Source organism: Frigoribacterium faeni (assembly GCF_011761235.1).
Classification (GTDB): domain Bacteria; phylum Actinomycetota; class Actinomycetes; order Actinomycetales; family Microbacteriaceae; genus Frigoribacterium; species Frigoribacterium faeni_A.
In genome coordinates this window covers 56681-112349 of record NZ_JAAOYW010000003.1, presented here as the reverse complement: position 1 = coordinate 112349, position 55669 = coordinate 56681, and the positions used below count along the sequence as shown (strand labels likewise).

Here is a 55669-nt window from a genome sequence, read left to right as displayed (position 1 = left end):
GGATGTGCACCGTGACGACGCGGCGGCGCGTGAGCCCCTTGGCGGACGCCGTGCGCACGAAGTCGGCGCTCGAGTTCTCGGCCACGGAGGCGCGGGTCAGGCGGACGATGTACGCGAACGACACCGAGGCGAGCACGATGGCCGGCAGCACGAGCTCGGACCACGGGGCCTGCGAGCTGACGGTGGTGCGGAACAGCCCGAGCTGGATGCCGAAGACGTACTGCAGCAGGAAGCCGATGACGAACGTGGGCACGGAGATGAGCAGCAGGCTGACGACGAGCGCGCTCGTGTCGAAGATCTTGCCCTTGCAGAGGCCCGCGACGAGCCCGACGAGGATGCCGGCGACGGCCTCGAAGACGAGGGCGAGCATGGCCAGGCGGAACGTGATCGGGAAGGCGCGCACCAGCTCGTCGACGACGGGTCGACCCGAGAACGTGGTGCCGAGGTCGCCCGTGAAGAGACCGCCGATGTAGAGCAGGTACTGCACGATGAACGGCTGGTCGAGGTTGTACTCGGCGCGGATGGCCTCGATGACGGCCGGGCTGGGCGTCTTGTCGCCGAAGAGCGCGGCCACGGGGTCCCCGGGCAGCGCGAAGACCATGAAGTAGATGAGGAACGTCGCCCCGAAGAAGACGGGGATCAGTTGGAGGAGCCGGCGTCCGGTGTACCAGAGCATCAGGCCTCCTCAGTCGGCTGCGCGTGCATCGTTGTCGCAATCATGAGGTGGGGGGGAAAAACGGTCGTGACGCCCGCCGAGGGGCCCGGACAGTGAGGACACTGCCCGGACCCCTCGCGAGCTCCGGTCGAGCGCGGTGCGCGTCGACCCTACTTCGTGATCTGCGAGTAGAGCGGGACGGAGTCCCAGCCGTACTCGACGTTGCTGACCGTGTCGGCCCAGACGCCGTTCACGTTCGCGTACCACAGCGGCACGATCGGCAGGTCCTCGAGGAGGATCTCCTGGGCCTGCTGGTAGTAGCCGTTCGCCTCGTCGACGTCGCTGGCGGCGCTGCCCTGGGCGAGCAGGTCGTCGAATTCGGGGTTCGAGTACTTGCCGTCGTTGGACGAGCCGTCGGTGGCCATCGTCGGGTACAGGAAGTTGTACAGCGACGGGTAGTCGGCCTGCCAGCCGGAGCGGAACGCACCGGTCATGGCACCGCCGGAGGCGTCGGTGCGGAACTCCGCGAAGGTCGCGTAGGGCTTGCCCTCGGCCTTGATCCCGAGCGTGCTCGCGATGCTGTTGGTCGTGGCGTCGACCCACTCCTGGTGGCCGCCGTCGGAGTTGTACCCGATGGTGAACACGGTGTCGCCGTAGGGCGAGATCGCGTCGGCCTGGTCCCAGAGGTCCTTGGCCGCGTCGGCGTCGTAGGAGAGGACGTCCTCGCCCTCCAGGTCGTCCGAGTAGCCGGGGATGACCGGGCTCGTCCAGTCCTTGGCGGGGGTGCGGGTGCCCTGGAAGATGACCTTCGTCACGTCGTCGCGGTTGATGGCCATCGAGATGGCCTGACGGCGCAGCTTGCCCTCTTCGTCGTCGCCGAAGTGCGCGAGGTACTGCGGGATCGTCATGCCCTGGAACACCGCGGCGGGCTGGTTGACGTTCGTGTCGGGGAAGTCGCTCTGGTAGGTCTGGAACGCCGCGGGCCCGATCTGGTCGAGCACGTCGAGGTTGCCGCCCTGCACGTCGGCGTAGGCCGAGTCGAGCGAGGTGTAGAAGTTGATGTCGAGACCGCCGTTGGCCGGCTTGCGGTTGCCGTCGTAGTCGGGGTTCGTCACCAGCTTGATGCCCTGGTTGTGGGTCCAGGCGCCCTCGCTCGCGAGCATGTAGGGGCCGTTGCCGACGGGGTTCTCGCCGAAGGCGGCGGGGTCGGCGTAGAACGACTCGGGCAGCGGCGAGTAGGCCGAGTAGCCGAGGCGCAGCGGGAAGTCGGCCTCGGGGGACTTCAGCGTGACCGTGAACTGGGTGTCGCTGTCGACGGTCAGGTCGAGGTCGCTCTGGGCGGTGTCGTCGTAGCCGACGAAGTTGTCGAAGAACGACGCGCCGGACGAGTTGGCGGCGTTGTCGAAGCTCGCGGCCCAGTTCCAGGCCTTGGTGAACGACTCGGCGGTGACGTCGGTGCCGTCGGTGAACTTCCAGCCGTCCTTGAGCGTGATCGTCCACACGGTGGCGTCGTCGCTCTCGATGCTCTCGGCGACCTCGTTCTTGGTCGTGCCGTCGGCGTTGTAGCTGATGAGGCCCGCGAAGATCGAGGTGACGATGCGGCCGCCGCCGGTCTCGGTGGTGTCCGAGGGGATCAGCGGGTTCTCGGGCTCGGTGCCGTTGGTGGTGATGATGGCGCTCGCGTCGCCGGAGGTGTCGTCGTCCGACCCTCCGCCGCTGGCGCAGCCCGTGAGGACGAGTGCTGCCGTCCCCACGACGGCGATGGCCCCGAGGCCCATGCGCGTCTTCTTCAATGTTCCTCCTGATGCGGGAAAGGACGCAGCGGGGCCCCCATGAGCCTCGCCGCGTTGGATGCAGTCACCCTAAGCACCGGGCTCAGCCATCTCCAAACCCCACGGGCAACGGTTACACGACGGAAACCAACTCGCCGGATCGTTGCGTGGAGGGTCGATCCGTTGCGCGTGCCGGGCGCGAGGCGCAAGGATCCGCTGCGAGAAATCAGACAGCTGCCGGGTATCATCCGCGGCCGGCCGGTGCGTCCCGTACGATCGGGCCGTGAGCGACAGAGACGACACGCTACCTGCATCCGGGGGGCAGACGCCACGGGGCGACGGGGCCGCCCCCGTCGCGACGGGACCGATGCGACCGGGCCGCGCGCGCCTCCGGGTCGAGATCGCGATCGTGCTCGGGCTGTCGCTCGGGGCCTCGGCCGTCTACTCGCTGCTGTCGATCGCGAACCGGCTGACGCGCGACCAGGCCCTCTCGCAGCAGACCGCGACCCTGAACTCGTCGCTCAGCGACCGCCCCGTCTTCGACCTGATCTACCAGCTGGTCGGCATCGCCGTCGACCTCGTGCCGGTGGCGCTCGTCGCCTACCTGCTCTGGAGCGAGGCCCGGCCGCACCTCGGCCGGCTGGGGGTCGACTTCTCCCGCGCCGGCCGCGACGTGCTCGGCGGGGCGGGGCTCGCGCTCGCCATCGGCGTCCCGGGCATCGGGCTCTACCTCGTGGGCAAGGCGCTCGACCTGACCGTCACGGTCGTCCCGACCGACCTCGCCGCCCAGTGGTGGACGGTGCCGGTGCTGCTGCTCTCGGCCCTCCGCGCCGGCGTGACCGAGGAGGTCATCGTCGTGGCCTACCTGTTCGCCCGCCTGCGCGACCTCGGCTGGCGCACCTGGCCGATCATCGTCGCCGCCGCCCTGCTGCGCGGCAGCTACCACCTCTACCAGGGCTTCGGCGCCTTCGTCGGCAACGTCGTCATGGGGCTCGTCTTCGGCTGGCTCTACACGCGGACGGGCCGCGTGCTGCCGCTCGTCGTCGCGCACCTGCTCATGGACGCGGCCGTCTTCGTCGGCTACCCCTGGGCCGCGACGGCGTTCCCGGCGGCGTTCGGCCTGCCCTCCTGACGCGGTCCACGCGCCGGGACGCGAGCCGAGGAGGCGGCGGCCGGCCGCGTGCGCTCGTCGCGTGGCCTCCCCCGGCCACGCCCGCGCGGATGTGCGCCGACTTCGCCCCGCGGGCGACGCCCCCTCTTGACACCCGTTCGGGGGGAGCGTGTCATGGTCTCAGGTGCCGAGGTGGCTCCGACAACTCCACACGCACCTCCTCGACCGTCCCCCCGGGCGTCATCCGGGACGGCCCCCGTCACGCGAGCGCCGTCCGCGCCGCTCTGGGGCCGGCACCCGCGGGGACCACGGAGAACCGCCTGGCCGCCGACGGGATCGGCGACCAGGCGGTTCTCCACCTCAGGCCCGGAGGCGCGTGACGATCAGGCGAACGCCTCGACGGGCGGGCAGGCGCAGAACAGGTTGCGGTCGCCCCACGCCTGGTCGATGCGCCGGACGGGCGGCCAGTACTTGCCGCGGACGAGCGTGCGGACCGGGTACACGGCCTCGTCGCGGCTGTACTCGCGCGTCCACTCGCCCGAGATGACCGACTCGGCCGTGTGGGGCGCGCCCCGCAGCGGGCTCGACTCGGCGGTGAAGCGGCCCGAGGCCACGTCCGCCGCCTCGCCGGCGATCGCGATCATCGCGTCGACGAACCGGTCGATCTCGGCGAGGTCCTCGCTCTCGGTCGGCTCGACCATCAGGGTGCCCGCGACGGGGAACGACATCGTCGGCGAGTGGAACCCGTAGTCGATGAGGCGCTTGGCCACGTCGTCCACGGTCACGCCGGTGGCGTCGCGCAGGGGCCGCAGGTCGAGGATGCACTCGTGCGCGACGAGCCCGTTCTCGCCCGCGTAGAGCACCGGGAAGTGGTCGCGCAGACGGGCGGCGACGTAGTTCGCCGCGAGCACCGCCGCCCCGGTCGCCGCCGCGAGGCCCTCGGTGCCCATCATGCGCACGTAGGCCCAGCTGATCGGCAGGATGCTCGGCGACCCGTACGGCGCGCTCGACACGGGGACGCCCGCGTGGGCGAGCCGCTCCCCCGCCGCGGCGGGCTCGGCGCCGGTGCGGCGGTCGGCCTGCTGTGCGAGCGGGTGGCCCGGCAGGTAGGGGGCCAGGTGGGCCTTCGCCGCGACCGGTCCGACACCGGGACCGCCGCCTCCGTGGGGGATGCAGAAGGTCTTGTGCAGGTTGAGGTGCGAGACGTCGCCGCCGAAGTCGCCGAACCGAGCGAAGCCGAGCAGGGCGTTGAGGTTCGCGCCGTCGACGTAGACCTGGCCGCCGGCCGCGTGCACGGCGTCGGTGACCTCGCGGATGTCGTGCTCGTAGACGCCGTGCGTCGACGGGTACGTGATCATCAGCGCGGCGAGCTCGTCGGCGTGCTGCGCGACCTTGGCCCGCAGGTCGGCGAGGTCGACGTCGCCCTGCTCGTTGCAGGCGACGACCACCACGCGCATGCCCGCGAGGACGGCGCTGGCGGCGTTCGTGCCGTGCGCGCTCTGCGGGATGAGGCACACGGTGCGCGCCGTGTCGCCGGCGGCGAGGTGGAACCCGCGGATGGCCAGCAGGCCGGCGAGCTCGCCCTGGCTGCCGGCGTTCGGCTGCAGCGAGACGGTGTCGTAGCCCGTGACCTCGGCCAGCCAGCCCTCGAGCTGCCCGATCATCTCGAGGTAGCCCTCGACGTCGGACGCGGGGGCGAACGGGTGCACGGCCGCGAACTCGGGCCAGGTGACCGCCGCCATCTCGGTCGCCGCGTTGAGCTTCATCGTGCAGCTGCCGAGGGGGATCATGCCGCGGTCGAGCGCGTAGTCCTTGTCGGCGAGGTGCTTGAGGTAGCGCATCATGCTGGTCTCGCTGCGGTGCGTGCGGAAGACCGGGTGGGTGAGGAAGTCGCTGGTGCGGCGCAGGGCACCTGGCAGGACCGCGTCGCGCTCGGCGGCCGCGGGCGCCGGGGGCAGCGCGACGCCGAGGACCTCGGCGACCACCTCGACGTCCTCGCGCGTCGTCGTCTCGTCGAACGAGAGACGGATGCAGTCGTCGTCGACGGCCCAGAGCAGGTAGCCGCGCTCGTGCGCCGCGTCGACGACCTCGCGCGCCCGGCCGGGCACGAACACCTGCAGGGTGTCGAAGAAGACGTCGTCCTCGAGCTCGAGGTCGCTCGCCCGCACGGCGGCGGCGAGGTCGGCGGCGTGGGCGTGGACCCGCGACGCGATGTGCCGCAGGCCCCACGGCCCGTGGTAGACGGCGTACATCGAGGCCATCACGGCGAGCAGCACCTGCGCGGTGCAGATGTTCGACGTGGCCTTCTCGCGACGGATGTGCTGCTCGCGGGTCTGCAGGCTGAGGCGGTAGGCCGGGTGGCCCTCGACGTCCTGGGAGACGCCGACGAGGCGGCCGGGCAGCTGGCGCTCGAGCCCGGTGCGGACGGCCATGTAGCCGGCGTGCGGGCCGCCGAACCCCATGGGCACGCCGAAGCGCTGGCTCGTGCCGACGGCGACGTCGGCCCCGAACTCGCCGGGCGGGCGCAGCAGGGTCATGGCGAGCAGGTCGGCGGCGACGACCGCGAGGCCGCCGGACGCGTGGACGGCCGCGACGACCGCCTCCGGGTCCCACACGCAGCCGGAGGCGCCGGGGTACTGCACGAACACCCCGAACGCCTCGGGGATCTCGGCCGGGTCGACGCTCGCCAGCTCGAGCTCGACGAGCTCGATGCCGACGGCCTCGGCGCGGCCCGCGAGCAGCGCCTTGGTCTGCGGCAGGGCGTCGGCGTCGACGACGAAGACGTCGGTGCGCGCCTTCGAGGCACGACGGGCGAGCAGCATGCCCTCGACGACCGCGGTGCCCTCGTCGAGCATCGACGCGTTCGCGGTCGTGAGGCCGGTCAGCTCGGAGACCATGGTCTGGAAGTTGATGAGGGCCTCGAGGCGGCCCTGCGAGATCTCGGGCTGGTACGGCGTGTAGGCCGTGTACCAGCTCGGGTTCTCGAGCACGTTGCGCTGGATCACGGCCGGCGTGACCGTGTCGTAGTAGCCGAGCCCGATCATGCTGCGCGAGGGACGACCGCGGTCGGCGAGCGCACGCAGCTCGGCCAGCGCCTCCTTCTCGCCGATGGGCGCGAGCAGCACCGAGGCCTCGACGGCGGCGGCGTGGATGCTGTCGGGCACCGCGGCGCGGACGAGCGACTCGACGCTGTCGTGGCCCAGCAGCTCGAGCATGGCCGCCTGGTCGGCGGCGGTCGTGCCGACGTGGCGGTCGACGAAGCCGGTGGCGGCCCGGTCGGACCAGTCGCCGAAGACGGACCCCTGCGCGTCGCTCATTCGGCGGTGAGGGCGACGTACTCGTCGCGGGAGAGGAGGGCGAGGCCGTCGGTGGTCGACAGGCTGATCTTGATGAGCCAGCCGTCGCCGAAGGGGTCGCTGTTGACGAGGTCGGGGCTGTCGACGACGGCCTGGTTCGCCTCGAGGACGGTGCCCAGCGCGGGCGCGTAGAGCTCGCCGACCGACTTGGTCGACTCGATCTCGCCGACGACCTTGCCCGTCTCGACCTCGGTGCCCTCGGCGGGCAGGTCGACGTAGACGACGTCGCCGAGCTTCGCGGCGGCGTAGTCGGTGATGCCGACGGTGGCGGTGTCGCCGTCGATGAGCAGCCACTCGTGCTCGGAGGTGTACTGCAGGGCGGTGAGGTCGGTCATGGCCGGTCCTTTCGGGGAGGCAAGGGACGCCGGGGGCGGGGACGAGGAGGCGGTGCGGGCGCGGGCAGGTCGCCCGCGGGGGTCAGGAGCGCTTGTAGAACGGCAGGGACACGACCGCGGCGGGGATCGCGGTGCCGCGGACGTCGACGGCGAGGGCGGGGCCCCGGTCGGCGACCTCGGGGTCGACGAAGGCCATCGCGACGGGGTGGCCGAGGGTCGGCGACAGGGCGCCGCTGGTCACCTCGCCGACCACGGTGCCGTCGTCCGTGACGACGGGGTAGCCGGCCCGGGCGGCGCGGCGGCCCTCGAGGGCGAGGCCGACGAGCACCCGGGCACCGGGCTCGGGCTCGACGCCCGCCTTGCCCACGAACTCCTTCGAGGTGTCGACCACCCGGCCGAGCCCCGCCTGCGCCGGGCGCACGTCGAGGCCCAGCTCGTGGCCGTAGAGGGGCATGCCCGCCTCGAGGCGCAGCGTGTCGCGGCTGGCCAGCCCCGCAGGCACGAGGCCGCGGGGAGCACCGGCCTCGGCGAGGGCCGCCCAGAGCTCGGGGGCGAGCTCGGGGGCGAGGTAGAGCTCGAAGCCGTCCTCGCCGGTGTAGCCGGTGCGCGCGATGAGCACGGGGGCGTCGTCGAAGGTGCCCTGCAGCACGCGGTAGTAGCGGAGGGTCGAGAGGGGCGCGTCGGGCTGCAGGCGGTCGGCCGTGACCAGCTCGTCGAGCACGCCCTCGGCCTCGGGGCCCTGGATCGCGATGAGGGCGGTGTCGTCGCTCTCGTCGTCGACCGTGACGTCGAAGCCGTCGGCCCGGCCCGCCAGGGCGGCGAAGGCCGCGTCGCGGTTGGAGGCGTTCGCGACGACGAGGTAGTCGTGCTCGTCGAGGCGGTAGACGACGAGGTCGTCGACGATGCCGCCCTCGGGGCTGAGCAGCAGCGAGTACTTGGCCCGGCCGACCGCGATGGTCGAGAGGGTGCCCGCGAGCGCCCCGTCGAGGAACGCCCCGGCGTCGGGGCCGACGACGGCGATCTCGGCCATGTGCGAGAGGTCGAACAGGCCCGCGGCGGTGCGGACCGCGTGGTGCTCGGCCAGGTCGGAGCTGTAGCGGACGGGCATCTGCCAGCCGGCGAAGTCGGTGAAGCTGGCCCCGGCGGCGACGTGCACCTCGTGCAGGGGGCTGAGGCGCTCCTCCTGCTCGTCGGCCACGGCCTCGGCGTCGTCGGCGGCGACGACGTCGAGCGGCGCCCCGCCCGCGGTGGCGATGCCCTCGGTGCCGTCGTCGGAGACCGGGACGTCGCCCGTCTCGTCGGTCGTCGCGCCGGCGGTGCCCGCGGCGTCGTCGTCGAGGTCGGCGAGGCCGTCGCGGGCCAGCTCGGCGTCGTCGGGGCCGGGGGCGGCGGGCAGGTTCGAGGATGCGTCGGACATCTGCGGACTCCTGGGGGACGGCCCGGCGCCTGACTCGGCCGGGATCGGCGTCGTGCAGCACCTGCACGACGGGGACGCGCACGGCACGGCGGAGCCGTGGTCGTGCACCCCCTCTGTCATGGGCCTGAGAGCTTCGCCGGCCCGGAGGTCGACTTTCACCGTGGGCGAGGGAGCGGCGCCCCGGGACGCTCGCGCGCCTCGGGTCGCAGGTGCCCCCTGCTTTTCAGAGCGGCCAGTCCGTCGCGGTACGCGGTACCTGAGAGATTGGCGGGGAGCTTGCTCCTTCGGTGCCCGGCGGCGCAGATCGTGCGCTCCGGGGCTCTCCCGCGACGTGTTCGTGGCCCGGTGTTCTGTTGTGCCGCCCAGACTACAGGCGGCGTGTGACAGCGGTGTTTCGGGCGCGCACGACGGACGCCCCGGCCGTGGGTCACGGTCGGGGCGTCCTGGGAGCGGGGCGGACGAGCGGTGCCGGGCCTACGAGGCGGGCTGCTCGGGCTGCTCGGGCTCGGGCGAGCCCGCGGCCTGGTGGGCGGCGACGAGCTCGCGCACGTCGTTCGCGAGCTGGGCGACGCCCTCGGGCAGCATCTCGAAGCCCTCGCGGTTGCCGGGGTTGACGACGAGGCCGGTCTGCGCCGGGATCGCCTGGACGAGCTCGGCGGCGGGGATCGTGGCCTGGAACTCGGCGACGCCCTTGACCTGCTCGCCGATCATGTCGGCGTGCGTGAAGGCGGCGAGCATCGGGGTGCCCTCGCGGTCGAACAGCACCGGCTGCAGGTCGTTGAGGCTGTCCTGCGCGTCGACGGCGCTGGCCACGACGACCTGCGCGTTGACGAACTCGGCGAGCACGGCGTTCATGTCGCCCTCACCTGCCTGTCCCTTGCTGATGGCCTGCTCGAGGGCGGTCGGTTCGCGGTTCTCCGTAGCGGTCATCGGACCAGCCTGCACCCTCGACCTCCGTGACGCCTCCGTGACCTCGCCGCGGGGCCCCGTGCGGTTAGTCTTGGCCTCCTCGACCGTCGGCGTGAGCCGTCGCCCCTCCCACCACCAGGAGCACGCCGTGGCCTCCAAGACCGCACCGCTGTTCGTCGCCGTCCTCGCCCTCGCCCTGGCGACCGCGGGCTGCGCCGGGACGGACGCCGAGCCGGGCGCCGCCGGCACCCCCACGGTCGTCACGACCACCGGCCCCGACGCCACGGCCACGCCCCTGCCGACGACGACCCCGCCGGCGCCCTCGACCGCCGAGGCGCACGAGGCGCCGCCCGCGTGGGACGCCTGCGTCGCCGCGGTGCGGACCGAGTACCCCGACTTGCCGTCGCTCGACGACGTGTGGGCCTACGAGGAGGCGGACGTGCGCGACGCGGACTCGGGCGCGGTCGCCGAGGTGCGGTTCGGGCACCTGGCCGACGGCCGGGTCGAGGCGGCCTTCACCTGCCAGATCTCGGGCACGCCCGAGTCCCCCGTCGTCGACCTCGTCTCGCCCGTCGACATCTAGCCCTCGGGCCTCTAGCCCACGGCCCTCCGGGTCCGAACGGCCGTCGCTCGCGTGGTCGGGAACGGCCACTCCCGAGGGGCTGGAGGACACCATCCGACCGCTCGGCCGGTGCACACGGCTCTAGCCCACGGGCCTCGTCGCCCGCACGGCCGTGGCGTCGAGCTCGTCGTCGCGCTCCACGGACGCGTCGAGCCCCGCGGCGGTGAACAGCGCGGCCGTGGCCGGCGCCTGCCGCACGCTCGTCTCGACGAGCACCGTCCCCGTGGGCGACAGCCACTCCCCCGCCGACGCGGCGATCCGGCGGTGCAGGTCGAGGCCGTCGGCGCCGCCGTCGAGGGCGAGCGGGGACTCGTGGAGGCGGGCCTCGGGCGGCATCGTCGCGATGGCGCCCGTCGGCACGTAGGGGGCGTTCGCGACCAGGACGTCCACCTGCCCGCGCAGCCGGGCGGGCAGGCCGCCGAACAGGTCGCCCTCGACGACCAGGGCGAGAGGGCCGAGGTTGCGACGCGCGCAGCGGACGGCCGCGGGGTCGAGGTCCGAGGCGACGACGTCCAGCCCGGGCGACCGGTGCAGCAGCGCGGTCGCGACGGCGGCGACGCCGCAGCAGAGCTCGACGACGACCGGTGCGGGGACGGCGACGTCGTCGTCGGCGGGGGCGGCCGCGAGCGCCGCCTCCGCCAGGTCGAGGAGCAGCCCGGTGCGGCGGCGAGGCACGAACACGCCGGACTCGACGGCGAGCCGGAGGCCCGCGAAGCCCGCCCAGCCGAGCACCTGCTCGAGCGGCTCGCCCGCGACGCGTCGCGCCAGGAGCGCCTCGAGCTCGGCACCCGCCGCGGCCTCGAGCAGGAGGCGCGCCTCGTCCTCGGCCCAGACGCAGCCGGCCGTCCGCAGGCGCCGGACCACCGCCTCCTCGTCCGGGTCCACCGCCGCCGTCTCGACCACGGGGCCAGCGTAGGACCGCCCTGCCCCCGCCGCGCCGGTGCGCTGTCGGCGGTGCCGCGTAGGCTCGTCGCAGCCGGCGGCCCGAGGGCGCCGCAGCAGAGGAGATCATGAAGCCGCTGACCGAGACCGACATCCGCGAGTCGTTCGTCAACGCCCTGCCGGGCGACCTCGACAGGCTGCCCATCCCGGGGCTGCACGAGATGCTGTGGGACGACCGCGAGTTCCTCGGCTGGCGCGACCCCCAGGCGCACCAGCGCGGCTACATCGTGCACTGGATGGCCGACCGGCCGGTCGGGCTCGTCGTGCGCTCGTCGGGCACGTCGCTGCGGCCGGGCATCGCCGCCATGTGCTCGCTGTGCCACTCGCCCCAGCCCGCCACGCAGGTGCGGCTCTTCACGGCCCCGAAGGCCGGCGACGCCGGCGCGAACGGCGACACCGTGGGCACCTACATCTGCGAGGACCTGGCGTGCTCGCTGCTCATCCGCGTGGCGCCTCCCCACCTCAACCCGCCCGAGCAGATCGAGCGGCGCGCCAGCGGCCTGGCCGAGCGGGTGCAGGGCTTCACGACCAACGTCATGAAGGCCGCCTGACCCGCGACCACCCGTCCCCCACCCCGACAGAACGAGAGCGAGCAGCCATGTCCGTCGTCAAGATCAACGCCATCCACGTGCCCGAGGGGTCGGGCTCCGAGCTCGAGTCGCGCTTCGCGGCCCGCAAGCACTCCGTCGACGGGGCCCCCGGCTTCGAGGGGTTCCAGCTGCTGCGCCCCGTCTCGGGCGACGCCCGCTACTTCGTCGTGACGACGTGGGCCGACGAGCAGTCGTTCCAGGACTGGTCGGCGAACGGGGCGGCCGCCGCGCACGCCGGACCGCCCGCCGGCCACGGCGCCGGGGCCGGGCCGGGCGCGTCGGCCGACCCGGGCGCCGAGGCGCCGCGCCGTCCCGTCGCCACGGGCGCCGACCTGCTCGAGTTCGAGGTCGTCGAGCTCTGAGCACCGGCCTCGGCGGGTCGCTCGACGTCGAGCGACGAGCACGTGCGTCCCCAGTGGATCCCAGGGTCGCGACGTACCCTGCCGATCAGTCGCGACCCGCTCCGAGCCGCCACGAGAGGCACTGGACACCATGAAGAAGTCAGCCCGCTGGATCCCCGCCGCGATCGTCCCCGCCGCCGTCGTCGCGGCCGGGATCGTCGTCCCCTCGATGGCCGCGAACGCCGAGGTGTCGCTGCCGGACAAGACGCCCCAGCAGGTCCTCGAGCTCGCCGCGTCGAGCTCGGGCACCGCGTTCTCGGGCACGGTCGAGCAGACCAGCGACCTCGGCCTGCCCGACGTCTCGGGGCTGCAGGGCGGCTCCGGCGACGGCTCGACCGCCGACGCCCTCGAGCTGCTGACCGGCAGCCACACCGCGAAGGTTTTCGTCGACGGCGACGACCGGCAGCGCGTGCAGGTCGTCGAGGACCTCGCCGAGCGCGACGTGATCCGCGACGGCGACAGCGTCTGGACCTGGGACTCGTCGTCGAAGCAGGCGTCGCACGTCACGCTGCCCGACGCGAGCGGCACGCAGGTGCCCGGCGTCCTGCCCGACGGCACGGCCGTGCCGCAGACCCCCGCCGAGCTCGCCTCGGCCCTGCTGGCCGCGGTCGAGCCGACCACGACCGTCACCACGACCGACGACGTCAGGGTGGCCGGCCGGTCCGCGTACCAGGTCGTGCTCACCCCCGACGACCCCGCGACGCTCGTCGGCAGCGCGACCCTGACCGTCGACGCCGAGACCGGCGTGCCGCTGAAGGTGGTCGTCGCCGCGAAGGGCCAGGCCGACCCGGCCGTCTCGGTCGGCTTCACCTCCGTCGACTTCCGGGCACCCGCCTCCGACGTCTTCGCCTTCACCCCGCCGGCGGGCGCCGACGTGACCGAGGTCGCGCTGCCGACGACGCACGACCACGCGACCGCCGAGGCTCGGGGCGACCGGACGGCGCCCACGGTGCTCGGCTCGGGCTGGAGCACCGTCGTGGGCCTCGCCGCGTCGCCCGCCGACTCGGCCCCCGCCTCGGGCCAGGGCGACGACGGCGACTCCGCCGCGCTGCTCGACCAGGTCCTGACGCCCGTGACGGGCGGCCGGGTGCTGCAGACCTCGCTGGTCTCCGTGTTCGTCGGCGACGACGGTCGCGTGTGGGCGGGCGCCGTCGACGCGGACGCCCTCCAGGCAGCCGTCGCCGCGCAGTGAGCGACGGGACCGGCCCGCGGCCGGACGCCGGGCTCGCCGTGCAGACCGAGGGCCTCGGCAAGACCTTCGGCCGACAGCGCGCCGTGGCCGACCTCGACCTCGCGGTGCCGCAGGGCAGCGTCTACGGGTTCCTGGGCCCCAACGGCTCGGGCAAGACCACGACCATCCGCATGCTGCTCGGGCTCACCTCGGCGACGAGCGGCACGATCCGCGTGCTGGGCGGGGCCATGCCCGACCAGGCCCGCGACGTGCTGCCGCGCGTCGGGGCCCTCGTCGAGGGCCCCGCGTTCTACCCGTTCCTCTCGGGGCGCGCGAACCTGGTGCGCCTCGACTCGGGCGACCGCCGCGCGCCGGCGTCGACCCGGCGGGCCAGGGTCGACGCCGCCCTCGACCGCGTCGGGCTCGGGCACGCCGCCGACAAGAAGGCGCACGCCTACTCGCTCGGCATGAAGCAACGGCTCGGCATCGCGAACGCGCTGCTCATGCCCCGTGACCTGCTCGTGCTCGACGAGCCCAGCAACGGCCTCGACCCGCAGGGCACCCGCGAGGTGCGTGCCCTGATCCGCTCGCTGGCCGACGACGGCACGACCGTGCTCGTCTCGAGCCACCTGCTGGCCGAGGTCGAGCAGATGTGCAGCCACATCGGCGTCATGAGCGCCGGCCGCCTGCTGACCCAGGGCACGCTCGACGACCTCCGCGCGCTCGGCACGCACCGGGTCCGCGTGCTCACGCCCGACCCCGACCTCGCCCGCGGGGTCCTCGCCCGTCTCGGCCTCGTGCCCGACGGGTCCGGCTCGCCCGCCCTGCCCGCCTCCCCCGACGCACCCGACGCGCCTGCCGCGCCTGCCGCGCCTGCCGCCACAGGCTCCGCCGGCGCCGTCCGCGTCGAGGCCGACCTCGGCGTCGAGGGCCTGGCGCCCGAGACCGTCGTCGCCGCGCTCGTGGCCGCCGACGTGCGCGTGCGCGGGTTCGAGGTCGCCGGCGCCAGCCTCGAAGACCGTTTCGTCGACCTGACCGGGGAGGGCTTCGATGTCGCCGGCTGAACCGACCGGGCCCGACGCGGCCGCCGCCTCCTCGTCCGTCGCGGGGGCGGCCCCCGTGCCGGCGCGTCGTGGCTCCGGCCTGGCGCTGCTCGGCAGCGAGGTCGCCGTGCTGTTCCGTCGGACGCGGACCATCGCGCTGCTCTCGGCCCTCGCCCTCATCCCGGTGCTGCTCGCGGTCGCCGTGCGGGTGGCCACCGACGACGACGGGTCGGGCGGCGGCCCCGCCTTCCTCGGCGACATCACCCGCAACGGCCTCTTCGTCTCGCTGACGGCCCTCACGGTCGCCATCCCGCTGTTCCTGCCGCTCACGGTCGGCGTCGTCGCGGGCGACACGATCGCCGGCGAGGCGAGCCTCGGCACCCTGCGGTACCTGCTCGTGACCCCGGTGGGCCGGGTGCGCCTCCTGCTCGTCAAGTACGCCGGTGCGGCCCTCTTCTGCCTCGCCGGCACCCTCGTCGTGGTCGTCGTGGGCGCGATCGCGGGCGCGGCCCTGTTCCCCGTCGGCCCGGTGACGCTGCTGTCGGGCCAGACGATCGGGCTGGGCGACTACGCCGGCCGCATGCTGCTGATGGCCCTCTACGTCACGATCTCGCTGCTCGGCCTCAGCGCGATCGGCCTGTTCGCGTCGACGCTCACGAGCGTGCCGGTGGGCGCCATGGCGGCGACCGTCGTGCTGTCGACGGCCGCTCAGATCGTCGACGCGCTGCCGCAGCTGTCGTTCCTCGACCCGTGGCTGTTCACCCACTACTGGCTGGGGTTCGCCGATCTGTTGCGCGATCCGATCTCGTGGAGCAACTTCGCGGACAACGCGCTACTGCAGGCGGGCTACATCGCCGTCTTCGGCGCGCTCGCGCTCGGCCGGTTCACCACGAAGGACGTCCTGAGCTGAGCCTGCCGCGCCGAGCGGTCTAGCGTGGATCGGTGCTCACCCGACGTCGCCTCCTGCCCGCCGCCTCCCTCGCCGTGGGCGCCTCGCTGCTCGTCGCCGCGTGCACGGGTGCCGATCCCCGGCCCGAGCGCGTCGAGGTCACGGTGGCCACGCCGGAGGCGCCGGTCACGACCGCGGCGTCGCCCACGGCCGCCGAGAGGGCCGTCGAGACCAGCCGCGCGCTCTGGACCAGTTCGCCGGTCGTCGTGCTGGCCCCGGCCGGTCGCCCGGACGCGGTCGCCGACGCCGCCGCGCAGGGCGAGCGGCTCGGGGCGCCCGTGCTGCTCGCCGGCGACGGCGTCGACGTCGCCGCCGAGCTCGACCGGCTGGACGCGACGACGGTCGCCACCGTGGGCGATGCCGACGACGCCCACGACGACGCGGCGACCGTCCACGGCGTCGCGTCCGTGCCGGCCGACGAGGTCGAGCCGTCCCCCTCGCGGCACGCCGACTCGTCGACCCTGGTCGTCGTGGCGGGCTCCGACGACGCGGCCGCCTCGGCCACGGCGCGCGCCGCCGGGGCCGAGCTGCTGCCGCTGCCGGAGGGCGTGGTCGACCTGCAGCAGGACGCGTCCGTCGTGGACGCGATGGGCGCCTCCCGGGCCGCCGCCACCGTCGTCGTCGGAGCGGCCTTCGCGGGTCGCGCCCACCTCGACTGGTCGGTCGCCGCCGCGCGGTCGGGCGCGCAGCTGCCCGGCGGAGGCCAGCGGTTCTTCCCCGACCGCCGCTTCGTCGCGCTCTACGGCGCTCCGGGCACGGGCGCCCTCGGCGTGCTCGGCGAGCAGGACGCCGCCGCCGCCGTGCGACGGGCCGCCGAGGTCGCCGCCGGCTACCAGGCGTCGTCCGACCGGCCCGTCGTCCCGATGCTCGAGGTGATCGCCACGGTCGCGGCGGGCTCGGCCGGGCCGGACGGCGACTACTCGAACGAGCTCGACCCGGAGACGCTCCGCCCCTGGGTCGAGGCTGCCGCCGACGCCGGCCAGTACGTCGTCCTGGACCTGCAGCCCGGCCGGGCGGGCTTCCTCAGCCAGGCGAAGCGCTACGAGTCGCTGCTCGCCGAGCCCAACGTGGGCCTGGCCCTCGACCCCGAGTGGCGGCTCGCGCCGGACCAGGTGCCGCTCGCCCAGATCGGCGGGGTCGACGCCGCCGAGGTGAACGGGGTGTCGACCTGGCTGGCCGACCTCGTCGCCGCGCGGTCGCTGCCGCCGAAGCTGTTCGTGCTGCACCAGTTCCGGTCGAGCATGCTGCGCGACCGGGCCGCGATCGACCTCGGCCGACCCGAGCTGACCACCCTGGTGCACGTCGACGGCCAGGGGTCGCAGCCCGACAAGCAGGCGACCTGGCGCGCCCTGCACGACGGCGCCCCCGCGGTCGCCTGGGGCTGGAAGAACTTCTACGACGAGGACGAGCCGATGCTCACGCCCGAGCAGACCCTGGGCGACGTGTCGCCCGTGCCGGACCTCGTCACCTACCAGTAGGCGCGACGCGGGCACTCAGACGCCGAGCGCGCCCGTCGGGAGCACCGCGTGCACGCCCCAGGTCTGGTTCGCCACCTGCGTGACCCGCAGGTCGACGACGGCGCTGGCGAAGGCGAGCGCCGTGGCGCGGTCCACGTCGAGCAGCGCGGCCAGCCAGGTGACCATCGCGTCGAGGGCGTCGCCCGTGGCGACGTCGAGGTCGGGGTCGAAGCCGAACGTGACGCGGCCCGCCGGGGTCTCGGCGTGGATGCTCGCGAGGGGGCGGTCGTCGGCCAGGTCGAGCCGCACCCGCGTCGTCATGGCGCACTCGATCGCGGTGCCGCCGACCTCGCCGTCCCCCTGCGCCGCGTGGCCGTCGCCGAGGTAGAGCAGCGCGTCGTCGACCTGGACGGGCAGCCAGAGCGTCGACCCGGCCACGAGCTCGCGACAGTCGACGTTGCCGCCGGCGGCGGTGCGCGGCGGGGTCGTCGCGTGCTCGCCCGGCTCGGCGGGCGCGACCCCGACGACGCCGAGGAACGGCGCGGTCGGCACCGTCGGGCCGCGGCTCTCGGTGGCGAGCCCGGTGACGGCGTCGATGTCCCAGAGCAGCCACGACGGGGCGACGTCGGCCAGGCCGAGCCGGGTGGTGACGGGGGTCTCGCGACCGCCCGCGACGGTCCAGCCCCAGTCGCCCGGCCTCAGGTCGACGAAGGTCACGCCGAGCATGCCTCCCGGCCGGGCGCCCCGCACGGCGACCGGACCGGTGAGCGCGTGGCCTCGCGCCTGCGCGAACAGCCGCGGCCGCTGCTCGCCGGGCGTCGTCTGGCGCTCGAGGTGGCCGGAGGCGTCGAGGGACCCGACGACGACCTCGTCGCCGGGCTCGACCGTGAGCACGGACGCGTGGTCGCGCGAGTAGACGTCGTGCGTGGTCTCGCGGGTCGCGTCGAGGCGGTGCAGGGTCACGAGGCGTCGCCGCCGTCCGTCTCGGCGCGGCTCCGCACCGCGACGACCGCGGGCGGCGCGGCGCGCAGCTCGGCGACGACCTCGGCCGGGGCGGTCCTGCTGAGGTACCCCACGCGGGACTCGCGCACGTGGCGGCCCATGAGCTCGCCCGCCCGGTCCGGGTCGCCCGCGTCGACGGCGGCGAGGATGACGCGGTGGTCGGGCCAGAGGCGCTTGCCGCGCGAGAACTCGTCGAGGGCGTAGAGCCACTCGATCTTGCGCGACAGCTGCCTCAGCAGCGTCGCGAGGGTGCTGCTGCGGCTGAGCTCGGCGACCCCGATGTGGAACCGCTCGTTGAGGTCGACGAGCCGGTCGAGCTCGTCGACCTCGACGGCCGCGTCGCCCTCGTCGAGCACGCGCTCGAGCTCGCGGCGCAGCCGCAGCCACTCGCCGCCGTCGTCGGCGTCCGCCCCGCTGAAGCGCGCCCGGGCCCGGGACGCCGCCCGCCGCGCCGTCGAGATCTCGAGCGCCTCGCGGACCGCGAACAGGTCGTCGGCCTCGTCGACGGGGATGTCGGCCACGCGCGACCCGACGTTCGGCCGCGACTCGACGAACCCCTCGGCCTCGAGCCCGCGGAGGGCCTCGCGCACCGGCACCCGGGAGACCCCGTAGCGCTCGGCGAGCGCCGCCTCGGTGATGCGGGTGCCCGGCTGCAGCACCCCGTGCACGATGTCGGCGCGGACGGCGTCGACGACGCCCGGCGGGGCGGGGCGGGGGTCAGACACCGAGGCTGGCACCGGGGATCGCTCCTAGGAGGTGGTGGGTGTACTCGTCCGTCGGGGCGAGGAACACGTCGTCGACGCTGCCCCGCTCGACGATGCGACCGCGTCGCATCACCACCACACTATGGGCGATCTGCCGCACGACCGCGAGGTCGTGCGTGATGAACAGGTAGCTGAGCCCCAGTCGGCCCTGCAGCTCGGCCAGCAGCTCGAGGATCTGCTCCTGCACGAGCACGTCGAGGGCCGACACGGCCTCGTCGCAGATCAGCAGCTCGGGCTCGAGGGCGAGGGCCCGGGCGATGGCGACCCGCTGCCGTTGCCCGCCCGAGAGCTCGTTCGGCCGGCTCTGCGCGACCGACCGCGGCAGGGCCACCTGGTCGAGCAGCTCGGCGACGCGGGCGCGGCGGCCGGCGCGGTCGCCGACGCCGAAGATGCGCAGCGGCTCGTCGATCAGCCGCTCGACGCTGTAGGTCGGGTCGAGCGAGCCGTACGGGTCCTGGAACACCGGCTGCACGCGGCGGCGCAGAGCCCGGCGCGCCGCGCCGCGGCTGGCGGTGATGCCCTCGCCGTCGATGAGCGCGCTGCCCGACGTCGCCGGCTCGACGCCGAGCACGATGCGCGAGAGCGTGGTCTTGCCCGAGCCCGACTCCCCCACGACGGCCGTCGTGGTGCCGCGGGGCACCTCGAACGAGATGCCGTCGACCGCCCGGACGGTCTCGCCGCGTCGGCCCCGGAGGCGGTACTCCTTGACGAGGTCCGTCACGACCAGGATCGGGTCGACCCGCGCCTTCTCGGCGTCCTGCCGCCCGTCGGCGACGGGCTCCTCGGCCCGGAGCGCCGCCGCGGCCGTCACGGTCGGCGCCGCGGCGACGAGCCGCTTCGTGTACTCGTGCTGCGGGTCGAGCAGGATCTGCCGCGGCGTGCCCTGCTCGACGACGCGGCCGTCGAGCATGACGACGATGCGGTCGGTGCGGTCGGCCGCGACCCCGAGGTCGTGCGTGATGAAGAGCAGCGACGTGCCGTGCGCGTCGACGAGGGTCTGCAGGTGGTCGAGGATCTGCCGCTGCACCGTCACGTCGAGGGCGCTCGTCGGCTCGTCCGCGATCAACAGCTCGGGGTCGCGGGCGAGGGCGACGGCGATGAGCACCCGCTGCCTCATGCCGCCGGAGAACTCGTGCGGGTACTGGCCCGCGCGGCGCTCGGCCTCGGGGATGCCGGCCTCGGTCATCAGCTCGACGACGCGGCGGCCGACGGCGGCGCGCCCCCGGGCGCCGCCCGCACGGAGGGCGTCGGCGATCTGCGCCCCGACGGTCATCGAGGGGTTGAGGTTCGTCGACGGGTCCTGCGGCACGAGGCCGATGCGGGCGCCGCGCACCGACCTCATGCGCGCCTCGCCCGCCCCGGTCAGCTCGTCGCCGCCGAGGTGCACGGTGCCCCCGGTGACGTGGCCGGCGCCGGGCAGCAGCTGCAGCACCGCCGCGACGACGGTCGACTTGCCCGAGCCGGACTGGCCGACGATGGCGACCCGCTCGCCCCGGGCCACGTCGAGGTCGACGCCGTGCACGACGTCGCGGTCGCCGAACGCGACCCGGAGGCCCCGCACGGCGAGCAGGGGCGCGGGCGCCCCCTCGGCGGGACCGGGGCCGGGGCTGGCGGCGGCGGTGGTGGTCACGGTCTCAGCGTCCTGCGGCATAGGCCTGTGCTCCTCGGGGGTTGGCGGCGGCGCCCAGCACGCCGGTCGCGGGGTCGCGGGTGACGCTCGACAGCCGGCCGAGCGACCAGTCGCCCGAGCGGGTGACGACGTGGCCGCGGGCCTCGAGCCCGGCGATCAGCTCGTCGCCGAGGCGGTCCTCGACGACGACCCCGCCGGGCGTCCAGGTGCGCGGCCAGAACGAGCCGGGGAACGACGTCGTGTGCAGGGCCGGCGCGTCGATCGCCTGCTGCGGGCTCCACCCGCCGACGATCGTGCGGAGCAGGTAGAGCAGCTGCCACTGGTCCTGCTGGTCGCCGCCCGGCGAGCCGAGGGCCACGACGGGCTCCCCGTCGCGCAGCACGAGCGTCGGCGTGAGCGTCGTGCGCGGCCGCCGGCCGGGCTCGAGGGTCGAGGCGGTGCCCTCCTCCAGCCACGTCATCTGCAGGCGGCTGCCGAGGCAGAAGCCGAGCTCGGGGATGGTCGGCGACGACTGCAGCCAGCCGCCCGACGGGGTCGCCGAGACGACGTTGCCCCAGCGGTCGACGACGTCGATGTGGCAGGTGTCGCCGCGGGCCTCGCCCGTGGGGGCGACGTCGGGCTCGGCGCCCGGCTGGCGCGCGTCGTCCGCGGGCACGGCGGCGAACGACCCGACGGTGGGCTCCCCCACGCCGGCGCCGGGCCCGGCCGTGTCGTCGTCGGTGCGGAGCTCGGGGAGCCGGCCCGCGCCTCCTGCGCCCCCGGCGTCGCCGGGACGGAGCTCGTGGGAGGCGGAGCTCCCGATGAGCGCACGGCGCTCGGCCGCGTAGCCGGCCGACAGCAGGCGGTCGAGCGGCACGTCGCGGTCGCCGTACCAGGCCTCGCGGTCGGCCATGGCGAGCTTCTGCGCCTCGACGATCGTGTGGGCGCCGTCGACGGTCGACGGGTCGAGCAGCTCGTCGGGCAGCGGGTCGAGCATCGCCAGCACCTGCAGCAGCGCGGGGCCCTGGCCCCACGCGCCGGTCTTCGCCACGACGTGGCCGCGGAACTCGACCGTCGCCGCCTCCTCGGTCGAGGCCCGGAACGCCGCGAGGTCGGAGGCGCGCAGCACGCCGGCGTGCTCGCCGCCCGTCGAGTGCCGGTGCGGCGTCCGCACGAAGGCGTCGATCGAGGTCGCGACGAGCCCCTCGGCCCACTCGGTGCGCGCCGCGTCGACGCGGGCGCGCCGGGCGGCCTCGGCCCGCGACGAGCCGGGCGTCTCGGGGGCGGGGCCGGCGTCGTCGGCCGGCAACGCGCCTCCTGCGGCCACCAGGCCGTCGAGCACGCGGGCGTACGCCTCGTTCACGACCACCTCGCCGGGCCGGGGCGGCGCCCCGTCGACGAGCCAGCGGTCGGCCGACGTCGGCCAGTGCTCGGCGAACAGCTCCGCCACCGCGCCGATCGTCTCGGTGACGCGCGCCGTGATGGGATGGCCGTCGCGGGCGTAGCCGATCGCGTAGGCGAGCACGTCGGCGAGCTCCCACGTGCCGTGGTCGCGCAGCAGCAGCAGCCACGCGTCGACGGCGCCGGGCACCGCGGCGGCGAGCGCGCCCGAGCCGGGCACGAGGTCGAGCCCCTCGGCGCGGTAGTGCTCGACGGTCGCGCCGGCGGGCGCCGGGCCCTGCCCCATCAGCACGACCGGGCGGCCGGGCTCGTCGGCGGTCGCGAAGACCGCGGTCATGTCGCCGCCGGGCCCGTTGAGGTGCGGCTCGACGACGTGCAGCACGAAGGCCCCCGCGACGGCGGCGTCGAAAGCGTTGCCGCCGCGCTCGAGCACCGACTGGGCCGACGCCGTCGCGAGCCAGTGCGTCGAGGCGGTCATGCCGAAGGTGCCGACGAGGTCGGGGCGGGTGGTGAACGCGGGAGGCGCGGTGTAGGTCACGAGGATCAGGTCCGTTCGCGGGAGGTCGGGTCGAGGGCGTCGCGCAGGGCGTCGCCGACGAGGTTGAAGCCGAGGCAGATGACGGCGATGGCGAGGCCCGGCACGACGGCGGCGAACGGGGCGTTCGACAGGTACTGCTGCGCGTCGGAGAGCATGATGCCCAGACTGGCCGTCGGCGGCTGGATGCCGAGTCCCAGGAACGACAGCAGCGCCTCCCCGATCACCGCGACCGGCATGATGACCGTGGCCTGCACGATGATCGCCGACACGCAGTTCGGCAGCACGTGGGCGAAGATCACCCGCAGCCCGGTCGCGTCCATGGTGCGGGCGCTCAGCACGAAGTCGGTCGAGCGGATGCGCATCGTCTCGCCGCGCACCACGCGGATCATCGTGGGGATCTGCGCGATGCCCAGGGCGATCACCGCGTTGCCGAGGCTCGGCCCGCTGATGGCGGCGAGCGCCACTGCGATGATGAGGAACGGGAACGCGAGCATCACGTCGGTCAGGCGCGACACGATCGCGTCGAGCCAGCGCCAGTAGCCCGCGACCAGCCCGAGCGGGGTGCCGACGACGACGGCCAGCACGACGCTGAGCACGCCGACGACGAGCGAGACGCGGATGCCGTGGACGGTGCGCGAGAGGATGTCGCGGCCGAGGTCGTCGGTGCCGAGCAGGAACCCGACGGTGCCGGGCAGCTGGAACGGCGTGTCGAAGTGCACCTCGGCCGGGCCGTAGGGGGCGATGAGCGGCGCGGCGATCCCCGCGACGAGCACGACGAGCAGCATCACGCCGCCGGTCACGCCGAGCTTGTTGCGGCGCAGCTGGCCCCAGACGCGGCCCCGGTCGGAGCCGAGCTCGTGGGAGGTGGGCACGAGGACGGTCATCAGGAGGCTCCTCCGACTCGGATGCGCGGGTTGAGGACGCTGTAGAGCACGTCGACGACGAGGTTGATCAGGATGTAGCCGAGCGTGATGACGAGCACGACGGCCTGCACGACCGGGTAGTCGCGCGTGAAGACGGCGTCGAGGGTGAGCTTGCCGAAGCCCGGCAGGGCGAAGATGCGCTCGGTCACGACGGCGCCCGAGATCAGCCCGCCGAGCTGCAGGCCGACGATCGTGACGACGACGATCATCGAGTTGCGGAGCCCGTAGCGGAGCAGCACGCGTCCCCGTCCGAGGCCCTTGGCACGGGCCGTGCGGACGTAGTCCGTCGTCATCGTCTCGATCATCGAGGCCCGCGTCTGCCGCATGATGACGGCGGCGAGCGAGGTGCCGAGGATGAGCGCCGGCAGGGTGAGGTGCACGAGCGCCTGCCACGGGTCGTCGGTGACGGGCACGTACCCGGAGGCGGGGAACAGCCCCAGCCCGACGGCCAGCCACAGGATGGCGAGGATGCCGAGCCAGAAGTTCGGCACGCTCAGGCCGACGAGGGCGGCGGCGTTGGCCATCCACTCGGGCCAGCGTCCGCGCCAGCGCTCGGCGACGACGCCCAGGGCGACGCCGACGAGCACCGCGACGACGATCGCGTAGAGCGACAGCCACAGCGTGACCGGCAGGGTGGAGGCGATGAGGTCGGCCACCGGTGTGCCGGTGCGGGTCGACTGGCCGAGGTCGCCCCGGAGGAAGGCCCCGACGAAGCGGAGGTACTGCACGACGAGCGGGTCGTCGAGCCCCAGGTCGGCGCGGATGGCCGCGACCTGCTGCGGGCTGGCCTCCTCACCCGCCAAGGCGAGGGCAGGGTCGCCCGGCAGCTGCCGCACGCCGACGAAGACCACGACGGAGGCGAGCACGAGCGTCACCGCCGACTGCCACAGGCGGGTGAGGAGGTAGCGCGCCATGGCTCAGTCGGCCTCGACGAAGGCGGCGGTGCTGAGGCGCACGACGCCGTCGGCGTAGGTGGACACCCCGGCGATCTCGTTCGACAGCGCCGTGAGGCTGCGCACGCGGTACAGGTAGATGATCGGCGAGTCCTCCTGCACCTTCTCGACCACCTGGCCGTAGAGCTCGGCGCGCTCGTCGACGTCGGTCGTCGAGGCGGCGTCGCCGAGCAGCTCGTCCACCTCGTCGTCGCTGTAGCCGCTGTAGTTGTTGCCGGCGCCCGTCGAGAGGAAGTTGAACGTGTTGCCGTTCGGGTCGATCCGGCCCGACCAGCCGAGCTGCAGCGCCTCGAAGTCGCCCTCCGTCTGCACGTCGAGCAGCGTCGAGTACTCGACCGGCGTGATGGTCAGCTCGAAGCCGCCCTCGGCGACCTGCGCTTGCAGGGCCTGGGCGAAGCGGACCGTGTCGGGGTTGTTGCTCACCTGCATGTCGATGGCGAGCGGGGTCTCGACGCCCGCCTCCTCGAGCATCTGCTCAGCCGCCTCGGGGTCGTAGTCCGGGCAGGCGTCGCTCGCGTCGGTCGCGAACGGGCTGCCGGGCGAGATCGGCGAGCACGCCGGGTCGTAGAGGCCGCCGAACACGGTCTTCACGAGCGCCTCACGGTCGATGGACATCGACAGGGCACGGCGCACCGAGGCGTCGCTCGCGAGCGGGGTGTCGATCTGCACCGGATCGGTGCCGATGCCGTCCTGGTTGCCGATGTTGACCGTCAGGCCCTGGTAGCCGAGCGAACCGACCTCGAGCACGGTGAGCGAGTCGTCCTCCTTGAGCGTCCCCACGTCCTGCGTCGACATCGAGTCGGCGACCTGCACGTCGCCCGACTGCAGGTTCGCGGCGCGGATGCTCGCGTCGGTGATGATGCGGTAGGTGATGGAGTCGAAGTGGGCCGACCCGGCGTCGTAGTACAGGGGGTCGCGCTCGACCGTGATCGAGGTCTGGGGCACCCGCTCCACGAACTTGTAGGGGCCGACGCAGACGGGCGCGTCGCCGAACGCGTCGCCGGCCGAGGCGAGCGCCGTGGGCGACATGACCATGCCGGCGCGGTCGGCGAGCGCCGCGGTGAGGGGCGCGAACGGCTCGGAGTAGGTGACCTCGACCGTGGCGTCGTCGACCGCGGAGATGCCGGTGATCGGGCCGAGCTCGCTGCGCCGGGACGAGTCGTCCTTGTCCAGGCCGCGCTGCAGGGTGGTGACGACCGCCTCCGCGTCGAGCGGGGTGCCGTCGGCGAACACGGCGTCGGTGCGCACGGGGAACGTCACGGTGAGGCCGTCGTCGCTGACGTCGGGCAGCTCGGTGGCGAGCATCGGCACGATGTCGCCCTCGGCGTCGATGTCGTACAGCTTCTGGCACATCGTCTCCATCACGTACCGCGTGTAGAGGGACGAGGAGGTGGTGGGGTCGAGCCGGTCGGGCTCCGCCGAGAGCGCCATGACGAGGTCGCCGCCCTCGACGATCGTCTGGTCGCCGATCGGGGCGGTCGAGACGTCCTCCCGGCTGCTCGTGGCGTCGGTGTCGGTCGTCTGGACCTGCTGGCACCCGGTCGCCACGAGGGCGATTCCGAGGGCGGCGGCCGGCAGCGCGAGCGCGCGTCGCCGGAGGGCGGGTCGCCGAGGGGGCGTGGTGCGAGGCATGTGTGATCCGATGCTCGGGTGCGGGAAGGGAGGATTGAATGCAATCAGCACCGATGACGCGCTCTCGTATACAACGCGTTACGACCGTGTAAAACGTGCCCCGGACGAGGGGCGCCGCGGCCGCGCCCGCGGGGCCGCGTCGTCCGGTCCGGGGCGGCGTCGAGGCGACCTGCACCTTCGAGGGGCATGATCGTGGGTGCCCCCCTGCCCGAGAGGACTGCAGCGTGAACACGAACGACGAGGTCGACCTGATCATCGACGCCTGGGCGCGCGTGCGTCCCGACATCGACTTCGCGGCGCTCGACGTCTTCTCGCGGCTGCGCCGCATCTCGCGGCGGCTCGACCGCGTGCGGGCCGAGGCGTTCCGCCGCTCGGGCCTCGAGATCTGGGAGTTCGACGTGCTGTCGACCCTGCGCCGGGCCGGGGATCCCTTCGAGCTCAGCCCGAAGGACCTCGTCACCGCGACGATGGTGACGAGCGGCACGATGACCAACCGGCTCGACCGCCTCGTCGAGCGCCGCCTCGTCGAGCGCCGCGCCGACCCCCGCGACGGTCGCGCCGCCCTGATCCGCATCACCGAGACCGGCGTCGACCTCGTCGACCAGGCGATGCTCGACCTGCTCGAGGCGGAGCACTCGCCGCTCGGCTCGCTCAGCCGCCAGCAGCGCGACCAGCTCGCCGACCTGCTGCGGGAGCTCGGCACCGGCTTCGCCTGAGCCCGGCACCGCCCGCGGCTCGGCGTGACGGGGGCTCCCCCGCCGCGCCTAGAACGCGCTGCTGGGCAGGTCCTTCTCCCCGTCGACGATCGCGCGGACGATGCGCGCCGCCACGGCGTCCGGGTCCAGCCCGGGCGGGAAGCTCGGCGCGCGCCCCTCGACGGGTCGCGTCGCGAGGCCGGTCTCGGTGTGTCCGGGCCGGGCGTCCAGCAGGCGCACGCCGCGCCTCCGGAACTCGCGGGAGGCGGCGCCCACCCAGGCGGCCAGGCCCGCCTTGGCCGCCGAGTACGCGGCCATGCCCGCGGTCGGCGACTCCGCGACGACCCCGCTGATGGTGACGGCGAAGGGCTCTCGGCCCGCCGCGGCCGAGGCGGCGAGCGCGTCGGCGGCGTCGCGGACGAGCCGCACGGGCGCCAGCAGGTTCGTCTGCACGAGCTCGTCGAGGGCCGCGTCGCCCACCGAGTCCGCGGGGCCGAACGCCACGACGCCCGCGGCGACGACGACGCCGTCGAGGCGTCCGTGCGCCTGCAGGGCGGCCGCGACGAGGGAGGCGCCCCCGCCGGGCTCTCGCAGGTCGGCGACGAACGCGTCGGGGCCGGTGAGCGAGCCCCCGGCCCGCCCGGCGCGCACGACGACGGCCCCCTGGTCGGCGAGCTGGGCGGCGAGGCGGCTGCCGAGGCCGCCCGACGCGCCGGCGACGAGCACGACGGCTCCCTGCAGATCGGTCATGCCCGGACTGTACGCGCGGGCGCCGGGGCCTGGCCCGGGCCCGGCGCCCGCGCTCGCGCGCCGGCCCGCGCCCGCCCGCGCCCGCGCCCGGCCGCGACCTGACGCGAAAGGGACGAGATGCCCCGGGGCCCCGCAGCAGCACGTCCCCGTCCCGTCACGTCGCGGGGCGCGGCGCGGCCCGCCGGGCCTCGCCGCCCCTCAGCGCCGGCGGCGCGGCACGACGAGCGGCGTCCCCGTCACCGGGTCGGGCACGACCAGGCAGGGCAGGTCGAAGACGCGCTCGACGAGCTCGGCGGTGAGCACGTCGGCGGGCGTGCCGGTCGCGACGACGTCCCCGTCGCTCATGACGATCAGGTCGGTCGCGTAGCGCGCGGCCTGCGCGAGGTCGTGCAGCACGGCGACGACGGTCGTGCCCTGCTCGTGCAGCCGCGCGAAGAGGTCGAGCAGGTCGTACTGGTGCGCGACGTCGAGGAACGTCGTCGGCTCGTCGAGCAGCAGCACCGAGGTCTGCTGGGCGAGGGCCATCGCGACCCAGACCCGCTGGCGCTGCCCGCCCGACAGCTCGTCGACCGGCACGTCGCCGAGCTCGACGAGGTCGGTCTGGGCGAGCGCCGAGGCGACGGCCTCGCGGTCGGCCTGCGACCACTGCCGGAACATCCCCTGGTGCGGGTAGCGACCGCGCGAGACGAGCTCGGCCACGGTGATGCCCTCGGGGGCCGTCGACGACTGGGGCAGCAGGCCCACCGTGCGCGCCGCCTCCTTCGCGGGCACCCGGGCGAGGTCGCGGCCGTCGAGCAGCACCGTGCCGGCGCGGGGGGCGAGGAGGCGCGCGAACGCCCGCAGGAGGGTCGACTTGCCGCAGGCGTTCGGCCCGACGATGACCGTGAACGAGCCCTCGCGGACCTCCGCGTCGATCGACCGCGAGACGGTGCGGCGGTCGTAGGCGAGGTGGGCGCCGCGGGCGGCGAGGCGCGGGGCGGCGGGGTCGGGCGGGGCGGTGTCGGTCACCGTGTCCTCCGGGATTCTGCGACGAGCAGGCTGACGAGGTAGGCGCCGCCGATGACGAGCGTGACGAGGCCGACGGGGACGGGGGTCGTGGTGACGTGCTGGGCGACGACGTCGGCGACGAGCAGCAGCAGCCCGCCGACGAGCGCCGCGGCGAGCAGCGGCACGCCGGCCGAGCGCACCACGCGCCGGGCGAGCTGCGGCGCCGCGAGGGCGACGAAGACGATCGGCCCGGTGCTCGCGGTGACGACGGCGGTCAGGGCCACGCCGACGACGACGAGTGCGAGGCGCGAGCCCTCGGCGCGCAGACCGTGGGCCCGGGCCGCGTCGTCGCCGAGCTCGAGCTGCCGCAGGGGGCGCGCGAGGCCGGCGACCACGACGGCGAGCACCGCGAGCAGCGCCGCCGCGGGCACGAGCTGCGACCAGCCGACCAGGGCGAGCGACCCTGCTCCCCAGAACGACGCCGAGAGGGCGACCTCGGCCTGGGCCCGCAGCAGCAGCCAGCTGTTCACGGAGTGCAGCAGGGCCGTGACGGCGATGCCGACGACGATCAGCCGGAGCCCGTGCACGCCTCGGCGCCAGGCGAGCAGGTACACGACGAGGGCCGTGACGAGCCCGCCCACGAGCGCGCCAGCGGCGGTGCCGACCGCCGACGCCGCCCCCGAGACGATGACGACGATCGCCCCCGTGTAGGCGCCGGTCGAGAAGCCGATCACGTCGGGCGAGCCGAGCGGGTTGCGGGTCAGCGACTGGAAGACGGCACCGGAGGCGCCCAGCGCGGCCCCGAAGACGAGGGCGGCCAGCACGCGGGGCAGCCGCCACTGCACGACGATCACCGAGCCGGGGCCGTCGCCGCCGAGCAGCGCCTGGAGCACCTGCGCCGGGCTGAGCGGGTAGTCGCCGAGGCCGAGCGCCACCAGGGCCACGACGACGGCGACGAGCGCGACGACGGCCGTGGCGACGGCCCGGCGGCCACGCGGCCGGAGACGCCCCGGCAGCCGTCCCGGCAGGAGGGCGCGGTCGCGAGCGGGCGGGCCGCCGCCCGGGCGGACGGCGCTCACCGCAGGCCGCCCGACCGTCGACGGGCCACGAGGATGAGCACGGGGGCGCCGATCGCGGCCGTCACGAGGCCGGCGGCGAGCTCGCCGGGAGGCGCCACGACGCGTCCCAGCACGTCCGCGAGCAGCAGCAGCACCGGGCCGAGCAGGGCGCTCAGCCCGATCGTCCACGGCTGGCTGGCCCCGACGACGCCGCGCGCGGCGTGGGCGACCATGAGGCCCAGGAACGCGACCGGGCCGACCACCGCGGTGGCGCCTCCCGCGAGCAGGGTGACGACGACCAGGGCGACGACGCGGACGAGGGGGACGGAGACGCCGACGGAGGAGGCGTGGTCGTCGCCGAGGGACACCGCGTCGAGCGGCCGCGAGACGAGCAGCGCGACGACGACGCCGACCGCGACGAAGGGGGCGACGGTCGCGACCGGGCCCCAGCCGCGGTCGGCGAGCGAGCCGACCTCCCAGGCGCGGACGGCGTCGAAGCGCCGCGGGTCCGCGAGCACGATCGACGAGGTGACGCCGCTGAGCACGGCGCCCAGGGCGATGCCCGCCAGCGTGAGCCGCGCGGGGCTGCCGCCCGACCGGCCCCCTCCCCCGACGAGCGAGACCGCGACCGCGGCGAGCGCCGCCCCGGCGAACGAGAACCAGATCCAGCCGCTCGCCGCGGTGACCCCGGCGAAGCCGACGGCGAGCGCCACCGCGAAGGCGCTGCCCGCGGTGACGCCGAGGATGCCGGGATCGGCGAGCGGGTTGCGGGTGACGGCCTGGACGACCGCCCCGGCGACGCCGAGGCCGGCTCCGGCCACGAGGGCGGCCGCCGTGCGGGGCAGCCGCAGGTCGAGCACGGCCGCCACGTCGGCGGGTGCGACGCCGGTCGGCGCGGCGCCGCCCGGGAGGAGGCCGGCGAGCACGTCGACGACGTCGGCGAGGGCGACGGGACGCGCGCCGACGCCGAGGCTCAGCAGCACGGCGAGCACGAGCAGGGCGGCGGCGCCGACGAGGGCGACCACCCGCGTGCGGGTGCGGGCGACGGTCCGCGGTGCCCGGGCGGAGCCGGGCAGGGTGGTGGTCGCCATGGAGATGAGCTTAGGCTAACCTCACCTGGGTCTCGCCACGACGGCGAGCCCCCGCTGCCCGGCGGTGCCCGCCCCGGGCCCCGTCGCCGGTCGCCGCACTCCCCGTGCACCGCCGCCCCCGACTCCCGAGGACACCCCATGCGCTCTCCCGTCACCGCCGTCGCCGTCCTGGCCGCCGCCTCCCTCGCCCTCGTGGGCTGCTCGTCCGGCGCGGCCGACGACCAGGCCGCCACGAGCGGCCCGAGCGTCGCCGCCGGCACGTTCCCCGTGAGCGTCGACACGAAGTTCGGCGAGGTCACGATCGACCAGCAGCCGCAGCGCGTCGTCGCCCTCGGCTGGGGCGACGCCGAGACCGCGCTCGCCCTCGGCGTGCAGCCGGTCGGCGCCTCCGACTGGCTCGCGTTCGGCGAGGACGCCGACGGGGTCGGCCCCTGGGCCCAGGGCCTGTACGACCAGTCGCCCGAGATCATCGGCACGCTCGAGCCCTCCTACGAGGCGATCGCGGCCCTGCAGCCCGACCTCATCCTCGACACCAAGGGCTCCGGCGACCAGGACCGCTACGACCGCCTCTCGAGCATCGCCCCCACCGTGGGCGTGCCCGAGGGCGGCGACGCCTACCTGACCGACTTCGAGGACCAGATGGAGCTCGTCTCCACCGCCCTCGGCCTCGAGGACGAGGGCGACCGCCTCGTCGCCGAGGACGAGTCGGCCGTCGACGCCGTCGCGGACGCGCACCCGGAGTGGGACGGCCTGACCGTCACCGCCGCCACGAAGACCAGCGAGGGCTGGGGCGCCTACGTCGAGGGCAGCGAGCGCGTCGACCTGCTCGAGGAGCTCGGCTTCGAGCAGAACCCGGCGATCGCCGCGCTCTCCCCGAACTCGGGCGGCTTCTCGGTGACGATCTCGTCCGAGCAGCTCGACGTGATCGACGCCGACGTGATCGTGGCGTTCCCGATCTACATCGACACGACCGAGATCACCGACGACCCGCAGTGGAAGGCGCTGCCCGCCGTGCAGGCCGGCCACGACCTGGTCATCGACGGCGACGTCTCGGCCGCGTACTCGCTGAGCAGCGCGCTGTCGCGCCAGTACGCCCTCGACCAGCTCGTGCCGCTGCTCGAGACCGCGACGCAGGACTGACCGGGGCCGCCCCGTGACCGGCACCGCCGCCTCCCCGGCCCGCACCGTCCGCGCGCAGCACGTCTTCGTCGTCGAGCGCATCGAGCAGCTGTCGCCGCACCTCGTGCGCGTGACGCTCGGCGGCGACGCCTTCGACGGGTTCGTCGAGGCCGGCGCCGAGCAGCTCGCGGCCGCCGACCGCTACGTGAAGCTGCTGCTGCCGCCGCGTCCCGGCCTCGGGCTGCAGCCGCCGTTCGACCTCGACGAGCTGCGGGCCGCGCTCGCCCCCGCCGACCTGCCGGTGCGGCGCACGTACACGATCCGCCGCGTCGACGCCGCGACGCGCACCATCGCCGTCGACTTCGTCGTGCACGGCGACGAGGGCGTGGCGGGGCCGTGGGCGCTCGCGGCGCGGCCGGGCGACCTGCTGCAGATGTCGAGTCCCGGCGGCCTGTGGAGCCCGTCCGACGACCCGCGGGTGCCCGACCTGCTGCTCGGCGACGACTCGGCCCTGCCGGCCGTCGCCTCCGCCCTCGAGGCGATGGCGGACGACGCCCGGGGACTCGCCCTGCTCGAGGTCGAGGGAGCGTCGGACGAGCTCGACCTGGTGCGGCCGTCGGGCGTCGAGCTGCGCTGGCTGCACCGCGACGGCGCCCCGGCGGGCAGCGTCCTGCTCGAGGCCCTGCGGGCGCTCGAGCCGCCGACGTCGCCCCTGCGGGTCTTCGCCCACGGCGAGCGAGGGGCCATGAAGGAGGCGCGGGTCGTCCTGCACGACACCTGGGGCCTCGACCGGTCGTCGCTGTCGCTCAGCGCCTACTGGGCGTTCGGTCGCGTCGAGGACGCGTTCCAGGCGGAGAAGCGCGAGCCCGTCGGGGCTCTCTTCGCCGACTGACCGGACTAGCTCGCGGCGGGGTCGCGCAGCACGCGGCGGACGAGGTCGACGAGCGCCTCGGGCGGGAGGGCGGCCAGCTCGGCGGCCGTCACGCGGCGTCCTGCGCGGTCATCAGCGAGACGATGTCGATGGCCTCGGTCGTGATCGACACGTGGTCGACGGCGGATGCGGGGGTGAAGGGGATCTGGGTCACGAGGTGCCTCTCGGGTGAGGGGAGCAGGGGGAACGGTCGCGTCCGGGGTGCTGGACGGGGCCGTGGTCGTCGGAGTGTCGACATCCGGCGGTGCCGGAGGGGGCGGTGCCGAGGGGGCGGTGCCTGAGGGGGCGGTGCCGAGGGGGTGCGGGGCGGCTCGTCGTCGGCACACGGCCGACGTCTCGCGCCGAGACGTCAGGCGCCGGGGGCGGCGAAGAAGTCGCTGTAGGTCACGTCGGCGGTGGCCCGGACGGGGCGCGACGTGCGGACGGGGCGTCGGTACGAGCCGATGCGGACGGGGACGGCGCCGGGTGCGGCGACGTAGCTGCTCACGCGGCGTGCGGAGCGGAGGGGGCGGTTCGCCGCCGGCGTCTCGCGGACGAGCCGGGAGGAGCGAGAGGCGGTCTGGACAGGATCGAGGATCGTCATGAGGACACGACCGTGGTCTGAGGCGTAGCTGGCCTCGCGTCAACCGGGTGCACGGTGCTCCGCGAGGACCACCAGGTGTTGGCGGCGTATCGGCGAAGAGCAAGGGAGGGGAAGATCCGGTACCCCGACGCTATGCCCCCGAGCCCGCCGTGCCTAATGCGGAAAGCTAAACGGCTTGAGAACATCGCAAACCGGACAGGCCCGCGGCCGCCCGCGGCGGAGCCTAGGAGGCGGCGGGACCGGCGTCGAGGATCTCGGCCACCGCGTCGAGCAGCGTCGACAGCCGCGTGCGCTCCCGGGTCGACAGGGTGGCGGCGAGCTCGGCGAGCGCCTCGTCCGCCTCACGGGTCGCGCCCTCGAGCAGCGCGCACGTGCTCGGCGTCAGGCTGAGGATGCGCTGGCGGCCGTCGTGCGGGTCGGGCTTCCGCTCGACGTGCCCGAGCGCGACGAGCCGGTCGACGATGATCGTCGCCGCGGCGCTGGTGACGCCGAGCTGGTGCGCGATGTCCTTCGCGTGGGCGTTCGTGCCCTTGGTCTCGCAGTGCTGGATGAGCGTGACGGCGGCGAGGTCGTTGCCGCTGAGCTGGAGCTGCTGGCGCAGCTGCAGCGCGAAGGCGATGTCGGCGTCGCGCACCCGGCGCATCCGCGACAGGATCTCGGCCGCCGCGTCGGTCGGCGCCCGCTCCGCGAGCAGCGGCATGCCGGTGTCGACGACCTGGGCGTTCCGCAGGTCCTGGTCGGTGGGCTCGGTCGTCGCGACCGCGTCGGGCTCGGTCGTCGCGACCGCGTCGTGGTCGTCGGGTGCGTGCAGTGCGGGGCGGGCCATGACGGCCTCGATTCTGGGTCGGTGCTCGGAGGAGGGCTCTCCACGACAGACCTGACTGGCGCAGCCCGCCCAGTCAACACCCCGCGGCCCCGGCGGAGGCCAGGCTCCGGCCCAGGTCAGGCCGCGCCGACCTCGAGCTCGCCGACCGCGGCGCCCTCGGCGCCGAACACCACGCGCCGGTTGCCGACCTTCTCGCTGAAGAACCGGTCGTGGCTGACGACGACCACGGCCCCCGGGAAGTGCACGAGCGCCCGCTCCATCACCTGCGTGCTCGCGAGGTCGAGGTGGTTCGTCGGCTCGTCGAGCAACAGCACGGAGGCGCCCGACAGCAGGCACTGCGCCATCGCGACCCGGGCCCGCTGGCCCCCGCTGAGCGCGCCGATGCGCTGCTTCACGTCGGCCTCCGAGAACTGGAACATGGTGAGGAACCGCGCGACCGACTTGCGCGTCGCCGTCAGCGCGAGGCTGTCGGGCATCGCGTTCACCGCGTGCGTGACGGTGTCCTGGTCGTCGAGGTCGGCGAGCACCTGGTCGTACGAGACGACGCGGGCGCCGGCCGCCCAGTCGACGCGCCCGCGGTCGGCCCGCTCCTCCCCCGCGAGCACGCGCAGCAGCGTGCTCTTGCCGCTGCCGTTCGAGCCGGAGACGACCATCCGGTCGCGGCGGCGCAGCTCGAACGAGACGTCGTCGAACAGGGTGCGGTCGCCGTACGACTTGCCGAGCCCCCCGACGCGGCAGAGCACGTCCTTGACGTGCAGCCCGCCGTAGATCTCGGTGATGATCTGGTCGACGGGGCGGGGCGTGCGCTGCTTCTTGATCTTCGCGAGCTCCTTCGTCAGGCCGCCCGCGCCTCCTGCCTTCTGGGCCTTGGCGACCTTGGCCGCCTCGCGCCGGTCCGAGATGCCCTCCGACTCGAAGGCGAGCAGCTCGGACTCGTGCGCGAACTGCTGCTCGATGGTCTTCAGGCGGAACTGCTTCTGCACGACGTACTCGGCGAAGTCGCCCGGGTACTCGTGCAGGTGGAACGCCTCGACCTCGACGATGCGCGTGACGACCGCGTCGAGGAACTGCCGGTCGTGCGAGACGACGACGGCCGCGCCGCGGAAGTCGCGGAACCACTGCTCGAGCCACTCGACGCCCGCCACGTCGAGGAAGTTCGTCGGCTCGTCGAGCAGCAGCACGTCGGGCTGCTCGAGCAGGATCTTGGCGAGCGCGGCGCGGTTGCGCCAGCCGCCCGACAGGTCGTCGATGGGCAGCGAGCGGTGCTCGTCGGTGAAGCCGAGCGTGGTCAGCGCCGTGTCGATGTGGCGGGGGTAGTCCCAGCCGTCCTGGCGGTCCATCTCGGCGAAGAGCTCGGCCTGGCGCTCGATCAGGCGGGTCAGCTCGTCGCCCTGGTCGGGGTCGACGGCCGCGACGGCGATGGCGGCGTCGATCTCGGCGAGCTCGGCCTCCATGGCGCGCACGCCCTCGAACAGGCCCTGCAGCACCTCGGTCACCGTCGCGGTGCCGTCGAGCTCGCTGAACTGCGAGAAGTAGCCGATGCGCGTGCCCGGCTCGACCGTGACGGTGCCCTCGTCGGGCTGCACCTGCTCGAGCACGAGCTTGAGCAGCGTCGACTTGCCCGACCCGTTGCGTCCGATCAGCCCGACGCGGTCGCCCTGCTCGAGCCGGAAGAAGGCCTCGCGCAGCACGGGGGCGTTCTCGAAGCGGACGGACACGTCGTGCAGTCGGATGAGGCTCATCCGTCGATCATCGCAGGGCCGACGAGCGCAGGAGGCGCGGGCCCGGTCGCCGACGACCGCGCACGCATTCGCAAACTGGACAGAGCACCCGCCCGGCGCATCGCGGGGAAAGCCCTGGTCGCGCGGCGACGCTAGAGCGTCTAACGAATTCGAGCCCTGTGACCAGCATTTTCTCGGTTTGGAGCGGCCCGCCGACCGACGTAGCGTGGGAGCAGGCCGGGACGTCGTGAACCCCCGGTCCGGTGTCTCGCGGAGCGCGGATGAGCTTCACGGCAGGACCGCGCTCCCGAGGCACCACTCCCCCGACGGCCCGAGGCGGCCGGGGTGACGGACGGCGCGCGTCGGTGCGGCCGGGGTCAGCGGCCGGTGCGGTAGGCCGAGGCCGGCGCGGGACGGCCCTTCGCGGCGGCGCGGCGCTCGAGCAGCGCGGACAGCACGGGCGTGACGAGGGCGATGACGATCCCCACGATCACCACGACGGCTCCGAGGACGATCAGGGCGACGATGAAGGACTCCATGCAGCGATCCTCCCCGGGCCGCGACGGGGGCGCAAGCTCCGGGGCACAAGGTGCACGACGCGCACAGCAGCCTCTCGGCCCGGCCACACGGGGCTGTCGGTCGTCGGGCGTAGATTCACCGGCATGAACGACATCGCACCCGACTCCCCCGCCGCCGGCACCACCACCGAGCGAGCCGTCCTCGCCGGCGGCTGCTTCTGGGGCGCGCAGCAGCTGCTCCGTCGTCGACCCGGCATCGTCTCGAGCCGCGTCGGCTACTCGGGCGGCCACACCCCGAACGCCACCTACCGCAACCACGCCGGCCACGCCGAGGCCGTCGAGATCGTCTTCGACCCCTCGGTGATCAGCTACCGCGAGCTGCTCGAGTTCTTCTTCCAGATCCACGACCCGTCGACGAAGGACCGCCAGGGCAACGACATCGGCGACAGCTACCGGTCGGCGATCTTCTACACGTCCGACGAGCAGCGCGCGACGGCGCTCGACACGATCAGCGACGTCGACGCCTCGGGCCTCTGGCCGGGCAAGGTCGTCACCGAGGTCGAGGCCGTCGGCGACTTCTGGGAGGCGGAAGAAGAGCACCAGGACTACCTGGAGAAGCTCCCCAACGGCTACACCTGCCACTTCGTGCGTCCCGGCTGGGTCCTGCCGAAGCGCGAGCAGGAGGCCGTCGCGAGCTGACCTCGGTCGCCCGGCAGCGAGGCGCGTCCGCCTGCTGTCCTGAGGGCGGCGACGTCGAGGGCACCAGCACCTGGTAAGCAGGGTGCATGCCCCTCGACGTCGCCGCCCTCCGCTTTGCCTACCCGTCCCTCTCGTCGGGCATCGCCCACTTCGACGGACCGGGCGGCACGCAGACCCCCCGGGTCGTCGGCGAGGCGATCCTCCGTGCGATGACGGGGCCGACGTCGATCCGCGGCACGAGCACCCTCTCCGAGCGCAACAGCGAGGCGACGGTGCAGGCGTTCCGCGCCGCCTACGCCGACCTCCTCGGCGTGCCCGCGGCGGGCGTCGTCCACGGCCGCAGCGCGACCCAGCTCACCTACGACTTCTCGCGCCACCTCTCGGCGTCGTGGGGCGCGGGCGACGAGGTCGTCGTCTGCCGCCTCGACCACGACTCGAACGTCCGCCCCTGGCTGCAGGCAGCCGAGGCCGTCGGCGCGACGGTGCGCTGGATCGAGCTCGACCCGGCGACGGGCGAGCTCGACCTCGCGTCGGTCGCCGCGGCGATCACCGACCGCACCCGTCTCGTGGCCCTGACCGCCGCCTCCAACCTGCTCGGCACCCAGCCGCCGGTCGCCGCGATCGCCGACCGGGCGCACGCCGTGGGCGCGCTCGTATGGGTCGACGCCGTGCACTTCGCGGCGCACGAGGTCGTCGACCGGGCGGCGCTCGGCGCCGACTTCGTCGTCTGCTCGCCCTACAAGTTCGCCGGGCCGCACTGCGGCGTGCTCGGTGCCGACCCCGAGCTGCTCGAGGGCATCCGTCCCGCCAAGCTGCTGCCCTCGACCGACGTCGTGCCCGAGCGCTTCGAGTTCGGCACGCTGCCGTACGAACAGCTGGCCGGGGCCACGGCCGCCGTCGACTTCCTGGCCGGCATCGCGCCCGGCGACGCGACCAGCCGCAGGGAGGCGCTGGTCGCCTCCTTCGCCGCGGTCCACGAGCACGAGACCGCCCTGCGCACGCAGCTCGAACGGCGACTGGGGCAGGTGGCGGGGCTCACGCTGCACTCCCGGGCGGCCCGGCGCACGCCCACCCTCTACGTGACGATCGCGGGGCGCCGGATGCGCGACCTCGCGGCGCACCTCGCGACCCGCGACGTGCTGGCTCCCGCCGGCCACTTCTACGCGATCGAGGCGTGGCAGGCGATGGGCCTCGACGACGACACGACCGGCCTGCGCATCGGCCTCGCGGCGTACACCGACCAGGACGACGTCGACCGGCTCGTCGCCGGCGTCGAGGAGTTCGCCGCGGGCTAGGCCGGCGGCGGTCGCGGCCGGCGCTCCCGGACCGGCGCGAACCGACGAAAAAGGCTCCTCAGGCGGGCCTGAAGAGCCTTTCTCGTCGGTTCGCGGCGGCCCCGGCAGGGCCTCGGGCCTAGGGCCTAGGGCCCGGCAGGCCTAGGCCTGCAGCTTCTCGATCAGCTGGGCCTTGGTGAGGCGCGAGACGCCGGTGACGCCCTTGTCGGTCGCGAGCCCGCGCAGCGCGACGAGGGTCTGGGCGTGCAGGTCGACCTGCGCCTCGGAGCCGTCGTGGGCGGTGACCGTCGTCTCGTCGGCGTGCGGCAGCGGCGGCGTGTAGGCAGCCTCGGGGCCCTTCGGCGCGCCGGTCGTCGGCACGACGGACTTCTGCGCGACCTCCGCCTCGACCTGCTCGTGCGACTTCGTGGGCTGGGGCGCCGGCTCGCGGGCGGGCGCCGAGGAGGCGGTGGGCGCCTCCCCTGCAGAGCTCGCGGCCGCCTTCTTCACGGCCTTCTTCGTCGCCTTCTCGGCGGCGCTGATCTTGCTCGCGGCGGTGTCGAGGGCGTCCTCGACCGAGCCGCGGGCCTTCTTGGTCTTCTTCGCGCCGTCGGCCTTCGCCAGCGCCTTGACGCCCTTGCGAGCGTCGTCGACGGCAGAGAGGGCGGAGTCGAGCGCCGCGGTCGCGGCCTTCTGGAGCTTCTTCGTGCTGGCCACGGGGCCTCCTGGGTTCGGGTGCGGGGTCGTGCGCGGGGTCGTGCTCAGGTCGACCTCAGCCTGGCACCGATCGAGTGATCGGACAGCCAGCTCGGAGGAGCCTCCCAGCGCGCTGTCGGCGGCTCGACGGGCCGGGCGGGCCGGGCCTAGGCGGTGACGACGGGCGCCCCGAAGCCGTCGTAGTCGCCGCCGGTCTCGACGGCGATGCCGACGACCAGGGCGAGGACAGTCCGCATCGACTCGTCGTCCATCGCATCGGCCCGCGTGGCCGTGAGGTCGCGCTCCCGGAACGAGGAGCGGCTCGAGGCTGTCGAGCGGTGAGACACCACGCGGAAGCCACGGTCACGGAGGGCCGACGCCGCACGACGGGCCTGGTGCCCGGTCGGGAAGACGATGTTGTGGTCGATCGGACGCGCCAGGTGCAACTGGTCGGCCATCCGAAGCCGCTCGGCCCGCTGACTCCCCCACTGCGCGAGTTCCCTCGCGAGTGCCGTCCCCGCACGTTCGTCCATGTGGTTCTCCCCTTGGGCCACGCGGACTTCGCGTCGACCACCGAAGCCCAGCCAAGCGCATCAGCGGCTCGGGGGGAAGGCCGCCGTCGTCACGCCTCTCTCGAGGCGCGTGAGGGCTCGCCCGGGGGAGGCAGCCGTCGAGCGACGGTCAAGAGGTACGAGCCGTGAGGCCCGCCCTGTCCGGGCCAGGGCTCAGGCCCCGCCGGCCCAGAACGCGCGCACGGCCTCGACCACGCCCTCGGCCTGGCGGCGCCCGGCCTCGGCGGCGGCGGCCCGGTTCGCGCTCGACAGCGAGTTCGAGCCGAAGGCGGCGAGGCTCTCGGCGTCCGCCTCGACGACGAAGACGGGCCGGTCGGCGCCCATGCGGGTCGAGACCACGCCGGGCAGGGTCGGGCCGAGCGGCGACTGCGACAGCTCGGGTCCGCACGAGAGCACGAGCACGCGCTCGGCGGCGTCGGCCACGTCGGCGTTGGTGCCCGAGCGGACGCCGCCGTCCATCGTCGGGCGCCCGTCGACCTCGACGGTCGGCCAGACGAGCGGCACGGAGCAGCTCGCCGCGACGGCCACGTGCAGGGGGACGCCGGAGGCGGCGGTCAACACCCGGAACTCGCCGTCGGTCGCGTCGACGGTGCAGACCGCGAGCTGCCCCTCGGGCCAGGCGTCGCCGAAGCGCTCGCGCATCGTGGTGACGAGCTCGGGTTCGGTGCCGGTGACGGGCACCTGGCGGGCGAGCGCGCCCAACCGGGCCCGCGCCTCCTCGGCGTTCGTGGCTCCCTGGATCGCCTGCCCGACGCGCTGCGTGAAGTCGCCGCCGTCGAGGGCGGCCTCGGGGCCGGCCGCCGCGGGCTCGAGCTGCTCGGCGTACGCGTCGGCGACGCCGCCCAGGCGCAGCGTGGCGCCGACGACGGAGCCGGCCGACGTGCCGACGACGAGGTCGGCGTCGGCGAGCGGGACGCCGGCCTCGAGCAGGCGAGTGAGCACGCCGATCTCCCACGCGATGCCGGTGATGCCGCCGCCGCCGAGGACGACGGCGGTGCGGGGGCCGGACGAGGTCGGCGAGGGGGCAGGGGCAGTGGTGTCGGTCATGGGGTCTCCTCAGGAGCGTGGTGCGGGAGCGTCGTGTGGACCGGCCCACGCTACGACCGCAGCCTGGTCGGGCCTCCCAGGCAGCGGGCGGCTAGTCGACCTCGCTCTGCCAGGCGCCGTCGAGGGCCTCGGTCGCCCACAGCCGCTGCTCGGCGGGGACGTCGTCGCCGACGAAGCGGGCGACCAGCCAGTCCGAGCGATAGGCCTCCGGGCCGAGGCTGCGGGCGGCACGGGCCGCGGCGTCCTTCGTCTCGAAGCGCATCAGCACGAGGTCGTCCGTGCCGACCGCCGAGGTGCACGAGGAGGCGGCGGCCCCGCAGGCCTCGTCGGTCACGTCGACCGCCCCCTCGAGCAGGGCGATGCCGCCGCTGGTGGCTCCGGCCCGCGGGACGAAGTCGTCCGGCCGCAGGTCGACCCGGGAGTCGCGGAGCACGAGCCAGGCGCCGAACGAGACGAGGACGACGAGGGCGGTGGCCCCCGCGATCCACGTCGCGGCGGCCGCCCGGCCGATCTGGACGGACCAGGGGCCCGGGGCGGGGTGCGGCTGGGCCGGGTGCGCCGGGTCGGGGTGCGGCGACGCGGGGTGCGGGCGGGCGGGGACGGCGTCGGGCGGGCTCACGTCCTCGAGCATGGCGGCGACCGCGGTCGGCGGGCGTCCGCCGGGAGGATGACCGGGCCCGCGCCCGACCCTCTCCCCGGCGGACGCCGCGCGGATCAGCTCGCGTCGGCGTCGGCGTCGGCGTCGGCGTCGGTGACGGCGGAGCCGCCGTCCCACGGCACCTCGAGGTCGAGCACCCAGGTCACGCCGAAGCGGTCGACGACCATGCCGTAGGCCGGCGACCACATCGACGGGCCCAGGGCCGTGACCACGGTGCCGCCCTCGACGAGCGCCTCCCAGTACCGGGTCAGCTCGTCGCCGTCGGTGCCGCGCACCGAGACGAAGACGGGCGAGACGCCGGCGTCGAAGGGCCGGGCCGACGGCACGTCGAAGGCCATGACGCGCAGGCCCTCCGCCGAGACGAGCTGTCCGTAGATGACCTGCTGCGCCTCCGACTCGTCGGTGACCGCGTGCGCGTCGGCGTAGGTGACGACGGCGAGCTGGCCGCCGAAGACGGAGTGCCAGAACTCGAGCGCGGCCTGGGCGTCGCCGCGGAAGTTCAGGTGGGGGGTGGTGGTGACGGTCATGGCTGCTCCTGTGGTCGTGGGTGCCGGGGCTGTCCCGGCTGATGACCACGATCACAGGGGTAGAGGTCAGGATCGGTCCGCCACTGGATCTAGCCTCGGACCATGACCACCTCGACCTCCCGCCTGCTGCTCGTGCTGTCGCTGCTGCAGACGCGGCGTGACTGGCCGGGGCAGGTGCTCGCCGACCGGCTCGACGTCACGCCCCGCACGGTCCGTCGCGACGTCGACCGGCTGCGCGAGATGGGCTACCGCATCCACGCCGTCAAGGGCCCGGACGGCGGCTACCGTCTCGAGGCCGGCAGCGAGCTGCCGCCGCTGCTCTTCGACGACGAGCAGGTGGTCGCGCTCGCCGTCGCGTTGCGGCTGGCGACCGTGGCCGGAGCCGGGGTCGAGGAGGCGGCCGTCCGGGCCCTGACCACGGTGCGACAGGTCATGCCCTCTCGCCTGCGGCATCGGCTCGACGCCCTGCAGTTCACGGCGATGGGGCCAGGCCTCAGCCCTGCTGCGGGTGCTCTCGCAGGTGCCGGCGCAGGCGCCGCGACCGTCACGCCGGAGGTGCTCGTCGCGCTCTCGACGGCCGTCGGCGCCCGCGAGGTGGTGCGGTTCGACTACGCGGGGCACGTGTTCCCCGGTGCCGGCGACGCGCCTCCTGCGCTGTCGGCGGCCCTGCCGCCGCGTCGCGCCGAGCCGCACCACCTCGTCTCGCGGGGAGGCCGCTGGTACCTCGTGGGCTGGGACCTCGACCGCGACGACTGGCGGACGTTCCGCGTCGACCGCATGACCCTGCGGACGCCGAACGGCCCGCGCTTCGCCCCGCGCGAGCTGCCCGGAGGGGCGCCGGTGGCCGACTTCGTCGCCGCCCGCTTCAAGGGCTCGTCCGACGGGGAGCGCTGGCCCTGCCGTGGCAGCGTCGTGCTCGCGATGCCGGCGAGCGACGTGCTCCCCTACGTCGGCGACGGCACCGTCGAGCCGCTCGGCGCCGACAGCTGCCGCGTCGCCCTCGGGGCGTGGTCGTGGATCGCGCTGGCGGCGTCGTTCGCGCGCTTCGACGCGGACGTGAGCGGGGCCGAGCCGGCGGAGCTGGCGCAGGCGTTCGGGCGGCTCGGCGAGCGGCTGCAGGCGGCGTCCGCGCCGGTGTAGGCGCTAGTTGTTGAAGCGGAACTCCACCACGTCGCCGTCCTGCATGACGTACTCCTTGCCCTCGATGCGGGCCTTGCCGGCCGAGCGCGCCTCCGCGATGGATCCGGTCTCGACGAGGTCGACGTACGAGATGACCTCGGCCTTGATGAAGCCCTTCTCGAAGTCGGTGTGGATGACGCCGGCGGCCTGCGGGGCCTTCCAGCCCTTGCCGATGGTCCAGGCGCGGGTCTCCTTCGGGCCTGCCGTGAGGTAGGTCTGCAGGCCGAGGGTCTCGAAGCCGATGCGGGCGAGCTGGTCGAGGCCGGACTCGTCCTGGCCCGTCGACGAGAGCAGCTCGGCGGCGTCCTCGGGGTCGAGGTCGATCAGCTCGGACTCGATCTTCGCGTCGAGGAACACGGCCTCGGCCGGCGCCACCAGGGCGGCCAGCTCGGCCTTCTTCGCCTCGTCGGTGAGGATCGACTCGTCGACGTTGAAGACGTAGATGAAGGGCTTGGCGGTGAGCAGCCCGAGCTCGCGGATCGGCTCGAGGTCGATGCCGGAGGCCGACAGGGCCTCGCCGCGCTGCAGCGCCTCCTTGGCTGCCACGGCCGTCTCGTGCGTGAGAGGCTCGACGCGCTTGAGGCGGAGCTCCTTCTCGTAGCGGACGAGCGCCTTCTCGACGGTCTCGAGGTCGGCCAGGATCAGCTCGGTGTTGATCGTGCCCATGTCGCCCTCGGGGTCGACCTTGCCGTCGACGTGCACCACGTCGGGGTCGACGAAGCCGCGCACGACCTCGGCGATGGCGTCGGCCTCGCGGATGTTCGCGAGGAACTTGTTGCCGAGGCCCTCGCCTTCGCTCGCGCCCTTGACGATGCCGGCGATGTCGACGAACGACACCGGCGCGGGCAGGGTCTTCTCCGAGCCGAACAGGCCGGCGAGCACGTCGAGCCGCGGGTCGGGCAGGTTGACGATGCCGACGTTCGGCTCGATGGTCGCGAACGGGTAGTTCGCCGCCAGCACCTGGTTCTTGGTCAGGGCGTTGAACAGGGTGGACTTGCCGACGTTGGGCAGTCCGACGATCGCGATAGTGAGAGCCACGGTCAGCCATCGTACCGGGGCGAGGCAGGGGCGACCTCCGTTCCGCCCACGGGCGAAGGAGGCGCGGGTCGACCCGGCAGTGTCCGAGGCGCGTGACACCATGGTGCGATGCCCATCGACTTCACCGCGATCGACTTCGAGACCGCGAACTCGAGCAGCGCCTCCGCCTGCTCCGTCGGCCTCGTCAAGGTCCGCGACGGGGTCGTCGTCGACAAGGTGGGCTGGCTGATCAAGCCGCCGGCGGGGCACGACACGTTCCTCGAGTGGAACACGCGCATCCACGGCATCCGCGCCGACGACGTCTCCGACGCCTTCGAGTGGCACGAGCAGTTCGACCTCATCGCCGACTTCGCGGGCATCGACGTCTTCGTGGCCCACAACGCCGGCTTCGACATGGGCGTCATCAAGGGGGCGTGCGCCGCGACCGGGCTCACTCCCCCGTCGTGGGCGTACCTCTGCAGCCTGCAGGTCGCCCGCAAGACCTACGCGCTCGACTCGTACCGACTGCCGCTCGCCGCGGCGGCGGCCGGCTTCACCGGCTTCTCGCACCACGACGCCCTCGCCGACGCCGAGGCCTGCGCCGCCATCGTGGTGCACGCGGCACGGTTCCACGGCGCCGACGACCTGCGGCAGCTCGCCGACACGACGCGCGTCGGCATGAAGCGGCTCACCCCGGCCGCGACGCCCGCGGCGGGCGACGCCCCCGCTCCGCGCCGCCGCGTCGTCTTCCGCTAGACGCGCGCCCCGGCGCCCGCACGGCCCGGCGCGGCACGACCCCGGACGACGACCTGACGCGAACGGGACGAACCGTCGCAGGGCCACCGGCCACATCGTCCGTTTCGCGTCGACTCTCCGGTGCAGAGCCCGCCGTGCGGACCGCCGCGGGACACGGCGCCCGGCCCGCCGCACGGGCTCGCTCCCGCTGTCGGCGGCCCCTGCCACACTCCCTGCATGACCTCACCGCTCCTCCTCGTGGCCCTCGTCGTCGTCTCGCTCGCGGTCGGCACGGCGCTGGGCGTGCTGCTGTCGCGGTCGCGATGCGCCGAGGCGACCGCGCGGCTCTCGGCCGACGCCGCCGCCGCCCACGCGACCGTCGAGGGCTACCGCGAGCGGCTGATCGACCTCGACGAGCAGCACCGTCGCGAGGTCGCCGGGCAGGAGGCACGGCTGCGCGAGTTCCAGGACAGGCTGCGCGACGCCCGCATCGCCGAGGCCGAGCGCGCCCGGTCGGAGGGGCAGGTGATGACCGCGCTCAGCCCGGTCGCCCAGAGCCTCGCCGCCGTCCAGGCCAAGGTCGCCGAGCTCGAAGAGCAGCGCGCGCACCAGTACGGCACGCTCAGCGAGCAGCTTCGCAGCGCGGTCGCGTCGGAGGAGCGGCTGCGCAGCACCGCCGAGTCGCTCGCCTCGGCGCTCCGCTCGAACAGCACGCGCGGGGTGTGGGGAGAGACCCAGCTCCGCAACGTCGTCCAGGCCGCCGGGCTGGTCGAGCGGGTGGACTTCGACCTGCAGAGCAGCATCAGCAGCGACGCGGGCGCAGGGCGGCCCGACATGGTCGTGCACCTGCCCGGCGGCAAGCACATCGCCGTCGACGCGAAGGTGCCCTTCGCGGCGTTCCTCGAGGCGAGCGCCATCCCCGCCACGGCCGTCGGCGAAGAGGCCGCCCGACGCGACGTGCTCGTCCGCCAGCACGTCAAGGCGCTCCGGGCGCACGTCGACGCGCTCTCGGCCAAGACCTACTGGGCGGGCCTCGAGTCGTCGCCCGAGCTCGTGATCGCGTTCATCCCGAGCGAGTCGCTCGTCTCGAGCGCGCTCGAGGCCGACCCCTCGCTGATGGACTACGCGTTCCAGAAGCGCGTCGCCCTCGCGTCGCCGGTGACGCTCTGGTCGGTGCTCAAGACCGTCGCCTTCAGCTGGCAGCAGGACGTCGTCACGAGCGAGGCCAAGGTGCTGTTCGACCTCAGCCGCGAGCTGTACGGCAGGCTCGCGACGATGGCCGGGCACGTCGACAAGCTCGGTCGCTCGCTGCGCGGGTCGGTGGCCGACTACAACCGCTTCGTGGGCTCGCTCGAGCGCACGGTGCTGCCGTCGGCCCGCCGACTCAGCATGCTCGACGAGACCAAGTCGATCGCCGCGCCGACCGTGGTCGACGACCTGCCGCGCGACCTCACGGCCGTCGAACTGACGACCGCCCTCGACGCCGACCGTGAGGTCGAGGCGTCGAGGGCGGTCGCCGACGAGCGCGAGGCGGGCTAGGCCTCTTCGCCGTACCACTTCGAGACGAGGTGGTCGGCCTCGACCCGGCGGATGGTGCCCGAGTGCGAGCGCAGCACGATGCTCGACGTGCGGATCATGCCCTGCTTGCGCTTCACGCCGGCGACGAGCGCGCCGTCCGTGACGCCCGTGGCGACGAAGTAGGCGTTGTCGCCCTTCACGAGGTCGTCCTGGTCGAGCACGCGGTCGAGGTCGTGACCGGCGTCGATGGCCTTCTGGCGCTCGGCGTCGTCCTTCGGCGCCAGGCGCGTGAGGATGAGGCCGCCCAGGGCCTTGACGGCGCACGCCGTGATGATGCCCTCGGGGGTGCCGCCGACGCCCACGCACATGTCGATGCGGCTGTCGGGACGCGCTGCGTTGATGCCGCCGGCGACGTCGCCGTCGAGCAGCAGGCGGGTGCCGGCGCCGGCCGCGTGGATCTGCTGGATCAGGTCGGCGTGACGGGGACGGTCGAGCACGGCCACCTGGACGTCCTCGACGGCCAGGCCCTTCGCGTCGGCGAGGGCGCGGATGTTGTCGCCGATCGGCCGGTCGAGGTCGATCACGCCGATGCCCTCGGGGCCGGTGACGATCTTGTCCATGTAGAACACGGCGCTGGGGTCGAACATGCTGCCGCGGTCGCTCACGGCGATCACCGAGAGGGCGTTCATGCGGCCCGCGGCGGTGAGGCTCGTGCCGTCGATCGGGTCGACGGCGATGTCGCAGGCGGGCCCGAAGCCGTTGCCGACGTGCTCGCCGTTGAAGAGCATCGGGGCTTCGTCCTTCTCGCCCTCGCCGATGACGACGACGCCGTCGAAGGCGACGGTGCCGAGGAACTTGCGCATCGCGTCGACGGCGGCGCCGTCGGCGGCGTTCTTGTCGCCCTTGCCGATGAAGGGGGCGCTGCGGATGGCGGCGGCCTCGGTCGCCCTCACCAGCTCCATGCCCAGGTTGCGGTCGGGGTGCGAGTACAGGTTTCCGGAGGACGAGTCAGCCATGCTCCGGATCCTACTAGGGGGCCGCCTCCGCGACGGCCGTCGCACAGACCTGCACAGACGTGCAGGGGCCGCACGGCTCGGTCCGCCCCGGGGGCCCCTGGGTAGGGTGGGTCGGAGCAGACCACACGTCATCATCGAAGGAGATCCGATGCCCGTCGCCACCCCCGAGCAGTACGCCGAGATGCTCGACAAGGCCAAGGACAAGGGGTTCGCCTACCCCGCCGTCAACGTGTCGTCGTCGCAGACGATCCACGCCGTGCTGCAGGGCCTCACCGAGGCCGGCAGCGACGGCATCATCCAGGTCACGACCGGCGGCGCCGACTACTTCGCCGGCCACACGGTCAAGAACCGCGCCGCCGGCGCCATCGCGTTCGCCAAGTTCGCGACCGAGGTCGCCAAGAACTACCCCGTCACGGTCGCGCTGCACACCGACCACTGCCCGAAGGACGCCCTCGACGGCTTCGTGCTGCCCCTCATCACGGCCAGCGAAGAAGAGGTCAAGGCCGGGCGCAACCCGCTGTTCCAGTCGCACATGTGGGACGGCTCGGCCATCCCCCTCGACGAGAACCTCGAGATCGCCCAGCAGATGCTCAAGCGCACCGCGGCCATCAACGCCATCCTCGAGGTCGAGATCGGCGTCGTCGGCGGCGAGGAGGACGGCGTCCAGCACGAGGGCTCGAACGAGGCGCTCTACACGACCGTCGGCGACGTGACGAAGGCCGTCGAGGCCCTCGGCCTCGGCGAGAACGGCCGCTACATCGCCGCCCTCACCTTCGGCAACGTCCACGGCGTCTACAAGCCCGGCAACGTCAAGCTGCGCCCCGAGCTGCTGGGCGAGATCCAGCAGGGCATCCAGGACCGCTTCACGACGTCCGAGAAGCCCCTCGAGCTGGTGTTCCACGGCGGCTCCGGCTCGTCCGACGCCGAGATCCGCGAGGCGGTCGCCAACGGCGTCGTCAAGATGAACCTCGACACCGACACGCAGTACGCGTTCAGCCGCTCGATCGCCGACACGGTGCTCAAGAACTACGACGGCTTCATCAAGGTCGACGGCGAGGTCGGCAACAAGAAGCAGTACGACCCCCGCGCCTGGGGCAAGGTCGCCGAGTCGGCGATGGCCGCGCGCGTCGTCGAGGCGACCAAGCAGCTCGGCTCGCACGGCCAGTCGGGCAGCTGACCCGCACCTCCTGAGGCCGACGAGAGGCCCCGCAGCGACGAGCTGCGGGGCCTCTCTGCGCGACGGTCGGAGCCTAGGAGGCGGTGCCTGCCCCGTCGAGGACCGACTGCACGAACGCCGGGTCGCCCAGGAACACCGAGAGCACGAGCACGGTCTGCACGAGCGTGACGACCACGCCGGCGACCAGCGGCACCCAGAAGGTGATCGCGCCGCGCCGCAGCCGGCGCACCGTCCACGCGAGCATGAGCACGAAGACGACGAGCGAGACGACGGCGATGGTGCCGCCGGCCCTCTGCAGGTCGGCCCCGCCGGCGAAGTCGTCGACCGGGTAGCCCGCCGCGCTGAACGACGCGAGCAGCGTCCGCGAGAAGCCCGACACCAGCACGATGTTCGCCACGACGTTGTAGCCGGCGAGGCCGAGCAGCACGAAGGTCGCGACACGGTCGACGCGGCGGCCGGAGCTGAGCACGGGGGCGGCGGCGGGCGGTCCCGGGTACGGCTGGGCGCCTCCTCGGCTCTGCTCCTGCTGCGGAGCGGAGGGCTGTCGACCCGCCGGCGACAGGTCGCCCTGGGACGCAGGAGGCGCGACGTCGGCGGGCGGGACGGGACTGACCCAGCCCTCGGGCGCGTACTCGCCGTAGCGGGGCCGGGGCCGCGGGTCGCGAGCCGGCGACGCGTCGCCCTCGCGCTCGTCGGTCATCGGGTGGTGCGTCCGCCGAGCGCGCGGGTGTCGGTCTGGCCCTGGGCGTCCTTGCGGAGCTCCTTCGGGAGGGAGAACATGAGGTCCTCCTCGGCGGTGACGACCTCGGACACGTCGCCGTAGCCGGCGTCGGCGAGGTCGTCGAGCACCTCTTTCACGAGGACCTCGGGCACGGACGCGCCGGAGGTGACGCCGACCGTCTCGACGCCGTCGAGCCACTCCTGCTTGATCTCGCTCGAGTAGTCGACGCGGTAGGCGGCCTTGGCGCCGTGCTCGAGGGCGACCTCGACCAGGCGGACGCTGTTCGAGCTGTTGGCGGAGCCCACGACGATGACGAGGTCCGACTCGACCGCGACCTTCTTGATGGCGACCTGGCGGTTCTGCGTGGCGTAGCAGATGTCGTCGCTCGGGGGGTTCTGGATGGTGGGGAACCGCTCGCGCAGGCGGCGCACGGTCTCCATCGTCTCGTCGACGCTGAGGGTCGTCTGCGAGAGCCAGACGAGGTTCTCGGGGTCGTCGACGACGAGGTCGTCGACCTCGCCGGGGTTCTGCACGAGGGTGGTGCGGTCGGCGGCGTGGCCCATCGTGCCCTCGACCTCTTCGTGGCCGGCGTGGCCGATGAGGATGATGTGGCGGCCCTGCGACCCGAAGCGGACGGCCTCGCGGTGCACCTTCGTGACCAGCGGGCAGGTCGCGTCGATGGCCTGCAGGTCGCGGTCGGCGGCGCCCTTCACGACGGCCGGCGAGACGCCGTGGGCGCTGAAGACGATGTGCGACCCCTCGGGGACCTCGTCGACCTCGTCGACGAAGATCGCGCCCTGGCGCTCGAGCGTCGAGACGACGTGCACGTTGTGGACGATCTGCTTGCGGACGTAGACGGGCGAGCCGTAGTGCTCGAGCGCCTTCTCGACCGCGATCACGGCCCGGTCGACGCCCGCGCAGTAGCCGCGGGGGGCAGCGAGCAGCACCCGCTTCGCCCCGTTGACGGGGGTGTCCCGTAGCCTGTTGCGGAGCGCAGGGACGCGCGGTGTCGGGAGGTCGACGGCGAGAGCGCCGTTCGTGATGTGTGCCACCCGTCGATTCTAGGTGCGACGACTGGTCGCGCTCTGGGAGGCACCGCACCCCGCGCCCTGCCCCGGTCTGCTCTCCGAACTGAGGACACCTGCATGACGATCGTCACCCCGCCGCCCACCGCCGACGCCCCGTGGCCGGTCGGCCTGCTCGCGGGCAAGGTGCGCGACTGGATCGACCGGCTCGGCACGGCGTGGGTCGAGGGCCAGATCACGCAGTGGAACGTCTCGGGCGGCAACGTCTACGGCAAGCTGCGCGACCTCGAGCAAGACGTGACCGTGTCGTTCTCGATCTGGTCGAGCGTGCGCTCGAAGGTCCCCGCCGACCTCAAGCAGGGCGACCGGGTCGTCGCCGCGGTCAAGCCCAACTACTGGGTCAAGGGCGGCTCCCTGACCATGCAGGTCTTCGACATGCGCCACGTCGGGCTCGGCGACCTGCTCGAGCGCCTCGAGCGGCTCCGGGCCCAGCTCACGGCCGAGGGGCTGTTCTCGCCCGAGCGCAAGAAGCGCCTGCCGTTCCTGCCGCAGTGCATCGGGCTCGTCACCGGCCGCGACAGCGACGCCGAGAAAGACGTGCTCCGCAACGCCCAGCTGCGCTGGCCGTCCGTGTCGTTCCGCGTCGTGCACGCCGCGGTGCAGGGCGACCGCTCGGTGGGCGAGGTCACGGCCGCGGTGCAGCAGCTCGACGCCGACCCCGAGGTCGACGTCATCATCGTGGCGCGGGGCGGCGGCGACTTCCAGAACCTCCTCGGCTTCAGCGACGAGTCGCTCGTGCGGGCGGTGGCCGCGTGCACGACGCCCGTGGTGAGCGCGATCGGGCACGAGGCCGACCGGCCCCTGCTCGACGACGTGGCCGACCTGCGCGCGTCGACCCCGACCGACGCCGCCAAGCGCGTCGTGCCCGACGTCAGCGAAGAGCTCTCGCGCGTGCAGCAGGCCCGTTCGCGCATCGGCGTCCGGCTCAACCAGATCGTCTCGACCGAGATCGACCGGCTCGAGCAGGTGCGCAGCCGGCCCGTGCTCGCCTCGCCGCAGACCCTCGTCGACGTGCGCGCCGACGAGGTCGTCCGCGCCGTCGCCCGCGGCGAAGAGCTGCTCGCCCGTGCCGTCGAGCGGGCGCACACCCGGGTGTCCGAGCTGACCGCGCAGCTGCGGGCGCTCTCGCCCCAGGGCACCCTGCGGCGCGGCTACTCGATCGTGCAGCTGCCCGACGGCGCGGTGCTCCGCGAGCCGGCCGACGCGCCCGAGTCCACCCGGCTCGTCCTCACCCTCGAAGGAGGCGCGCTGCAGGCCGTCAGCACCGGCGCCTCCTCCCCAGGCCCCGCCCGCGACGCGTCCTCCCCCGTCGCCGACGACGCCGCCTCCTCTGCCAGCCCCGCTCGTTAGGATCGTCCCGTGGCACAGTCCTCCTCCCCCGCACCGTCCTCGTCCGCCCCGGCCGACGTGCCCGACGTCGCGTCGCTCAGCTACGAACAGGCCCGCGACGAGCTCGTGACCGTCGTGTCCGAGCTCGAGCAGGGCGCGTCGACCCTCGAGCGCTCGCTCGCCCTGTGGGAACGCGGCGAGGCCCTCGCCCGCCGCTGCGAGGAATGGCTGCTCGGCGCCCGCGAGCGCCTCGAGGCCGCCCGGCGACAGGCGCCCGCGGAATGACCGACCCCGGCGGCCCCGACGGCGGCGGGCAGGGCGGCGCGCCCGGCGGCCGGTCGCGACGCACCCGCGAGCCGCGCATCGTCGCCGAGCTCGGCCGGCCCGAGACGCCCGACGAGACCGCCCGTCGCAAGGCCGAGAACACGCGCAAGCACTACGCGAACCAGACGGCCGTCAACCTCACGCTCTCGATCGTGGCCTCGCTGGCCGTCGTGCTGTTCCTCGTGCTCGTCGTCGTGCGGCCCGGCGGCACGGTGAACCGCCAAGAGATCGACTACCGGTCGGTGGCGCAGAACGCCGAGGCCAGCGTCGACGTGCCCCTCGCCGCCCCCACGCTGCCCGACGGCTGGACGTCGAACCGCGCCGACGTCTCGACCGGCGGCGCCGACGGGGTGTCGACCTGGTACGTCGGCTTCATCACGCCCACCGAGCAGTTCATCGCCCTCGAGCAGGGCGTCGACGCCAACGCCACCTGGGTCGCCAACGCGGTGCAGGCACGGCCGGCCACCGGGGCGACCACGATCGCCGGGCTCGACTGGCAGGTCTACGACCGCCGCGACGGCGACAGCCCCGGCAACTACGCCTACTCGATGACGACGACGGTCGACCGCAGCTCGTACGTGCTGCACGGCACGGCCGACGACGTCGAGTTCGAGCAGCTCGCGACCGCCCTGGCCGAGCAGCTCTCCGACCAGACGGGAGACCAGTCGTGACCGACCCCAGCACCGAGGCCGCCGCCTCCGTCGACGCCGCCTCGGGGGCCGCCCCCGCGACGCCCGCCGAGCCGCTGACCCCCGGGCGCGCCTGGGAGCGGATGAAGGCCGGCAACGAGCGCTTCGTGACCGGCGCGCCGCAGCACCCCCACCAGGACAGCGACCGGCGGGCCCTGCTCGCCGGCGGGCAGGAGCCCGTCGCCGCGCTATTCGGCTGCGCCGACTCGCGCCTCGCGGCCGAGATCATCTTCGACGTCGGCCTCGGCGACCTCTTCGTCGTGCGCAACGCGGGCCAGGTGGTCGGCGACACCGTCATCGCCTCGCTCGAGTACGCCGTCTCGGTGCTCGGCGTGCCGCTCATCGTCGTGCTCGGCCACGACAGCTGCGGCGCCGTCGCCACCGCCATCGACTCGCTGACGACCGACGCGCCCCCCGGCTCGCGGTTCCTCGGCGACCTCGTCGACATGATCGTGCCGAGCGTGCGCCGGGCGACGATCGCCCTCGAGCCGGGCGCGGTGCTCGACCCGCGCGCGGTCGGCGCCCTGCACATCCAGGCCTCGGTCGAGGCCCTGGTGGGGCGCAGCGCGCTCATCTCGGCGGCCGTCGCCGAGGGTAGGTTGACCGTGGTCGGGGCGAACTACGCGCTCGCCGACGGCCGGGTCGACCCGTCGATCATCATCGGACGACTCTGACGCCGCGGGGGCGACCGGCCCCCGTGACCATGCCCCACGAGGGCCGAAGGAAGGACACGACGTCGTGACCACAACCGAGTACCGCATCGAGCACGACACCATGGGCGAGGTGCGGGTCCCCGCCACCGCCCTGTGGCGGGCACAGACCCAGCGGGCCGTCGAGAACTTCCCGATCTCGGGCGCCGGTCTCGAGGCAGCCCAGATCGTCGCGCTCGCGCGGATCAAGCGCGCCGCCGCCGTCGTGAACGGCCGACGCGGCATCGTGCCCGCCGGCGTCGCCGACGCGATCGTGGCCGCCGCCGACACCGTCATCGGGGGCGAGCACCACGACCAGTTCCCGGTCGACGTCTACCAGACCGGCAGCGGCACGTCGTCGAACATGAACATGAACGAGGTCCTCGCCACCCTCGCCGGCACCGTCGACGGCGTCGACGTGCACCCCAACGACCACGTGAACGCGTCGCAGTCGTCGAACGACGTGTTCCCGACGTCGGTCCACGTCGCCGTGACCGGTGCGCTGCTGCACGACCTCGTGCCGGCCCTCGAGCACCTCGCCGAGTCGCTCGAGCGCAAGGCCCACGAGTGGGCGGGCATCGTCAAGGCGGGCCGTACGCACCTCATGGACGCCACGCCCGTGACGCTCGGACAGGAGTTCGGCGGCTACGCGCGCCAGATCCGGCTCGGCATCGAGCGCGTGCAGGCCACGCTGCCCCGCGTCGCCGAGGTGCCCCTGGGCGGCACGGCCACCGGCACGGGCATCAACACCCCGGTCGGGTTCCCGCAGGAGGTCATCTCGGTGCTCGCCGACGACAGCGGCCTGCCCGTCACCGAGGCGCTCGACCACTTCGAGGCGCAGGGCGCCCGCGACGGCCTGGTCGAGGCGTCGGGCGCGCTGCGCGTCCTCGCCGTGAGCCTCACCAAGATCAACAACGACATCCGCTGGATGGGCTCGGGCCCGAACACCGGCCTGGGCGAGCTGCACGTGCCCGACCTGCAGCCCGGGTCGTCGATCATGCCCGGCAAGGTCAACCCGGTCGTGCCCGAGGCCGTGCTCATGGTCTCGGCGCGGGTGATCGGCAACGACGCCACGATCGCCTGGGCCGGCGCCTCCGGGTCGTTCGAGCTCAATGTCGCCATCCCCGTGATGGGCACCGCCCTGCTCGAGTCGATCCGGCTGCTGTCGAACGCGACGCGCGTGCTCGCCGACAAGACCGTCGACGGCCTCGAGGCCGACGTCGAGCGCGCCCGTGCGATGGCCGAGTCGTCGCCGTCGATCGTCACCCCGCTCAACCGGGTCATCGGGTACGAAGCCGCCGCCAAGGTCGCCAAGCACGCCGTCGCCCAGAAGATGACGGTGCGCGAGGCCGTCGTCGACCTCGGCTTCGTCGAGCGCGGCGAGGTCACCGACGAGCAGCTCGACACGGCCCTCGACGTGCTGAGCATGACCCGCCCGGGCTGAGCCTGCCCCGCCGCGCCCCGGCTGAGCCGGCCGCGCCCCGGCCCGGCTGAGCCCGCCGCGCCCGGGCCCGGCTGGGCCCGCCGCGCCCGGCTGAGCCTCCCGCGCGCCGGCTGAGCCCGCCGCGCGCCGGCTGAGCCTGCCTTGCCCCGGCCCCCGGCCGCTCGCCCGGACGGCCGGGGCCGGGGGGCCACCTCGGGACTTGCGCGAAATGGGACGAACTACCGCCGGGCCCGGCGGTACTTCGTCCCTTTCGGGGCAGGACGGGCGGACGCGGGCCGCAGCGACGCGTCGCGCGGGCTACACCGCGTCGAGGAACGTCGATGCCACGAAGACCGCGAGCCACCAGCCGACGAGCAACACCGGCCCGAACGAGATGGCCACCCTGCCCGGTGAGGTGCCCCGTCGTCGGAAGGCGACGGCCGCGAGGCCGTGCACTCCCCCGAGCAGCGCCACCGCCGAGAGCCACGCGAGCGGGGCCGACGGCGACGCCAGCGACGCCGCCACGACGCCGGTGCTCGCGAGCTTGGCGTCGCCGGCGCCGAGCCCCCCGCTGTAGACGAGCGGGACGCACGCGACGAGGACGACCAGGCCGAGCATGCACGCCCACGCCGCCGGGACCCCGTCACCGCTGCACACCGCGAGCACCACGCCCGCAGCCGTGCCGACCAGCACCACCAGGACCAGCACGTTCGGGAGCCGCCGCTCCGCGATGTCGATGCGGACGAGGGCGCCGGTCACGACGGCGAGCGCCGACGCCGCGATCGTCCCGGGCGGTGACAGGTCCAGCACTGCCACGAGGCCCGCCAGCGCGAGGCCCGCCGCGACATCGACCCATGCCAGCCGACGGGGCAGAGACGAGCGCCGGGCGTGCTGTTCTGCGCCGTCGCCGTCACGGCCGCCGGAGACCCCTGGCCGGCCGTCCTGGTCTCCCTCTCGGCCGCGTCCGTCCGGGCCGCGCCCGTCCGGTCCGGGCTCGATCGGCCCGCGATCGACCTGCCCGCGATCGTCCAGGCCGGGCTCGACCCACCCGCGCTCGTCCAGGCCGCGCCCGTCCAAGCCCGACTCGTCTCGGCCGCGCTCGTGTTCCGTCGTCGTCATGCGTCGACTGTGACGCCCTCGCCCACACTGCATCCTCGGGGCGGCCCGCCCCTGTGGACGATCTCGGCCAGGCTGCACCCGGGGAGGAGGGACCCGACGTCGGTCGCCGTCACCATGGCCGTCAGCCCCGCGAACGGCCCGCGAGGGTCACGAGTTGCCCCGGATGGCCGCCTCGACGCGTTCGAGGGGACCTTTCGGGGCAACTCGTTCGTCGGCGCCCGGCGAGCACCTGCGCCGGGCTCGACCACGCGGGGCGGAGGGCCCTCGCTACGCGAGCTCGTTCGACTCGAGCAGCTCCGTCACGAGGGCGGCGATCGCGGAGCGCTCCGAGCGGGTCAGCGTCA

The 55669-nt window shown here is 74.1% G+C and carries 55 protein-coding genes and 1 riboswitch (2 of these 56 cut by a window edge); of the genes, 22 read left to right on the top strand and 33 right to left on the bottom strand.

Features of this window, described 5'->3' with window-relative positions:
* Positions 1-676 carry the 5' portion of an ABC transporter permease gene (locus FHR78_RS12640; RefSeq protein WP_166760909.1) on the bottom strand. The gene continues 254 nt to the left of window position 1, outside the view, so only the first 676 of its 930 coding nucleotides appear in the window; it begins with the start codon at positions 674-676; its stop codon lies off the left edge, out of view.
* A 149-nt stretch (positions 677-825) separates the two neighbouring features.
* Entirely contained in the window at positions 826-2448 is a 1623-nt protein-coding gene (locus tag FHR78_RS12635) for a peptide ABC transporter substrate-binding protein (RefSeq protein ID WP_166760908.1), read from the bottom strand.
* Between the two features lie 346 nt (positions 2449-2794).
* Between FHR78_RS12635 and FHR78_RS12630 the strand changes: the two genes are divergently transcribed.
* Positions 2795-3559 carry a CPBP family intramembrane glutamic endopeptidase gene (locus FHR78_RS12630; RefSeq protein ID WP_166760907.1) on the top strand — a complete coding sequence of 255 codons (765 nt, stop codon included), beginning with the start codon at positions 2795-2797 and terminating at the stop codon, positions 3557-3559.
* Between the two features lie 362 nt (positions 3560-3921).
* Here FHR78_RS12630 and gcvP read toward each other — a convergent pair whose 3' ends face one another.
* The 4 genes from gcvP to FHR78_RS12610 all read right to left on the bottom strand — a co-directional run bounded on the left by gcvP (position 3922) and on the right by FHR78_RS12610 (position 9576).
* Positions 3922-6855, bottom strand: coding sequence for an aminomethyl-transferring glycine dehydrogenase (gcvP, locus tag FHR78_RS12625; RefSeq protein WP_166760906.1), 2934 nt, complete (start codon positions 6853-6855; stop codon positions 3922-3924).
* Positions 6852-7229, bottom strand: coding sequence for a glycine cleavage system protein GcvH (gcvH, locus tag FHR78_RS12620; RefSeq protein ID WP_166760905.1), 378 nt, complete (start codon positions 7227-7229; stop codon positions 6852-6854). The genes gcvP and gcvH overlap by 4 nt, the downstream gene beginning before the upstream one ends.
* Positions 7230-7311: 82 nt before the next feature.
* Positions 7312-8646, bottom strand: a complete 1335-nt coding sequence (gcvT, locus tag FHR78_RS12615) for a glycine cleavage system aminomethyltransferase GcvT (RefSeq protein WP_166760904.1) — start codon at positions 8644-8646, stop codon at positions 7312-7314.
* 233 nt (positions 8647-8879) lie between these two features.
* Positions 8880-8983: riboswitch (glycine riboswitch) on the bottom strand.
* Positions 8984-9120: 137 nt separating this feature from the next.
* Positions 9121-9576, bottom strand: coding sequence for an SseB family protein (locus FHR78_RS12610; RefSeq protein WP_166760903.1), 456 nt, complete (start codon positions 9574-9576; stop codon positions 9121-9123).
* Positions 9577-9703: 127 nt separating this feature from the next.
* Between FHR78_RS12610 and FHR78_RS12605 the strand changes: the two genes are divergently transcribed.
* On the top strand, positions 9704-10138 hold the full coding sequence (locus FHR78_RS12605) for a hypothetical protein (protein WP_166760902.1): 435 nt from the start codon (positions 9704-9706) through the stop codon (positions 10136-10138).
* Positions 10139-10258: 120 nt separating this feature from the next.
* Here FHR78_RS12605 and FHR78_RS12600 read toward each other — a convergent pair whose 3' ends face one another.
* Entirely contained in the window at positions 10259-11080 is an 822-nt protein-coding gene (locus FHR78_RS12600; RefSeq protein WP_347878197.1) for a putative protein N(5)-glutamine methyltransferase, read from the bottom strand.
* A gap of 107 nt (positions 11081-11187) precedes the next feature.
* On the opposite strand from FHR78_RS12600, the gene FHR78_RS12595 reads away from it, so the two are divergent.
* From FHR78_RS12595 to FHR78_RS12570, 6 genes are all read left to right on the top strand, one after another.
* On the top strand, positions 11188-11670 hold the full coding sequence (locus FHR78_RS12595; protein ID WP_166760901.1) for an FBP domain-containing protein: 483 nt from the start codon (positions 11188-11190) through the stop codon (positions 11668-11670).
* A gap of 47 nt (positions 11671-11717) precedes the next feature.
* Positions 11718-12071 carry an antibiotic biosynthesis monooxygenase family protein gene (locus tag FHR78_RS12590; protein WP_166760900.1) on the top strand — a complete coding sequence of 118 codons (354 nt, stop codon included), beginning with the start codon at positions 11718-11720 and terminating at the stop codon, positions 12069-12071.
* Positions 12072-12201: 130 nt separating this feature from the next.
* Positions 12202-13302: a LolA family protein gene (locus tag FHR78_RS12585; protein WP_166760899.1), complete on the top strand. Its 1101-nt coding sequence runs from the start codon at positions 12202-12204 to the stop codon at positions 13300-13302.
* Positions 13299-14345, top strand: coding sequence for an ABC transporter ATP-binding protein (locus FHR78_RS12580; protein WP_347878196.1), 1047 nt, complete (start codon positions 13299-13301; stop codon positions 14343-14345). Before FHR78_RS12585 ends, FHR78_RS12580 begins: the two co-directional genes overlap by 4 nt.
* Entirely contained in the window at positions 14332-15234 is a 903-nt protein-coding gene (locus FHR78_RS12575) for an ABC transporter permease (protein WP_166760897.1), read from the top strand. The genes FHR78_RS12580 and FHR78_RS12575 overlap by 14 nt, the downstream gene beginning before the upstream one ends.
* Positions 15235-15266: 32 nt before the next feature.
* Positions 15267-16751 carry a hypothetical protein gene (locus FHR78_RS12570; protein WP_166760896.1) on the top strand — a complete coding sequence of 495 codons (1485 nt, stop codon included), beginning with the start codon at positions 15267-15269 and terminating at the stop codon, positions 16749-16751.
* Between the two features lie 15 nt (positions 16752-16766).
* On the opposite strand, the gene FHR78_RS12565 is transcribed toward FHR78_RS12570, so the two are convergent.
* Genes FHR78_RS12565 through FHR78_RS12535 form a run of 7 tightly spaced genes read right to left on the bottom strand, consistent with a single transcriptional unit; the run spans position 16767 to position 25552 of the window.
* Positions 16767-17693 carry an acetamidase/formamidase family protein gene (locus FHR78_RS12565; protein ID WP_166760895.1) on the bottom strand — a complete coding sequence of 309 codons (927 nt, stop codon included), beginning with the start codon at positions 17691-17693 and terminating at the stop codon, positions 16767-16769.
* A complete protein-coding gene (locus FHR78_RS12560) occupies positions 17690-18457 on the bottom strand; it encodes a GntR family transcriptional regulator (protein WP_347878195.1) in 768 nt (255 codons plus the stop codon). The genes FHR78_RS12565 and FHR78_RS12560 overlap by 4 nt, the downstream gene beginning before the upstream one ends.
* Positions 18450-20147 carry an ABC transporter ATP-binding protein gene (locus FHR78_RS12555; protein ID WP_166760893.1) on the bottom strand — a complete coding sequence of 566 codons (1698 nt, stop codon included), beginning with the start codon at positions 20145-20147 and terminating at the stop codon, positions 18450-18452. The genes FHR78_RS12560 and FHR78_RS12555 overlap by 8 nt, the downstream gene beginning before the upstream one ends.
* On the bottom strand, positions 20131-22044 hold the full coding sequence (locus tag FHR78_RS12550; protein WP_166760892.1) for a gamma-glutamyltransferase: 1914 nt from the start codon (positions 22042-22044) through the stop codon (positions 20131-20133). The genes FHR78_RS12555 and FHR78_RS12550 overlap by 17 nt, the downstream gene beginning before the upstream one ends.
* A 5-nt stretch (positions 22045-22049) precedes the next feature.
* Positions 22050-22928, bottom strand: coding sequence for an ABC transporter permease (locus FHR78_RS12545; protein ID WP_166760891.1), 879 nt, complete (start codon positions 22926-22928; stop codon positions 22050-22052).
* On the bottom strand, positions 22928-23881 hold the full coding sequence (locus FHR78_RS12540; RefSeq protein WP_166760890.1) for an ABC transporter permease: 954 nt from the start codon (positions 23879-23881) through the stop codon (positions 22928-22930). The genes FHR78_RS12545 and FHR78_RS12540 overlap by 1 nt, the downstream gene beginning before the upstream one ends.
* 3 nt (positions 23882-23884) lie before the next feature.
* Positions 23885-25552, bottom strand: a complete 1668-nt coding sequence (locus FHR78_RS12535; protein ID WP_166760889.1) for an ABC transporter substrate-binding protein — start codon at positions 25550-25552, stop codon at positions 23885-23887.
* Positions 25553-25776: 224 nt separating this feature from the next.
* On the opposite strand from FHR78_RS12535, the gene FHR78_RS12530 reads away from it, so the two are divergent.
* Positions 25777-26268, top strand: coding sequence for a MarR family transcriptional regulator (locus FHR78_RS12530; RefSeq protein ID WP_166760888.1), 492 nt, complete (start codon positions 25777-25779; stop codon positions 26266-26268).
* Between the two features lie 48 nt (positions 26269-26316).
* Here the strand turns inward: FHR78_RS12530 and FHR78_RS12525 are convergent, their stop codons facing one another.
* The 4 genes from FHR78_RS12525 to FHR78_RS12510 form a co-directional block, all read right to left on the bottom strand.
* Entirely contained in the window at positions 26317-26997 is a 681-nt protein-coding gene (locus FHR78_RS12525; protein WP_166760887.1) for an SDR family NAD(P)-dependent oxidoreductase, read from the bottom strand.
* A gap of 198 nt (positions 26998-27195) precedes the next feature.
* Entirely contained in the window at positions 27196-28005 is an 810-nt protein-coding gene (locus tag FHR78_RS12520; RefSeq protein ID WP_166760886.1) for an ATP-binding cassette domain-containing protein, read from the bottom strand.
* A complete protein-coding gene (locus tag FHR78_RS12515; protein WP_166760885.1) occupies positions 28002-29063 on the bottom strand; it encodes an iron chelate uptake ABC transporter family permease subunit in 1062 nt (353 codons plus the stop codon). The genes FHR78_RS12520 and FHR78_RS12515 overlap by 4 nt, the downstream gene beginning before the upstream one ends.
* Complete coding sequence (locus tag FHR78_RS12510; RefSeq protein WP_166760884.1) at positions 29060-30133, bottom strand: FecCD family ABC transporter permease; 1074 nt, start codon at positions 30131-30133, stop codon at positions 29060-29062. The genes FHR78_RS12515 and FHR78_RS12510 overlap by 4 nt, the downstream gene beginning before the upstream one ends.
* A gap of 138 nt (positions 30134-30271) precedes the next feature.
* On the opposite strand from FHR78_RS12510, the gene FHR78_RS12505 reads away from it, so the two are divergent.
* Entirely contained in the window at positions 30272-31273 is a 1002-nt protein-coding gene (locus FHR78_RS12505; RefSeq protein ID WP_166760883.1) for an iron-siderophore ABC transporter substrate-binding protein, read from the top strand.
* A gap of 13 nt (positions 31274-31286) precedes the next feature.
* Entirely contained in the window at positions 31287-32144 is an 858-nt protein-coding gene (locus FHR78_RS12500) for an SIP domain-containing protein (RefSeq protein ID WP_166760882.1), read from the top strand.
* A gap of 388 nt (positions 32145-32532) precedes the next feature.
* Here the strand turns inward: FHR78_RS12500 and FHR78_RS12495 are convergent, their stop codons facing one another.
* The 4 genes from FHR78_RS12495 to FHR78_RS12480 all read right to left on the bottom strand — a co-directional run bounded on the left by FHR78_RS12495 (position 32533) and on the right by FHR78_RS12480 (position 35852).
* A complete protein-coding gene (locus tag FHR78_RS12495; protein ID WP_166760881.1) occupies positions 32533-32766 on the bottom strand; it encodes a hypothetical protein in 234 nt (77 codons plus the stop codon).
* A gap of 223 nt (positions 32767-32989) precedes the next feature.
* Positions 32990-33592, bottom strand: a complete 603-nt coding sequence (locus FHR78_RS12490) for a MarR family winged helix-turn-helix transcriptional regulator (RefSeq protein ID WP_166760880.1) — start codon at positions 33590-33592, stop codon at positions 32990-32992.
* A 116-nt stretch (positions 33593-33708) separates the two neighbouring features.
* Positions 33709-35334, bottom strand: coding sequence for an ABC-F family ATP-binding cassette domain-containing protein (locus FHR78_RS12485; protein ID WP_166760879.1), 1626 nt, complete (start codon positions 35332-35334; stop codon positions 33709-33711).
* 356 nt (positions 35335-35690) lie between these two features.
* Positions 35691-35852 (bottom strand): hypothetical protein, encoded by a 162-nt coding sequence (locus FHR78_RS12480; RefSeq protein ID WP_166760878.1) that lies wholly within the window; start codon positions 35850-35852, stop codon positions 35691-35693.
* Between the two features lie 123 nt (positions 35853-35975).
* Between FHR78_RS12480 and msrA the strand changes: the two genes are divergently transcribed.
* Complete coding sequence (gene msrA / locus FHR78_RS12475; protein WP_166760877.1) at positions 35976-36530, top strand: peptide-methionine (S)-S-oxide reductase MsrA; 555 nt, start codon at positions 35976-35978, stop codon at positions 36528-36530.
* An 86-nt stretch (positions 36531-36616) separates the two neighbouring features.
* Entirely contained in the window at positions 36617-37825 is a 1209-nt protein-coding gene (locus tag FHR78_RS12470; RefSeq protein ID WP_166760876.1) for a cysteine desulfurase-like protein, read from the top strand.
* Positions 37826-37966: 141 nt separating this feature from the next.
* Here the strand turns inward: FHR78_RS12470 and FHR78_RS12465 are convergent, their stop codons facing one another.
* From FHR78_RS12465 to FHR78_RS12445, 5 genes are all read right to left on the bottom strand, one after another.
* Entirely contained in the window at positions 37967-38521 is a 555-nt protein-coding gene (locus FHR78_RS12465; RefSeq protein WP_166760875.1) for a hypothetical protein, read from the bottom strand.
* Positions 38522-38667: 146 nt separating this feature from the next.
* Complete coding sequence (locus tag FHR78_RS12460) at positions 38668-38958, bottom strand: ribonuclease E inhibitor RraB (protein WP_166760874.1); 291 nt, start codon at positions 38956-38958, stop codon at positions 38668-38670.
* A 267-nt stretch (positions 38959-39225) separates the two neighbouring features.
* Positions 39226-40119 carry a patatin-like phospholipase family protein gene (locus FHR78_RS12455; RefSeq protein WP_166760873.1) on the bottom strand — a complete coding sequence of 298 codons (894 nt, stop codon included), beginning with the start codon at positions 40117-40119 and terminating at the stop codon, positions 39226-39228.
* A 91-nt stretch (positions 40120-40210) separates the two neighbouring features.
* Entirely contained in the window at positions 40211-40738 is a 528-nt protein-coding gene (locus FHR78_RS12450) for a hypothetical protein (RefSeq protein WP_166760872.1), read from the bottom strand.
* 95 nt (positions 40739-40833) lie between these two features.
* The gene (locus tag FHR78_RS12445) at positions 40834-41304 is read right to left on the bottom strand and encodes a VOC family protein (protein WP_166760871.1); all 471 of its coding nucleotides are present in this window, start codon (positions 41302-41304) and stop codon (positions 40834-40836) included.
* 102 nt (positions 41305-41406) lie between these two features.
* Between FHR78_RS12445 and FHR78_RS12440 the strand changes: the two genes are divergently transcribed.
* Entirely contained in the window at positions 41407-42444 is a 1038-nt protein-coding gene (locus tag FHR78_RS12440; protein WP_166760870.1) for a helix-turn-helix transcriptional regulator, read from the top strand.
* Positions 42445-42447: 3 nt separating this feature from the next.
* On the opposite strand, the gene ychF is transcribed toward FHR78_RS12440, so the two are convergent.
* Positions 42448-43521 carry a redox-regulated ATPase YchF gene (gene ychF, locus FHR78_RS12435; RefSeq protein WP_166760869.1) on the bottom strand — a complete coding sequence of 358 codons (1074 nt, stop codon included), beginning with the start codon at positions 43519-43521 and terminating at the stop codon, positions 42448-42450.
* 108 nt (positions 43522-43629) lie between these two features.
* On the opposite strand from ychF, the gene FHR78_RS12430 reads away from it, so the two are divergent.
* The gene (locus FHR78_RS12430; protein WP_166760868.1) at positions 43630-44256 is read left to right on the top strand and encodes an exonuclease domain-containing protein; all 627 of its coding nucleotides are present in this window, start codon (positions 43630-43632) and stop codon (positions 44254-44256) included.
* A gap of 216 nt (positions 44257-44472) precedes the next feature.
* Positions 44473-45774, top strand: coding sequence for a DNA recombination protein RmuC (locus FHR78_RS12425; protein WP_166760867.1), 1302 nt, complete (start codon positions 44473-44475; stop codon positions 45772-45774).
* On the opposite strand, the gene glpX is transcribed toward FHR78_RS12425, so the two are convergent.
* Positions 45771-46769, bottom strand: coding sequence for a class II fructose-bisphosphatase (glpX, locus tag FHR78_RS12420; protein WP_166760866.1), 999 nt, complete (start codon positions 46767-46769; stop codon positions 45771-45773). The genes FHR78_RS12425 and glpX overlap by 4 nt on opposite strands.
* Before the next feature lie 148 nt (positions 46770-46917).
* Here glpX and fbaA point away from each other — a divergent pair, with 148 nt between their 5' ends.
* Positions 46918-47946, top strand: a complete 1029-nt coding sequence (gene fbaA, locus FHR78_RS12415; RefSeq protein WP_166760865.1) for a class II fructose-bisphosphate aldolase — start codon at positions 46918-46920, stop codon at positions 47944-47946.
* 73 nt (positions 47947-48019) lie between these two features.
* Here the strand turns inward: fbaA and FHR78_RS12410 are convergent, their stop codons facing one another.
* Entirely contained in the window at positions 48020-48646 is a 627-nt protein-coding gene (locus FHR78_RS12410) for a DUF6264 family protein (protein ID WP_166760864.1), read from the bottom strand.
* Positions 48643-49719, bottom strand: a complete 1077-nt coding sequence (locus tag FHR78_RS12405) for a 4-hydroxy-3-methylbut-2-enyl diphosphate reductase (protein WP_166760863.1) — start codon at positions 49717-49719, stop codon at positions 48643-48645. Before FHR78_RS12405 ends, FHR78_RS12410 begins: the two co-directional genes overlap by 4 nt.
* Positions 49720-49812: 93 nt before the next feature.
* On the opposite strand from FHR78_RS12405, the gene xseA reads away from it, so the two are divergent.
* From xseA to FHR78_RS12380, 5 genes are all read left to right on the top strand, one after another.
* Complete coding sequence (gene xseA / locus FHR78_RS12400; protein WP_166760862.1) at positions 49813-51102, top strand: exodeoxyribonuclease VII large subunit; 1290 nt, start codon at positions 49813-49815, stop codon at positions 51100-51102.
* A gap of 9 nt (positions 51103-51111) precedes the next feature.
* Entirely contained in the window at positions 51112-51366 is a 255-nt protein-coding gene (locus tag FHR78_RS12395) for an exodeoxyribonuclease VII small subunit (protein ID WP_347878193.1), read from the top strand.
* On the top strand, positions 51363-52076 hold the full coding sequence (locus FHR78_RS12390) for a DUF4245 domain-containing protein (protein ID WP_166760861.1): 714 nt from the start codon (positions 51363-51365) through the stop codon (positions 52074-52076). Before FHR78_RS12395 ends, FHR78_RS12390 begins: the two co-directional genes overlap by 4 nt.
* Before the next feature lie 101 nt (positions 52077-52177).
* On the top strand, positions 52178-52768 hold the full coding sequence (locus tag FHR78_RS12385) for a carbonic anhydrase (protein ID WP_166761159.1): 591 nt from the start codon (positions 52178-52180) through the stop codon (positions 52766-52768).
* A gap of 64 nt (positions 52769-52832) precedes the next feature.
* Positions 52833-54227 carry an aspartate ammonia-lyase gene (locus FHR78_RS12380; protein ID WP_166760860.1) on the top strand — a complete coding sequence of 465 codons (1395 nt, stop codon included), beginning with the start codon at positions 52833-52835 and terminating at the stop codon, positions 54225-54227.
* Between the two features lie 297 nt (positions 54228-54524).
* On the opposite strand, the gene FHR78_RS12375 is transcribed toward FHR78_RS12380, so the two are convergent.
* Complete coding sequence (locus FHR78_RS12375; protein ID WP_166760859.1) at positions 54525-55022, bottom strand: prepilin peptidase; 498 nt, start codon at positions 55020-55022, stop codon at positions 54525-54527.
* Between the two features lie 570 nt (positions 55023-55592).
* On the bottom strand, positions 55593-55669 hold the 3' end of the coding sequence (locus FHR78_RS12370; RefSeq protein WP_347878191.1) for a PhoH family protein. 1288 nt of this gene lie beyond the right edge of the window; only the last 77 of its 1365 coding nucleotides appear in the window; the start codon falls outside the window, past its right edge — the gene reads right to left on this strand; it ends in the stop codon at positions 55593-55595.

Coding starts and splice junctions, on each gene's coding strand:
- FHR78_RS12630 (WP_166760907.1), top strand. CDS start 2,795: ATGCGACCGGGCCGCGCGCGCCTCCGGGTCGAGATCGCGATCGTGCTC.
- gcvP (WP_166760906.1), bottom strand. CDS start 6,855: ATGAGCGACGCGCAGGGGTCCGTCTTCGGCGACTGGTCCGACCGGGCC.
- gcvH (WP_166760905.1), bottom strand. CDS start 7,229: ATGACCGACCTCACCGCCCTGCAGTACACCTCCGAGCACGAGTGGCTG.
- gcvT (WP_166760904.1), bottom strand. CDS start 8,646: ATGTCCGACGCATCCTCGAACCTGCCCGCCGCCCCCGGCCCCGACGAC.
- FHR78_RS12610 (WP_166760903.1), bottom strand. CDS start 9,576: ATGACCGCTACGGAGAACCGCGAACCGACCGCCCTCGAGCAGGCCATC.
- FHR78_RS12595 (WP_166760901.1), top strand. CDS start 11,188: ATGAAGCCGCTGACCGAGACCGACATCCGCGAGTCGTTCGTCAACGCC.
- FHR78_RS12590 (WP_166760900.1), top strand. CDS start 11,718: ATGTCCGTCGTCAAGATCAACGCCATCCACGTGCCCGAGGGGTCGGGC.
- FHR78_RS12585 (WP_166760899.1), top strand. CDS start 12,202: ATGAAGAAGTCAGCCCGCTGGATCCCCGCCGCGATCGTCCCCGCCGCC.
- FHR78_RS12575 (WP_166760897.1), top strand. CDS start 14,332: ATGTCGCCGGCTGAACCGACCGGGCCCGACGCGGCCGCCGCCTCCTCG.
- FHR78_RS12555 (WP_166760893.1), bottom strand. CDS start 20,147: ATGCCGCAGGACGCTGAGACCGTGACCACCACCGCCGCCGCCAGCCCC.
- FHR78_RS12545 (WP_166760891.1), bottom strand. CDS start 22,928: ATGACCGTCCTCGTGCCCACCTCCCACGAGCTCGGCTCCGACCGGGGC.
- FHR78_RS12540 (WP_166760890.1), bottom strand. CDS start 23,881: ATGGCGCGCTACCTCCTCACCCGCCTGTGGCAGTCGGCGGTGACGCTC.
- FHR78_RS12535 (WP_166760889.1), bottom strand. CDS start 25,552: ATGCCTCGCACCACGCCCCCTCGGCGACCCGCCCTCCGGCGACGCGCG.
- FHR78_RS12525 (WP_166760887.1), bottom strand. CDS start 26,997: ATGACCGATCTGCAGGGAGCCGTCGTGCTCGTCGCCGGCGCGTCGGGC.
- FHR78_RS12510 (WP_166760884.1), bottom strand. CDS start 30,133: ATGGCGACCACCACCCTGCCCGGCTCCGCCCGGGCACCGCGGACCGTC.
- FHR78_RS12505 (WP_166760883.1), top strand. CDS start 30,272: ATGCGCTCTCCCGTCACCGCCGTCGCCGTCCTGGCCGCCGCCTCCCTC.
- FHR78_RS12495 (WP_166760881.1), bottom strand. CDS start 32,766: ATGACGATCCTCGATCCTGTCCAGACCGCCTCTCGCTCCTCCCGGCTC.
- FHR78_RS12490 (WP_166760880.1), bottom strand. CDS start 33,592: ATGGCCCGCCCCGCACTGCACGCACCCGACGACCACGACGCGGTCGCG.
- FHR78_RS12485 (WP_166760879.1), bottom strand. CDS start 35,334: ATGAGCCTCATCCGACTGCACGACGTGTCCGTCCGCTTCGAGAACGCC.
- FHR78_RS12480 (WP_166760878.1), bottom strand. CDS start 35,852: ATGGAGTCCTTCATCGTCGCCCTGATCGTCCTCGGAGCCGTCGTGGTG.
- msrA (WP_166760877.1), top strand. CDS start 35,976: ATGAACGACATCGCACCCGACTCCCCCGCCGCCGGCACCACCACCGAG.
- FHR78_RS12470 (WP_166760876.1), top strand. CDS start 36,617: ATGCCCCTCGACGTCGCCGCCCTCCGCTTTGCCTACCCGTCCCTCTCG.
- FHR78_RS12460 (WP_166760874.1), bottom strand. CDS start 38,958: ATGGCCGACCAGTTGCACCTGGCGCGTCCGATCGACCACAACATCGTC.
- FHR78_RS12455 (WP_166760873.1), bottom strand. CDS start 40,119: ATGACCGACACCACTGCCCCTGCCCCCTCGCCGACCTCGTCCGGCCCC.
- FHR78_RS12445 (WP_166760871.1), bottom strand. CDS start 41,304: ATGACCGTCACCACCACCCCCCACCTGAACTTCCGCGGCGACGCCCAG.
- FHR78_RS12440 (WP_166760870.1), top strand. CDS start 41,407: ATGACCACCTCGACCTCCCGCCTGCTGCTCGTGCTGTCGCTGCTGCAG.
- FHR78_RS12430 (WP_166760868.1), top strand. CDS start 43,630: ATGCCCATCGACTTCACCGCGATCGACTTCGAGACCGCGAACTCGAGC.
- FHR78_RS12425 (WP_166760867.1), top strand. CDS start 44,473: ATGACCTCACCGCTCCTCCTCGTGGCCCTCGTCGTCGTCTCGCTCGCG.
- glpX (WP_166760866.1), bottom strand. CDS start 46,769: ATGGCTGACTCGTCCTCCGGAAACCTGTACTCGCACCCCGACCGCAAC.
- fbaA (WP_166760865.1), top strand. CDS start 46,918: ATGCCCGTCGCCACCCCCGAGCAGTACGCCGAGATGCTCGACAAGGCC.
- FHR78_RS12410 (WP_166760864.1), bottom strand. CDS start 48,646: ATGACCGACGAGCGCGAGGGCGACGCGTCGCCGGCTCGCGACCCGCGG.
- xseA (WP_166760862.1), top strand. CDS start 49,813: ATGACGATCGTCACCCCGCCGCCCACCGCCGACGCCCCGTGGCCGGTC.
- FHR78_RS12390 (WP_166760861.1), top strand. CDS start 51,363: ATGACCGACCCCGGCGGCCCCGACGGCGGCGGGCAGGGCGGCGCGCCC.
- FHR78_RS12385 (WP_166761159.1), top strand. CDS start 52,178: ATGAAGGCCGGCAACGAGCGCTTCGTGACCGGCGCGCCGCAGCACCCC.